The organism is Prevotella aff. ruminicola Tc2-24, from assembly GCF_900110895.1.
GTDB lineage: Bacteria > Bacteroidota > Bacteroidia > Bacteroidales > Bacteroidaceae > Prevotella.
In genome coordinates this window covers 461,371-519,041 of record NZ_FOIQ01000001.1, presented here as the reverse complement: position 1 = coordinate 519,041, position 57,671 = coordinate 461,371, and the positions used below count along the sequence as shown (strand labels likewise).

At 50.3% G+C, this 57,671-nt stretch carries 48 protein-coding genes and 1 tRNA gene (2 of these 49 only partly in view); 19 read left to right on the top strand and 30 right to left on the bottom strand.

All coding sequences use genetic code 11. The features are described from left to right. The 7 genes from BMY63_RS02250 to BMY63_RS02225 all read right to left on the bottom strand — a co-directional run. Positions 1 to 2,248, bottom strand: partial view of a glycosyl hydrolase gene (locus BMY63_RS02250; RefSeq protein ID WP_091914438.1) — the 5' portion only. 413 nt of this gene lie to the left of the window's left edge; the window shows 2,248 of its 2,661 coding nt (coding positions 1–2,248); it begins with the start codon at positions 2,246 to 2,248; its stop codon lies off the left edge, out of view. Between the two features lie 89 nt (positions 2,249 to 2,337). Then, entirely contained in the window at positions 2,338 to 2,769 is a 432-nt protein-coding gene (locus BMY63_RS02245) for an acetyl-CoA carboxylase biotin carboxyl carrier protein (RefSeq protein WP_091899546.1), read from the bottom strand. A 5-nt stretch (positions 2,770 to 2,774) separates the two neighbouring features. Then, entirely contained in the window at positions 2,775 to 2,924 is a 150-nt protein-coding gene (locus BMY63_RS12250) for a hypothetical protein (RefSeq protein ID WP_176771007.1), read from the bottom strand. A gap of 31 nt (positions 2,925 to 2,955) precedes the next feature. Continuing rightward, positions 2,956 to 4,521 carry an acyl-CoA carboxylase subunit beta gene (locus BMY63_RS02240; RefSeq protein WP_091899545.1) on the bottom strand — a complete coding sequence of 522 codons (1,566 nt, stop codon included), beginning with the start codon at positions 4,519 to 4,521 and terminating at the stop codon, positions 2,956 to 2,958. A 24-nt stretch (positions 4,522 to 4,545) separates the two neighbouring features. Continuing rightward, on the bottom strand, positions 4,546 to 4,956 hold the full coding sequence (gene mce, locus BMY63_RS02235; protein WP_091914436.1) for a methylmalonyl-CoA epimerase: 411 nt from the start codon (positions 4,954 to 4,956) through the stop codon (positions 4,546 to 4,548). A 149-nt stretch (positions 4,957 to 5,105) separates the two neighbouring features. Further along, entirely contained in the window at positions 5,106 to 7,424 is a 2,319-nt protein-coding gene (locus tag BMY63_RS02230) for a TonB-dependent receptor (protein WP_371113571.1), read from the bottom strand. Between the two features lie 171 nt (positions 7,425 to 7,595). Next, positions 7,596 to 8,381 (bottom strand): flavodoxin family protein, encoded by a 786-nt coding sequence (locus tag BMY63_RS02225; RefSeq protein ID WP_255397412.1) that lies wholly within the window; start codon positions 8,379 to 8,381, stop codon positions 7,596 to 7,598. A gap of 271 nt (positions 8,382 to 8,652) precedes the next feature. Between BMY63_RS02225 and BMY63_RS02220 the strand changes: the two genes are divergently transcribed. From BMY63_RS02220 to BMY63_RS02190, 7 genes are all read left to right on the top strand, one after another. Beyond that, positions 8,653 to 9,300: a hypothetical protein gene (locus BMY63_RS02220; RefSeq protein WP_091899542.1), complete on the top strand. Its 648-nt coding sequence runs from the start codon at positions 8,653 to 8,655 to the stop codon at positions 9,298 to 9,300. A gap of 11 nt (positions 9,301 to 9,311) precedes the next feature. After that, a complete protein-coding gene (locus tag BMY63_RS02215; RefSeq protein ID WP_091899541.1) occupies positions 9,312 to 9,779 on the top strand; it encodes an NfeD family protein in 468 nt (155 codons plus the stop codon). A 61-nt stretch (positions 9,780 to 9,840) separates the two neighbouring features. Then, the gene (locus tag BMY63_RS02210; RefSeq protein ID WP_091899540.1) at positions 9,841 to 10,794 is read left to right on the top strand and encodes an SPFH domain-containing protein; all 954 of its coding nucleotides are present in this window, start codon (positions 9,841 to 9,843) and stop codon (positions 10,792 to 10,794) included. Positions 10,795 to 10,912: 118 nt separating this feature from the next. Next, positions 10,913 to 11,800, top strand: coding sequence for a 4-hydroxy-tetrahydrodipicolinate synthase (gene dapA, locus BMY63_RS02205; RefSeq protein ID WP_091914432.1), 888 nt, complete (start codon positions 10,913 to 10,915; stop codon positions 11,798 to 11,800). Between the two features lie 5 nt (positions 11,801 to 11,805). Further along, positions 11,806 to 12,687 (top strand): AraC family transcriptional regulator, encoded by an 882-nt coding sequence (locus BMY63_RS02200; RefSeq protein ID WP_091899538.1) that lies wholly within the window; start codon positions 11,806 to 11,808, stop codon positions 12,685 to 12,687. A 120-nt stretch (positions 12,688 to 12,807) separates the two neighbouring features. Beyond that, a tRNA-Arg gene (locus BMY63_RS02195) sits at positions 12,808 to 12,881 on the top strand. A 78-nt stretch (positions 12,882 to 12,959) separates the two neighbouring features. After that, a complete protein-coding gene (locus BMY63_RS02190) occupies positions 12,960 to 13,670 on the top strand; it encodes a sigma-70 family RNA polymerase sigma factor (RefSeq protein ID WP_091899537.1) in 711 nt (236 codons plus the stop codon). A gap of 17 nt (positions 13,671 to 13,687) precedes the next feature. Here BMY63_RS02190 and BMY63_RS02185 read toward each other — a convergent pair whose 3' ends face one another. The 6 genes from BMY63_RS02185 to BMY63_RS02155 all read right to left on the bottom strand — a co-directional run bounded on the left by BMY63_RS02185 (position 13,688) and on the right by BMY63_RS02155 (position 24,940). Next, entirely contained in the window at positions 13,688 to 15,592 is a 1,905-nt protein-coding gene (locus BMY63_RS02185; protein ID WP_256218900.1) for a glycoside hydrolase family 97 protein, read from the bottom strand. 217 nt (positions 15,593 to 15,809) lie between these two features. Further along, complete coding sequence (gene htpG, locus BMY63_RS02180; protein ID WP_091899536.1) at positions 15,810 to 17,864, bottom strand: molecular chaperone HtpG; 2,055 nt, start codon at positions 17,862 to 17,864, stop codon at positions 15,810 to 15,812. Positions 17,865 to 17,982: 118 nt separating this feature from the next. After that, entirely contained in the window at positions 17,983 to 19,764 is a 1,782-nt protein-coding gene (gene rpsA / locus BMY63_RS02175; protein ID WP_091899535.1) for a 30S ribosomal protein S1, read from the bottom strand. A gap of 229 nt (positions 19,765 to 19,993) precedes the next feature. Further along, positions 19,994 to 21,331, bottom strand: a complete 1,338-nt coding sequence (locus BMY63_RS02170; RefSeq protein WP_091899534.1) for an NADP-specific glutamate dehydrogenase — start codon at positions 21,329 to 21,331, stop codon at positions 19,994 to 19,996. A gap of 292 nt (positions 21,332 to 21,623) precedes the next feature. Continuing rightward, on the bottom strand, positions 21,624 to 22,550 hold the full coding sequence (locus BMY63_RS12400) for an NAD(P)H-dependent oxidoreductase (RefSeq protein ID WP_218128528.1): 927 nt from the start codon (positions 22,548 to 22,550) through the stop codon (positions 21,624 to 21,626). Positions 22,551 to 22,636: 86 nt separating this feature from the next. Further along, entirely contained in the window at positions 22,637 to 24,940 is a 2,304-nt protein-coding gene (locus tag BMY63_RS02155) for an NADP-dependent malic enzyme (protein WP_091899533.1), read from the bottom strand. 118 nt (positions 24,941 to 25,058) lie between these two features. Here BMY63_RS02155 and BMY63_RS02150 point away from each other — a divergent pair, with 118 nt between their 5' ends. Then, positions 25,059 to 25,679, top strand: coding sequence for a TetR/AcrR family transcriptional regulator (locus BMY63_RS02150; RefSeq protein ID WP_177178359.1), 621 nt, complete (start codon positions 25,059 to 25,061; stop codon positions 25,677 to 25,679). A 44-nt stretch (positions 25,680 to 25,723) separates the two neighbouring features. Here the strand turns inward: BMY63_RS02150 and BMY63_RS02145 are convergent, their stop codons facing one another. Beyond that, on the bottom strand, positions 25,724 to 27,223 hold the full coding sequence (locus BMY63_RS02145; protein WP_091914428.1) for a DUF4301 family protein: 1,500 nt from the start codon (positions 27,221 to 27,223) through the stop codon (positions 25,724 to 25,726). Between the two features lie 215 nt (positions 27,224 to 27,438). Here BMY63_RS02145 and BMY63_RS02140 point away from each other — a divergent pair, with 215 nt between their 5' ends. Both BMY63_RS02140 and BMY63_RS12160 read left to right on the top strand, forming a co-directional pair. Continuing rightward, a complete protein-coding gene (locus BMY63_RS02140; RefSeq protein WP_091914426.1) occupies positions 27,439 to 29,535 on the top strand; it encodes a RelA/SpoT family protein in 2,097 nt (698 codons plus the stop codon). Positions 29,536 to 29,555: 20 nt separating this feature from the next. Beyond that, complete coding sequence (locus tag BMY63_RS12160; RefSeq protein ID WP_143065697.1) at positions 29,556 to 29,834, top strand: hypothetical protein; 279 nt, start codon at positions 29,556 to 29,558, stop codon at positions 29,832 to 29,834. A 7-nt stretch (positions 29,835 to 29,841) separates the two neighbouring features. On the opposite strand, the gene BMY63_RS02135 is transcribed toward BMY63_RS12160, so the two are convergent. Next, complete coding sequence (locus tag BMY63_RS02135; RefSeq protein WP_091899529.1) at positions 29,842 to 30,819, bottom strand: GNAT family N-acetyltransferase; 978 nt, start codon at positions 30,817 to 30,819, stop codon at positions 29,842 to 29,844. Between the two features lie 85 nt (positions 30,820 to 30,904). Between BMY63_RS02135 and BMY63_RS02130 the strand changes: the two genes are divergently transcribed. From BMY63_RS02130 to BMY63_RS02100, 7 genes are all read left to right on the top strand, one after another. Further along, positions 30,905 to 31,432 carry a nitroreductase family protein gene (locus BMY63_RS02130; RefSeq protein WP_091914424.1) on the top strand — a complete coding sequence of 176 codons (528 nt, stop codon included), beginning with the start codon at positions 30,905 to 30,907 and terminating at the stop codon, positions 31,430 to 31,432. A 6-nt stretch (positions 31,433 to 31,438) separates the two neighbouring features. After that, the gene (locus BMY63_RS02125; RefSeq protein ID WP_091914421.1) at positions 31,439 to 31,957 is read left to right on the top strand and encodes a KdsC family phosphatase; all 519 of its coding nucleotides are present in this window, start codon (positions 31,439 to 31,441) and stop codon (positions 31,955 to 31,957) included. A gap of 20 nt (positions 31,958 to 31,977) precedes the next feature. Next, entirely contained in the window at positions 31,978 to 32,559 is a 582-nt protein-coding gene (locus tag BMY63_RS02120; RefSeq protein ID WP_369807688.1) for a Maf-like protein, read from the top strand. Between the two features lie 9 nt (positions 32,560 to 32,568). Further along, the gene (locus tag BMY63_RS02115; RefSeq protein ID WP_091914419.1) at positions 32,569 to 34,203 is read left to right on the top strand and encodes an NAD(P)/FAD-dependent oxidoreductase; all 1,635 of its coding nucleotides are present in this window, start codon (positions 32,569 to 32,571) and stop codon (positions 34,201 to 34,203) included. An 87-nt stretch (positions 34,204 to 34,290) separates the two neighbouring features. Continuing rightward, positions 34,291 to 34,911, top strand: coding sequence for a cytidylate kinase-like family protein (locus BMY63_RS02110; RefSeq protein ID WP_091899525.1), 621 nt, complete (start codon positions 34,291 to 34,293; stop codon positions 34,909 to 34,911). 91 nt (positions 34,912 to 35,002) lie between these two features. Beyond that, positions 35,003 to 37,450 carry a phenylalanine--tRNA ligase subunit beta gene (gene pheT / locus BMY63_RS02105; protein WP_091914417.1) on the top strand — a complete coding sequence of 816 codons (2,448 nt, stop codon included), beginning with the start codon at positions 35,003 to 35,005 and terminating at the stop codon, positions 37,448 to 37,450. A 38-nt stretch (positions 37,451 to 37,488) separates the two neighbouring features. Then, entirely contained in the window at positions 37,489 to 38,214 is a 726-nt protein-coding gene (locus tag BMY63_RS02100) for a YebC/PmpR family DNA-binding transcriptional regulator (protein ID WP_091899523.1), read from the top strand. Positions 38,215 to 38,249: 35 nt separating this feature from the next. On the opposite strand, the gene BMY63_RS02095 is transcribed toward BMY63_RS02100, so the two are convergent. Then, positions 38,250 to 38,639, bottom strand: coding sequence for a hypothetical protein (locus BMY63_RS02095; protein WP_255397410.1), 390 nt, complete (start codon positions 38,637 to 38,639; stop codon positions 38,250 to 38,252). Positions 38,640 to 38,742: 103 nt separating this feature from the next. On the opposite strand from BMY63_RS02095, the gene lepA reads away from it, so the two are divergent. Continuing rightward, a complete protein-coding gene (lepA, locus tag BMY63_RS02090; RefSeq protein ID WP_091899522.1) occupies positions 38,743 to 40,524 on the top strand; it encodes a translation elongation factor 4 in 1,782 nt (593 codons plus the stop codon). Positions 40,525 to 40,588: 64 nt separating this feature from the next. Next, the gene (locus tag BMY63_RS02085) at positions 40,589 to 41,191 is read left to right on the top strand and encodes a Crp/Fnr family transcriptional regulator (RefSeq protein WP_091914416.1); all 603 of its coding nucleotides are present in this window, start codon (positions 40,589 to 40,591) and stop codon (positions 41,189 to 41,191) included. Positions 41,192 to 41,240: 49 nt separating this feature from the next. On the opposite strand, the gene BMY63_RS02080 is transcribed toward BMY63_RS02085, so the two are convergent. From BMY63_RS02080 to BMY63_RS02020, 14 genes are all read right to left on the bottom strand, one after another. Beyond that, a complete protein-coding gene (locus BMY63_RS02080) occupies positions 41,241 to 42,704 on the bottom strand; it encodes an ATP-binding cassette domain-containing protein (protein ID WP_091914413.1) in 1,464 nt (487 codons plus the stop codon). Then, positions 42,691 to 43,269 carry a crossover junction endodeoxyribonuclease RuvC gene (gene ruvC, locus BMY63_RS02075; RefSeq protein WP_091914412.1) on the bottom strand — a complete coding sequence of 193 codons (579 nt, stop codon included), beginning with the start codon at positions 43,267 to 43,269 and terminating at the stop codon, positions 42,691 to 42,693. The genes BMY63_RS02080 and ruvC overlap by 14 nt, the downstream gene beginning before the upstream one ends. A 3-nt stretch (positions 43,270 to 43,272) precedes the next feature. Further along, positions 43,273 to 44,280: a hypothetical protein gene (locus BMY63_RS02070; protein ID WP_143065696.1), complete on the bottom strand. Its 1,008-nt coding sequence runs from the start codon at positions 44,278 to 44,280 to the stop codon at positions 43,273 to 43,275. A 17-nt stretch (positions 44,281 to 44,297) separates the two neighbouring features. Then, complete coding sequence (locus BMY63_RS12440; protein WP_255397409.1) at positions 44,298 to 44,432, bottom strand: hypothetical protein; 135 nt, start codon at positions 44,430 to 44,432, stop codon at positions 44,298 to 44,300. 126 nt (positions 44,433 to 44,558) lie between these two features. After that, complete coding sequence (feoB, locus tag BMY63_RS02065; RefSeq protein ID WP_091914408.1) at positions 44,559 to 46,979, bottom strand: ferrous iron transport protein B; 2,421 nt, start codon at positions 46,977 to 46,979, stop codon at positions 44,559 to 44,561. Between the two features lie 98 nt (positions 46,980 to 47,077). Further along, a complete protein-coding gene (locus tag BMY63_RS02060; RefSeq protein WP_091914406.1) occupies positions 47,078 to 48,010 on the bottom strand; it encodes an SGNH/GDSL hydrolase family protein in 933 nt (310 codons plus the stop codon). A 1-nt stretch (position 48,011) separates the two neighbouring features. Next, positions 48,012 to 49,478 carry an MBOAT family O-acyltransferase gene (locus BMY63_RS02055; RefSeq protein WP_091914404.1) on the bottom strand — a complete coding sequence of 489 codons (1,467 nt, stop codon included), beginning with the start codon at positions 49,476 to 49,478 and terminating at the stop codon, positions 48,012 to 48,014. Between the two features lie 4 nt (positions 49,479 to 49,482). Then, positions 49,483 to 49,725, bottom strand: a complete 243-nt coding sequence (locus tag BMY63_RS02050) for an acyl carrier protein (protein ID WP_091899514.1) — start codon at positions 49,723 to 49,725, stop codon at positions 49,483 to 49,485. A 45-nt stretch (positions 49,726 to 49,770) separates the two neighbouring features. Beyond that, positions 49,771 to 50,490, bottom strand: coding sequence for an SDR family NAD(P)-dependent oxidoreductase (locus tag BMY63_RS02045; RefSeq protein ID WP_091914402.1), 720 nt, complete (start codon positions 50,488 to 50,490; stop codon positions 49,771 to 49,773). 4 nt (positions 50,491 to 50,494) lie between these two features. Further along, entirely contained in the window at positions 50,495 to 50,917 is a 423-nt protein-coding gene (locus BMY63_RS02040; RefSeq protein WP_091899512.1) for a MaoC/PaaZ C-terminal domain-containing protein, read from the bottom strand. Then, positions 50,914 to 52,650 carry an HAD-IIIC family phosphatase gene (locus BMY63_RS02035; protein ID WP_091914400.1) on the bottom strand — a complete coding sequence of 579 codons (1,737 nt, stop codon included), beginning with the start codon at positions 52,648 to 52,650 and terminating at the stop codon, positions 50,914 to 50,916. Before BMY63_RS02035 ends, BMY63_RS02040 begins: the two co-directional genes overlap by 4 nt. Positions 52,651 to 52,738: 88 nt before the next feature. Next, positions 52,739 to 53,467, bottom strand: coding sequence for an ABC transporter ATP-binding protein (locus BMY63_RS02030; protein WP_091914398.1), 729 nt, complete (start codon positions 53,465 to 53,467; stop codon positions 52,739 to 52,741). Between the two features lie 82 nt (positions 53,468 to 53,549). Beyond that, complete coding sequence (gene secA / locus BMY63_RS02025) at positions 53,550 to 56,939, bottom strand: preprotein translocase subunit SecA (protein ID WP_091914396.1); 3,390 nt, start codon at positions 56,937 to 56,939, stop codon at positions 53,550 to 53,552. Between the two features lie 123 nt (positions 56,940 to 57,062). Next, positions 57,063 to 57,671: the 3' portion of an alkaline phosphatase family protein gene (locus BMY63_RS02020; protein WP_091914394.1), read on the bottom strand. It continues 921 nt past the right edge of the window; only the last 609 of its 1,530 coding nucleotides appear in the window; its start codon lies off the right edge, out of view; its stop codon occupies positions 57,063 to 57,065.

The following is a 57,671-nucleotide window of genomic DNA, read 5'->3' as shown; positions in this document are numbered from 1 at the left end:
GCTTAGCGAGCGTGAAGGTCTTGTTCACCTTGGGTGCTTCTTCTGTAAACGACAAGGTCCAAGGACCAGGAAGCGTCTTGGTCTCTATGTGACATGCTTTATCCTCCGTTTTCCTCCTGCTATTATCCTGGGCCAGTGGCTCGTTATACGTCTGTAGGATCATCGACTCACCACTGCGCAGATGGATGGCGATGCCGTCGGTGCCGAAGGATGCCGGTGTGATGTCGCCATTCAGCGGATTGAACCATACGGCGTCCTTGAAGTCGACAGCCAGCGGCTCGACGGTCTGGATGTCGTTGGGGGTGAGGTTGGCGATGAAGTAATGGTAGCCCGTATCATTGCGGCGACGGATGGTCTTGAGTCCGCATACTGTCCTGATGGCCTCGGGCTGGGCAGCCGTCTGCAGGTCGGCGGCTCTGGTACCGTCGATCACAGGTGCCCCCTGCGCCTTCAGTCGGTCGATGTGCAGTCTGACGTTCTCTGGCATCATCCGGCACTCCGGAATCACAAGTCCTTTGTATCTTGTGCCGGCCGCCGTCTCCAGCATACCGTCCTTATACGTTGTGGTGAGCAGCAGGCGGTCAGAGATATAGTCACAGTCGAAGCCGGCGCGGTCGATGTCGAGGATGGACTGGATGAACTCCGGTGCCAGCTTTCCCATCTGATGGATGGAGAACTGCATCAGCAGCTTGTCAGTCTGCTTCTGCCACATGTCGCGCACCGGGAGGTAGACGAGGAAGTCGTTGTCGGGCTCGCCCCACTGCAAGAAGCTCTGACAGCGTTCCACATATTGCATGAAGTAGGGCGCGTCGCGCCAGATGCTGTTCGTGGGTGACATGTCGATAGAGGCATAGAACTTCCACCCTGGCCATGCGTCCTCCTTCGGAGAATAGCAGGTGCCATGGAAGAACATATGGTTGACGCCGGCGCAGAACATCAGGTCGATGTCGGGCTTCAGTTGTGAGAGTGAGGTGCGGAAGTGCTCTGTCAGCCATGTGAAAGTCTCGCTCGACGTAAAGGGCTTACCACAGATATGTGCGGCCGACGGAGCGTATTTCAGCATGGAGAAGTCGGAGTCGTTCTTACGGGTCTTGCCGGGATCCTGGCGCAGACCCTTGATGCCGAATTCCGAGAGACCGAACCCTTCGATCTCGGGTATGTCCACGGCAGCGTAGCAGTCGATGAGGTTGGCTGGCGACCCATGTGCCTGGTTGCGGGTGATGGCACCGTGCTTGTGAGCCCAGCTCGTCCATTGCTGTGTGAAGTTCTCCAGAAGCAGGTCGCCGAGCGTCTCACGGTAGTCGGACACGATCTTCTCGTCTCCTCTCTGCAGGAAAGGCAGATAGTCTTCCAACTTATAGCCGCGCCGTTTCTCGAATTCCTCGAGGAGCATAGGAGTCCATGTGCCCTCGCTCACCTCATAGGAGTCGTTGAAGAAGGTGTGGGGGTAGGGCGTGTGTGTACGCTCGAAGGCTGCCTCGATATAACGGAGATAATTGGCCACGGCCTGACGGTCGAAATGGTCGATGACATAGCCCTCGCCACCAGGGGCGGAACGCTTCACCTTCATCACACCATAGCGCACATAGAGAGCCGTGACCTGCCAACGGGCTGTCGCCATCTCCTTCAGTTGTAGTGTCAAGGATTTCTTCAGTAACTTGTTGGTTGCCTGCTTGATGCGTTCCTTCAGCAGGTCTGCCGGTGACCATGACAGTTGTCCGTCGTTCATAAACCGGGTGACATCGTATGGTCGGCCACGCCAGTAGGCCATCACCTTACTGAGTCGACAGTATCCTGCTTCTTGCGCCGGCGCCGAGAGGTCGAGCGACTGTACGGAGCCACCGGTGAAGGTCTTGTTCACAAACACCGCCTTACATGCTGATTCCTCCAGCGGTACCCACGGACCGCCGAAGGGCCAGCCCGTGCCTGTCGCCATGTCTATTTCCATTCCCATCTGCTGACCGTTCTTCTGAACCTCGCGTAGCATCTCCATCCATTGGTCGGAGAGATAGGGGATGTTCCTATTTTGGTTACCCTGTACCCCGTAGATAGGTGTGATCTCCAATGCCCCGATACCGTGGTTGGCATATTCCTGCATCGACCAGCGCAGGTTCTCCTTGTCGACGGCAGAACCGAGCCACCACCAACGACTACCGGCCTTGGCTTCTTGTCTTGCCTCGGGCCATTGCTGTGCCATGACGGGGGAGACGACGGATAAGAGTGCAGTGATGAGAATATTCCTGATCATCGTTTTAGTCTTTTAGTCTGTAGTAGTCTTTTTGAAAAGAGAGAATGAGCCACTGCCCATTCTCTCCTGTCAGATTTATGATTGATGTGTTACTCGATCACGATAAGGGCGTCGTCTTCCATGACGCTCTCACCGATCTTGACACATACGGCCGTCACCTTTCCGTTCTTCTCGGCAGTCAGGTTGTTAGCCATCTTCATGGCCTCCAGCACGACAACGGTGTCGCCGGCCTTCACCTCGTCGCCTTCGGCTACCAGGATGTCGGTGATCACACCGGGCAGGGGAGCCTTCACGGCGTTGGCCTTGTTGACGGCAGCCTTGTTGGCTGTCGGAGCATCGCTGGAAGAGGCTGCTGGAGCGGCGGCCTTCACGACGGGCTTCTTCTTCTCCGGCTCCGGCTGCTTTTCCATCTCTACCGTGTACTCTTCTCCGTTGACGGTCAGGGTGGCGATATTGTCATTGATGTCGCCAACAACTACCTCATACTTATTACCGTTGATGGTATACTTATATTCTTTCATACGTTTCAGGGATGTTGAGTAAATGTTTGCGCATAGCCGTTCCACTGGGTGGGACGCGCATTGATTGTGATGATGCCAGTCTCCACGTCATGGACATTGTTGCCCAGGTGCTCATGGAGAGCCATGGCAATCGCTGCATATACTTCGTTGTTCATCTATAAATGTCAATTATAAACAATAAACTAATTACATGGGGATGTTACCGTGCTTCTTGGCGGGCAGGGCATCACGCTTGGTAGCGAGCTGTGCCAGACCGCGGCAGATGCGGAAGCGGGTGTTACGCGGCTCGATCACGTCGTCGATATAGCCGTACTTGGCGGCCTGATACGGGTTGGCGAAGAGCTCGTTGTACTCGTCCTCCTTCTCGGCAATGAAAGCCTTCACGTCCTCACCGGCCTCTTTCTTGGCCTTGGCCTCCTTGGCATAGAGCACGGCGGCAGCACCAGAGGCACCCATCACGGCAATCTCAGCAGAAGGCCATGCGTAGTTCAGGTCGGTGTGAAGCTGCTTGGAGCCCATCACGATGTGGGAACCACCATATGACTTACGCAGGGTAACGGTGATCTTGGGTACGGTAGCCTCTCCGTAAGCGTAAAGCAGCTGTGCTCCGTGCAGGATGACGGCATTGTACTCCTGACCAGTGCCCGGCAGAAAGCCCGGTACGTCGACCAGTGAGACGATAGGAATATTGAAGGCGTCGCAGAAACGTACGAAGCGTGCACCCTTACGAGAGGCGTTCACGTCGAGCACACCAGCGTAGCAGTTAGGCTGGTTGGCCACGATACCGACGCTCTGTCCGTTGAAGCGTGCAAAACCGACGATGATGTTCTTGGCGAACTTAGGCTGTACCTCGAAGAACTCACCATTATCGGTAATGGCAGAGATCACCTTGTACATGTCGTATGCCTCGTTGGGGTTCTCGGGGATAATCTCGTTGAGACTGTCCTCCATACGGTTAATGGGGTCGGTGCACTCCTTACGAGGAGCCGTCTCCATATTGTTGGATGGGATATAGCTCAGCAGGGTCTTCAGCATCTGGATTCCCTCCTCCTCGGTGGCAGCGGTGAAATGAGTCACACCACTCTTCGTGGCATGTACCGAGGCACCGCCCAGGTGCTCCTGGTCGATATCCTCACCCGTCACGGTCTTCACAACCTTCGGACCGGTCAGGAACATATATGAGGTGTTCTCCATCATCAGCGTGAAGTCGGTGAGGGCAGGTGAGTATACAGAACCACCGGCACAGGGACCGAAGATACCTGAGATCTGGGGGATCACACCCGAAGCCAGGATATTACGCTCGAAGATCTCTGCGAAGCCGGCCAGAGAGCAGATACCCTCCTGGATACGTGCACCACCTGAGTCGTTGATACCGATGACGGGGGCGCCCATCTTCATGGCCATGTCCATCACCTTACAGATCTTCTGACTCATGGTCTCTGACAGAGAACCGGCATGAACGGTGAAGTCCTGTGCGAAGACGAATACCAGACGACCGTCGATGGTTCCGCTACCGGCAACGACACCGTCGCCGAGGAACTGCTTCTTCTCCATGCCAAAGTTGTGGCAACGATGCTCCTTGAACATGTCGTACTCCTCGAACGATCCCTCGTCGAGCAGCATCTCTATACGCTCACGAGCAGTGTACTTACCACGGTCGTGCTGTTTCTGAATTGCTTTCTCACCACCACCGAGACGGGCTTGTTCGCGCTTCTCGATGAGTTGCTTGATTTTTTCTAGTTGTTTGCTCATTGTTGTTATTGAAAGTTTGGAAATTTACTCAGGATGTTCGCATAGTTCTGTCAGGATGCCACAGGTTGACTTCGGGTGAAGGAATGCGATGTTCAGACCCTCGGCGCCCTTGCGGGGAGCCTGGTCGATGAGGCGCACACCTTTCTCACTCACCTCGGCGAGTGCAGGGGCAACGCCATCCTCTACACAGAAGGCCACGTGATGGACACCCTTATTGCCCTTGTCAAGCCATTTCTGGATGGTGCTCTCGGGGGATGTCGGCTCCAGAAGCTCCAGCTTCACTTCACCACACTTCAGGAAGGCCGTCTTTACTTTCTGGTCTTCCACCACCTCTGTCGCATAACACTCTAAGCCTAGTACTTCCGTGAAGTATGGCAGGCTTTCCTCAATGCTCTGAACAGCAATGCCCAGATGCTCAATGTGCGAAATCTTCATATCGTCTTAAATTAGATAGTTTGATTATTGATGTGCAAAGTTACAAAAGATAAATGAAATACCACCTTAATATTTCGTTTTTTTTAGAAAAAAGCGTTTGTTGCTGATTGTTCCGCAACAAACAGGATAAATATCCTTATAAAATGCACTTATTGGAGTTCTATTGTAACCTTTCCGTTGATGAGCCTGCCCGTCAGGTAGTTGGGCACAGCCCACTGGCGACTGCTGACATCTGTCACCCAGTAGTAGCTGTTCACGTTGGAGATGCCGAACAGATTAAGACAGTCGATGCCGAGCCAGATGCTACGGATACCCTTCTTGTCCTTGAGTGCTCGATAACTCATGCCGATATCGGCCCTTTTGTAGGCTGGCGCCCTGAACTGCTGTGCCTCGAGTCCACGGTGAGGAGCACCGAAGGGCAGTCCGTCGGCATAGGCCAGTCGGAGGGTCATGCGCCAACGGTCTGTACCAGGGAAATAGTCGGTGAAATGCATGTTTGCCGCCCATCGCTGGTCTGTGGGCAGTGGGATGCTCGTTCCGTTGAGCCTCTGACGTGTGTCCATCAGTGAAAGCGTGAGCCAGGAGTCTGTGCCTGGCACGAACTCGCCATAGAGTTTCATGTCGAGACCTGCCGCACGACCAGAACAGATGTTCTCGCCGTAGTAGGTCACCTTCACGTTCTGTACGTTATAGGGAATGAGGTTGGACAGCGCTTTGTAGTAGACCTCTGCCGTGAACTTGAAGGGGCGGTTGAGCATCTTGAATCGATAGTCCATGGCGGCGATGAACTGAAGCGACTGCTGACTCTTGATCTTCTCGTTGAGTGTGGCAGTTGTCATTCCGTTCGTCGTCATCGTGTCGCGCATCTCCTTGTAGAAGGGGGCTTGGTAATAAAGACCTGTAGCCAGACGGAAGGTACAGTCGCTGTTGAAGGCGGGAACGATGGCCAGTGAGGCTCGTGGTGAGACGATGGTCTCTTGGTTGAACGACCAGTTAGCCAGTCGTATGCCGTAGTTCAGTGTGAAGTAGTTGTCACCCCGACTGAAACGGTAGTTGTCTTGGATGTAAGCCTCTATCCTGTGACTCTTCACGTCGTTCCTGGCAGATAGCGTGTATATCAGATCCAGTCTGTCGGAGGAGTGGGGGATGGAATAGCCGCTGGAGTCGCGCATCTCGTACTCTCGCGATTGTTCCCTGATATGCTCGGTCTTGTAGGTGATGCTTGTCTCTATGCTGTGCTGACGTGTATGGTGTGTACCTGTCAGTTTCAGACTGACGACATCGGCCTTCAGGTAGTTTCTGGCATGTTCCATATAAGTACCTACGCCCAGACTCTCTTGTGTCTGTGCATCGTCAAGCCAATACTGTCCCATGATGTCGTAGCGTTCACTCTCCTTGGTGTGGAAAGCAGATGTCAGGATTTTTATAGTTGTTGACTCTCCGATATGACGCGTGATTCCCAGGGCGCCGAAGAAGGTACGGAAGAGGTCCTTCTCCTGACCGTCGAAGTAAACCTTGAACGACTTGACATCGGCTAGTGTACCAAAGCTGGTCTCACGGTCCTCCGGCTTGAAACGATAGCGGTTCTCTGCGATATTACCTATGAAATCCAGCGTCCATCTTTTGTTTGGATTATAAGTAATATATGTTTGATAGTCAATATAATTAGGTTTGTATTCTCCAGTTGTTTCTAATGAGCCTAACAGATAGCGGTTTGTTTTGTATCGGATGCCATGACTCATGGAGAAACGACGGTTGCCCATACCTACATAACCACTGGCTCCTAAGAGAGAGGCCGTGACGGTGGCTTCATACTGTCGGGGCTGACGATAAGTGATGTCGAGTGCCGACGACATCTTGTCGCCATATTTCGCCTCGAAACCGCCCGTCGAGAATCCTACCTTCTCAACCATGTCGGCGTTGATGACGGAGAGTCCTTCCTGCTGTCCGCTACGGATCAGCAATGGACGGTAGATCTCGACACCGTTGATATAGACGGAGTTCTCGTCGAAGGAACCACCACGTACATTGTACTGTCCAGACAACTCGTTGTGAGTAGACACGCCAGCCTGTTGCTGTACCAACTCTTCCACAGCATTGCCCGTTGTCGAGGGCGCTTGTCGGATCTCCTTGGTGTCGAGCTGCTCCGTCTGTGAGGTCTGTCGTCGGCGCTCCGTGATGACCACCTCCTGCAGGGCTTCCATAGGTTGCATCACGATCTGCACCTTCATCTTCCCTCTCGGGTTACGGAACACCCGTTTGCGGGGCGCATAGCCAACCATCGAGAAACGTACTTCCACAGAGTCGGCCGACTGCAGGTCGATGGAGAACTCACCCTTGAGATTGGTCATCGTCACCTTCCCTTGTCTGGGACAGCTCACCGTCACCAGCTCCAGTGCGTGCTCCTCGTTGTCGACGACCCTGCCTCTCAGCGTAAAGTCATCGGCCATCACGACAGTACATGTCATGAACATGACTGCCAACAGCAGATATCTGGGAAATGTATGTTTCACTGGTATTATAACGCTCGAACCTTCGCTTTATTGTGTTCACCGTGAATTGCGAATACGATATGACATTTCCCGCCTCTGCTGGTTATGCGACCAAAAGGGACGGGAAATAGCGTTGCTGGACTGCTCCTATCTGATGAAGTTCATGAAGGTGTGCCTCTCCTCGCGGGTGGGCGCGGTCGGGCGGTCGGCATGGATCTTTTCCAACAGCCAGGCCATGTTATTGCCCAGGGTGCGCATGGTCTGCATACCCTCTGTATCGAGCTTTGCCTCGCCCTTGCCGGCGCCATAGGCAATATTCCAATACTGGGAGGTGACCACAGGCATGTTCATCATCTCGAACATCATGTTCATGGTCTGTAGAGTGGCCGTTGCACCGCCACGTCTGCATACTGCAACTGCTGCGGCTGGCTTGTTCTGTACCAGATGTCCCGACGAGAAGAACAAACGCTGCATCAGTGAAAGCACCCCACCATTGGGTTGTCCGTAATAGACAGGTGTGCCGACGATGAGGGCATCGGCCTCCACCATCTTCTGTGTGATCACCTGACAGAGGTCATCGTCGAATACACACCCCTTGCCGTTGTTCTGAAAACAGCCTCCGCAGTTGATGCACATGCGGATGGGCTTCCGTCCAATCTGAACGATTTCCGTCTCGATACCATGCTTCTGGAGTTGGCTCTCTATCTCTTTCAGACAACAGAAGGTGTTGCCGTCTGGTCTCGGACTTCCATTGATCATCAGTACACGGAGTGAACCGTTTGACTGCTTCGGAAGGGTCGACGGTGTGGGTGCGGTCTCGTCTTCCAGTAGTCCTGAGTTTTTGGCTCGGGTAATCATCGCTGCAACTGGTGCTGAAACGGCAGTGCCTGCTGTGGCATAAGCCGTTTTCTTCAGGAATTCTCTTCTGTTCATAGTTCAATCAAGTATTTTCTGCAAATATAGTCATTATTGTTCATATGTCAGAATGATTATGGCTTCTTTTGTTGTTTTTTCACTGCTGATATCGGGGACGGTCACCCCAGAGGGCAGATTCATTCGGATGGCCGCCGATTATAGCATGAATAGGCGTTTCCGGCGTTTGTCATGACATCGTCTGTGAACTTTTGCGAACTGAATGAACAATTGCAAACTATTGCGAACGAAAAACTTTGGATGTTTCGTTTTTTCTTCGTACATTTGCGCTATGATTTATGAACTGATCATAGGAATACTTGTTTATGCCGTGCTGCTTGTCGTGACTATACAGAGCAGTCGTCGTAGGGTACTGACCTTACAGGATAGAATAGATAAGGTACGCGCTTTACAGGAAAAGCAACAGGCTCAGAGCCGACAGAATATCGAACGAAACGAGAAGAAGATCAAGGAGCTGGAGTTGCTGTTGCGTAAACTGGGCGACGAGAATTCGCTGTTGCGACTGGAACTCGAGGAGAAGAAAGCCACCCTTGACTATCATAATAAGGTGGCGATCATCGAACAGGAGAAACGCGAGCAGGCCGAGACGGCCATCTTCTCTTCGCCGATTAGTCATAAGATACAGGAATGCCTGAACAGTGGACGGAGTCTTTCCCACCGGGAATGGGCCGAACTGGCGGAACTCGTGGACAGTATCTATACGGGTTTTACGGAGAAACTTTACAGTCTCTATCGCCTATCGGAACAAGACTATCACGTCAGTCTGCTGACTAAGGTACGCATCCAGCCGAAGGATATAGCGCAGCTGACGGCACACTCGAAGGAGAGCGTGGCCTCTACCCGCAGTCGACTCTATCAGAAGGTGTTCGGTCGGAAAGGTTCATCAAAGGATTGGGATGATTTTATATTATCACTTTAAAATAAGGTTATATGATTGATTATTTTGCACAACACTTATGGCAGATGTGGGCGGTGATAGCCGTCGTCTGTCTGATCCTGGAACTGACGGCAGGCGACTTCTTTATCATCTGCTTCTCCGTTGGTGCGGCCTTTGCTGCTATCGCGGCGGCCCTTGGCTGTAACATCTATATCCAGTTGCTGGCCTTTGCCGTATTCTCACTGATCTGTCTCTTCTGGGTGCGGCCTCTTGCCAAACGCTATCTGCACAAGGGCGAGGACCGTCGTGTGAGTAATGCCGATGCTTTGATGGGGCGTCATGGTAGAGTGGTGGAGACCGTCAAGGCTGATGGCTTTGGACGTGTGCAGATCGATGGCGATATCTGGAAGACTGTTACCAATGAGGCTCAGGATATCCCCGAGGGAGCGAACGTGCGTGTCGTCGGACGTGAGAGCACTATTATCACTGTTGAGACGCTGAAGACTGAAGGTCACGATTAAGCATGCTCAACAACAAAAAAATCATTCAAGATTATACTAAATCATTAAATAATTAAAAGCTATGGACATTATGACTTATGTATTTATTGCCATCGTCATACTGGTGATTATCTTCGCCAAGATGGCATTGGTGATCATTCCCCAGTCGGAGACGAAGATTATTGAGCGTCTGGGACGCTATTATGCCACGCTCCAGCCGGGTATCAACATTATTATCCCGTTTATAGACCAGGCTAAGTCGATCGTGGTACTCAGTCATGGCCGTTACATGTATTCGACAACCATCGACCTGCGCGAACAGGTCTATGACTTCCCGAAACAGAACGTCATCACGAAGGACAACGTGCAGACCGAGATCAATGCGCTGCTCTACTTCCAGATTGTGGATCCCTTCAAGGCTACCTACGAGATCAACAACCTGCCTAACGCCATCGAGAAACTGACGCAGACAACACTGCGTAACATTATCGGTGAACTGGAGCTCGACGAGACGCTGACGTCGCGCGACACCATCAACAAGAAACTGAGTGCTGTGCTTGACGATGCCACAGACAAGTGGGGTGTGAAGGTGAACCGCGTAGAGCTGCAGGATATCACTCCTCCCGACTCTGTGCTCACGGCCATGGAGAAGCAGATGCAGGCTGAGCGTAACAAGCGTGCGCAGATTCTGACTTCTGAAGGACAGAAGGCTGCAGAGATCCTGGCTTCTGAGGGTGAGAAGACCGCCATCATCAACAAGGCTCAGGCCGCCAGAGACCAGGCTATCCTCGAGGCCGAGGGTGAGGCCCAGGCTCGTATCCGTAAGGCTGAGGCTGAGGCCAAGGCCATCGAACTGATCACGGAGGCTGTGGGCAAGTCGACGAACCCCGCCAACTACCTGTTGGCTCAGAAGTATATCCAGATGATGCAGGAACTGGCTGAGGGCGACAAGACCAAGACTGTGTACCTGCCATATGAGGCCACGAACCTGCTCGGCTCGATCGGCGGCATCAAGGACTTGTTCAAAGCAGAATAGTTTTTGCATAAAATCGCAGATTCCGCGGATTATACAGAAAAAAAGAAAAATTATTCTGTGAAGCCTGCGGAATCTGCGGTTATTTTTGTATCTTTGCGCCCAATTAGATTTAGACTGTATGGTACATAATATCTTTAAGGGATTGGGCATTGCTCTTATTACCCCGTTCAAGGAAGACGGCTCCGTTGACTATGAGGCTCTCTTGAGACTTCTCGACTATCAGTTGAACAACGGTGCCGACTTTCTTTGTATTCTAGCCACAACCGGTGAGACCCCGACATTGAGTGCTGAGGAAAAGCAGAAGATCAAGGATCTGGTTGTCGACAAGGTACAGGGACGCGTGCCTATCCTTATGGGATGTGGAGGCTATAATACAGCCGCTGTGGTAGAAGAGTTGAAGACGGGCGATTTCCGTGGCGTGGACGGCATCCTCAGTGTCTGTCCATATTACAACAAACCGTCTCAGGAAGGACTCTATCAGCACTTCAAGGCCATTGCTGCCGCAACGAAACTGCCTGTCGTGCTCTATAATGTACCTGGTCGTACGGGCGTAAACCTGAAGGCTGAGACTACGGTGCGCCTGGCTCGCGACTGTCAGAATATCGTGGCTATCAAGGAAGCCAGCGGTAACCTGGAACAGGTCGACGAGATCATCAAGAACAAACCGAACGACTTTGATGTGATCTCTGGTGATGACTCCCTGACGTTCCCGATGATATCGTGTGGTGCTGTCGGCGTGATCAGTGTCATCGGCAATGCACTGCCAAAGGAATTCTCTAAGATGATCCGTCTGCAGATGCGTGGCGAGTATGATCCTGCCCGTAAGATCCATCATCGTTTTACCGATCTCTTCTCTCTGCTCTTCGTCGACGGAAACCCGGCTGGTGTTAAGGCGATGCTGAGTGAGATGGGCTTTATTCAGAATGTGCTGCGTCTGCCGTTGGTACCGATGCGTATCAGTAATATGCAGCGTATGGTTGAGATTCTCAGAGAACTGAAAATATAATAACGATGGAGAACAAGGTCATTCATGAGATCACGCCCTTGATGGGTAAAGATGTGCTCTACATTGCTGACCGCCGCAAAAAAGAGTTTACTTATCCCATCCATAATCATGAGGTCTACGAGTTGAACTTCGTGGAGCATGCTGCTGGCGTGCGTCGTATCGTGGGCGACTCCAATGAAGTGATTGGAGAGTATGATTTGGTGCTTATTACCAGTCCTGATCTTGAGCATGTATGGGAACAGAACAACTGCACAAGTGAGGATATCCGTGAGGTGACGGTACAGTTCGATATCGATTTCAGTGATAGTGGTATCTTCGCACGCAATCCCTTCAACTCCATGAAGAAGATGATGCTTGAGGCTCGGAAAGGTCTCTGCTTCCCGATGACAGCTATCATGCGTGTCTATCAGCAGATCGATTCCCTGAGTAGCATCAAGGACGGTTTTTATGCTTTCACGCAGTTCCTGACGATTCTGTATGAACTATCTAAGTGCGACGGCGCACGTACGCTCTCGTCCAGCAGTTTTGCCAAGGTCGAGGTGTCAAGCGACAGTCGTCGGGTGCAGAAGGTGAAGAACTTCATCGATCAGAACTATAAAGACGAGATACGCCTGTCACAGGTTGCCGACATTGCCGGCATGAGTCCGTCTGCTTTCAGTCGTTTCTTCAAACTCCATACGGGTAGGAACCTTAGTGAGTATATCATCGACCAGCGTCTTGGATATGCCAGTCGTATGTTGGTCGACAGTACCCACTCAATAGCAGAGATCGGTTTCAGTTGTGGCTTCAATAATCTGAGTAATTTTAACCGTATTTTCAAGAAACGAAAAGGGTGTAGTCCCTCTGAATTCCGCGAAAACTACCATAAAACAAGGATTATCGTATAGCTTTTCGGGCGAATATCAATTTTTTTTGAAAAAAGTTCAGAAAAGATTTGGCCAGTTCAGAAAAAGTGTGTACCTTTGCATCCGCAAATCAGAAATGATTGCGACAACAAAACGGAATTTGGTTCCGTAGCTCAACTGAATAGAGCATCTGACTACGGATCAGAAGGTTGTGGGTTTGAATCCCGCCGGAATCACAAAGAGAGGTTTTTACCTCTCTTTTTTTTGTATATCCGATTATTCTTTGTAACTTTGCAGCAATAGATACGGAAACAATGGAAGATTCAGCATTAAACAGATATTTGGACGAAATTGGTAAGGAGTCGCTGCTTTCCGATGAGGAGGAGCGTAAGCTCTCCGAACGAATCCAAAATGGCGACCAACGGGCACTCTCTAAGCTCGTGGAGGCAAACCTGCGGTTTGTCGTCTCTGTCGCTCGTCAGTATAAAGGCAAAGGTGTGGCGATGGAAGATCTTGTCAGTGAGGGAAACATCGGACTGATGAAGGCGGCTTCGAGATTTGACGCATCGAAAGGTGTGCGGTTCGTGAACTACGCCGTGGCTTATATCCGTCAGCAGATGGAGAGAGCCATTGATCAGCAGGCTGGTCTCTACCAGGTGCCGAAAGATGTGAAAGACGAGGTACAGGCCCGTCAGCAGAGTGTGCCACTCTCTGTAGATGCACCGCTCGGTCATCGTGCCAACATGAGCCTCCTGTCTGTTTTGGTGAATCAGGATGCGCCGTTGGCCGATGAGCGGGTACATTCAGAGACCGTTGAGGCTGCTGTGGAGTATGCCTTGGGGACTTTGGATGCAAGGGATAGGAGTGTGGTTAACGCTTTCTTTGGCATCGGACAAGAGCATGAGACAATGGCTGAGATTGCTGAAGACCTGAACATAAAGCGTGAACGTGTCCGTCAGATCCGTGACAAAGCCATACGTAAGCTCCGTAAAGCCTATAAGGACCGCTTGCGTGAACTGAAATAGCAAACCTCTTTATATTGTTATTTGATAATAGCACTCCAGCCACCGCCAGGAGCCAGACGAACGTTTATTTGTTTGTCTTTCATCACTTCTATCTGTGTCTTCACGTAATCTGTGGCATCACGGTCGGCATTCACTCCGTCGGCAAAGATTTCTGCCTGGTGGGTACCCTCGCTGAGCATAGACAGTGGGATGGTGAGTTCACGCGGTGTCCAGTTGGTCATAGCTGCAATATACCATGTCGAACCCTTGCGCTTAGCTATAACAGCGTATTCGCCTAACACTCCATCGAGTGCCACAACCTCATCGAAGATTGTTGGGATCTGACTGATAAAATCAGTGGTCGACTGTTCGCGTTCATACTTCGTCGGTGCATCAGCAAGCATTTGAAGAGGTGCGTCGAAGATGGTGTACATTGCCACTTGATGGGCACGAGTGCCCTGACTCATAGGATGGTCGTTGTTACCAAAGAACTCTGCGCGTGTTGCGTTGGTCATCGCGCCAGGGGTATAGTCCAACGGTCCAATCAACTGACGTAGATATGGAATCGATACATCATAGCGTGGTTGGTCGTGCAGTGGACCGTCACCGACTCTCGGTTCCCACTTTGAATTTTCCAATCCTTTTACCCCTTCAAAGTTGACAATATTCGGGAATGCCGTTTGTATGCCCGTAGGACGGTAGCCATGGAAGTCAAGCAACAAGTGGTTTTTTGCAGCACATTCGGCAATTTTCCATGCAGAGCGCATGACCGTCTGGTCATCACGGTCGAAGAAATCCACCTTAAAGCCTTTTACGCCCAATGAAGCATAGTATTTGAAATCGTCTTCAGTATGATTGATGCAGTTGCGCCAAGAAGTCCAGAGTATAATTCCAACGCCTTTCTTTTCTGCGTAGGGCAGAAGACTGAGTAGGTCGATGTCTGGATTCAATTCTGAGCGCAGGCTCTCGTCGGTGCTCCATCCTTCGTCGATAATAATGTACTCAAGATGGTTGCGGGCAGCAAAGTCGATATAATAACGGTAGGTGTCAGTGTTCATGCCAGCACGGAAGGGAACACCTGTCAGCATGGTGGCATTCCACCAGTCCCATGCTACCTTACCTGGACGGATCCATGAGGTGTCTTTAAGTTGACAAGAAGGACCAAACCGCTGTGGAAGACGGGCATTGAGCAAGTCCTTGTCCTGTTCTGTGACCATAACGATACGCCAGGGTAGTGAGCCTTTCACATCCTTGGCAATATAACTGGCTCGCGCTGTCGGCACCAGGTTTAGACGGGCATAGCCGCTTATCTCTTCGCGAGTTGGAACAGGGGCGAAACAGGCTTTCAGTCCGTGTTCTCCATTTCTAAGCAGGAACATGCCCGGATAGTCAACAGCTCCCATATCAGCGATGACAGCTAACTTGTTTTGCGGCAGTCTGACAGCTAAGGGGTTGATGGCCAAAGAGTCTTTGAACATGGCTGATAACGGCTGCTCATTGTAATAGGATTCAAAACTGAAACTATAGCGTTCTCCGCTTCTATTGTCGTTGATGTAAGGAATGAAAGCCGGATAGTCGGCCAAGAAATTGAACTCTGCAGTCTCGCTGTCGATCGTGATGGGGCGTTTTCCAATAATGTGGATGCGGTATGCCGCAGCATCGTTGTCGGCACGGAACTCCACGCGATATTGCCTGTTGCTTATCATGGCGGTGTTCTTCGTAACCTTACCATCCATTTTCTGGAGCGTACCGTTCAGACCGATTTCCGAAGGTGCTAGTACCTGTGTCGTGCCATGATTAACTTCCCATGTCAGTTTTTGTTGGTTGGCATGGATCTTGATAAATAATTTACCGTTTGGTGATGTAACGGTGAAATCCTTTGCTGCCGCACTCATGGTGAATGCGGTTACCATTAGTAGTGCAATTGTTTTGGTTTTTTTCATTATCATTTATGATTTGATATTATCTGCAAAATTACGGAAAAAAACTGATATTACCTCCTGGCATTGTGAAAATGTGCTCTATTTAATCATCTGTTACCATTGCCATTAGATGAACATGGCTATATTTCCTTCGGAAATGAGTGATGGAGATATTTCCTTATTGGACAAGGAAGATATCTCCATCATACATAGTTACTACCTATATGAAACGTAGAGCTTATTTGATCAGATCGACACTTCGTTTAAGGAAACGGTCGAGGGCTTCGCCCTTCAGCATGCCGTTCTGTAACAGAGCCAGGTCGATAAGCTGGTGAACGATATCGTTGTCTTTGGCATAATCGGCTATCACCTGCTGTTTCTTGTCTTTCTGCTCTTGTACAGCCTTCTCTGCTTCTGCCTTCTGATCTTTATCCTCCTGAGTCAGCTCGTCGTACTTTTTCTTATCCTGTGACTGTCGGATGGCGGCCAGGCGAGCCTCTTGCCCCTTCAGTTCACTGATGATAGGCTTCAAGGCCTCTGCTGTGGCACTCTCACTATCGCTGAGCACCTTCTTGACCAGCGGATGGTCGCTATTAAGTACGATGTTAAAGGCATCAGGCATCTGACCGTAGAAGTTCATGCCCGACTGGAAGCGACTCATCTCCTTCATACGACGCATATACTCGTTTTGCGTGATGATTACCGGACGAGCCTCTGTACCGAGGGCGTCAACCTGTACCATAAACTCTGCCTTCTCGATCTTCGGCAACTGTGATCGGAAAACGGCTGACAAATTGTCACTCTGCTCTTCCGTGAGATCAGACTTCGGTGCATCGGCCTTGACGATCAGGCGATCGATGATATCTGAGTCGACACGTGTGAAGCGGCTCTTCTCGAACTTCTGTTCCAGGGTCTGAATGGTGGGAACGTCGAGCTGACCGTCGAGCAGCAATACAGAATAGCCCTTGTCTTGAGCAGCCTTAATATATGAGTACTGTTCCTCTTTGTCGGTGGCATAGAGGTAGACGAGTTGGTCGTCCTTGTCTTTCTGGTTGGCCTCAATGAGCTTCTTGTATTCCTCGAAGGTGAAATACTTACCCTCTGTATCTTTCATCAGGGCGAAGTCCTTGGCACGGTCGTAGAAGCCATCCTCAGAGAGAATACCGTAGTTGATGAAGAGCTTTAGGTCATCCCATTTTTCCTCATACTGCTTACGGTCTTCCTTGAAGATGCTCTGCAGGCGGTCGGCCACCTTCTTGGTAATATAAGTGGAGATCTTCTTCACCTCACGGTCGCTCTGTAGATAGCTACGACTGACGTTCAATGGAATATCCGGTGAGTCGATGACACCGTGGAGCAGTGTCAGGAACTCGGGTACGATACCTTCCACCTGATCGGTGACGAATACCTGATTACAGTAGAGCTGGATCTTGTTGCGCTGCAGGTCGATGTTAGACTTGATACGGGGGAAGTAAAGGATACCCGTGAGGTTGAAGGGGTAGTCGACATTCAGATGAATCCAGAACATCGGCTCGTCGCTCATGGGGTAGAGCGTACGATAGAACTGCTTGTAGTCCTCGTCCTTCAGGGTAGAAGGAGTCTTCGTCCACAAAGGCTCAACGCTGTTGATGATATTATCTTCGTCGGTGTCGACTTGCTTGCCGTCTTTCCACTCCGTCTTCTTGCCGAAGGCAATGGGTACGGCCATAAACTTGCAATACTTGTTCAGTAGGCCCTCCAACTTATACTTGTCGAGAAACTCCTTGCAGTCGTCGTCAATATACAGGATGATATCTGAGCCATGGTCGGCACGCTCTGCATCATCGATCTCGTAGGCAGGACTACCATCGCAACTCCATTTTACGGCTTTTGAACCTTCCTTGTACGACTTGGTGATAATCTCCACCTTCTTTGATACCATGAAAGAGGAGTAGAAACCGAGTCCGAAGTGACCGATGATGTTATTGGCATTATCCTTGTATTTCTCAAGGAAGTCGCTTACGCCTGAAAACGCAATCTGGTTAATATATTTTTCGATCTCCTCTTCTGTCATGCCGATACCATGGTCGCTGATGGTGATAGTGCCCTTGTCGGCATCGAAGTTCACACGGACAGTCAGATCGCCCAACTCTTCCTTATAGTCACCTTGTGCGGCGAGTGTCTTCAGCTTCTGGGTCGCATCGACAGCGTTGCTGACCATCTCACGGAGGAAGATCTCATGATCGGAATAGAGAAACTTTTTGATAACGGGGAATATGTTCTCGGTTGTAACCCCGATGTTACCTTTTTGCATAAGTTTTATCTGTTTTTACTATTAGCAATTTGCTGTTGGCTATCCTTATGCAAATAGTGTGCCAAAAAAAGACTCCCGACAAATGCCGGGAGTCTATTATAGAGAGGAGTAGGGGATATTATTCGCCCTTCTCCATCTTAGCCTTCAGCTCAGCCAGTGCGTCGATGTCACCGAGTGTGGTGCTTGCTGCAACATTCTCGATCTTCGGAGCATCGTCCTTCTTAGCGCGGGCGGTCTTCTTAGCGGCAGCCTTCTTCTCCTCGCGAGCGGGATCCTCGAAGGTGCGGCTGTGAGACAGGATGATGCGCTTGCTGTCCTTGTTGAACTCAATCACCTTGAATGGCAGAGTCTCACCGAGAGTAGCCTGTGAGCCATCCTCCTTGACGAGGTGCTTAGGAGTAGCGAAGCCCTCAACATTCTCCTCGAGTGCAACAACGGCGCCCTTCTCGAGCATCTCGCTGATCTTACCCTCGTGGATTGAACCAACGGTGTACTTAGCCTCAAATACGTCCCAAGGATTGTCCTCGAGCTGCTTGTGACCGAGAGAGAGACGACGGTTCTCCTTGTCGATGTCAAGTACGATCACGTCGATCTGAGCACCAACCTGTGTGAACTCAGAAGGATGCTTAACCTTCTTGGTCCAAGAGAGGTCGCTGATGTGGATCAGGCCGTCAACACCTTCCTCGAGCTCAACGAATACACCGAAGTTGGTGAAGTTGCGAACCTTAGCGGTGTGCTTAGAACCAACAGGATATTTGGTCTCGATAGCCTCCCAAGGATCCTCGCGGAGCTGCTTGATGCCGAGAGACATCTTGCGCTCGTCGCGGTCGAGAGTCAGGATGACAGCCTCAACCTCTTCGCCAACCTTCAGGAACTCCTGAGCTGAACGGAGGTGCTGGCTCCATGACATCTCTGAAACGTGGATCAGGCCCTCAACACCGGGCTGGATCTCAACGAATGCGCCGTAGTCGGCAATCACAACTACCTTACCCTTCACGTGGTCGCCCACCTTCAGGTCGGCATCCAGAGCATCCCAAGGATGCGGTGTGAGCTGCTTCAGACCAAGAGCAATGCGGCGCTTCTCGTCGTCGAAGTCGAGGATAACCACGTTGATCTTCTGGTCGAGCTCTACTACCTTGTGCGGATCATCTACGCGGCCCCAAGAGAGGTCTGTGATGTGGATGAGTCCGTCAACACCACCCAGGTCTACGAATACGCCGTAGCTGGTGATATTCTTAACAGTACCCTCGAGGATCTGACCCTTCTCGAGCTTACCGATAATCTCCTTCTTCTGTGCCTCCAGCTCAGCCTCAATGAGAGCCTTGTGAGAGACAACAACATTGCGGAACTCCTGGTTGATCTTGACAACCTTGAACTCCATGGTCTTGCCTACGAACTGATCGTAGTCGCGTATGGGGTGAACGTCGATCTGCGAACCGGGGAGGAAAGCCTCGATACCGAATACGTCGACAATCATACCGCCCTTTGTGCGGCACTTGATGTAACCCTGGATGATAGCATCCTGCTCGAGAGCCTCGTTAACCTTATCCCAAGACTTGCTGAGACGGGCCTTCTTGTGAGACAGCAGCAGCTGACCCTTCTTGTCTTCTGCGCTCTCAACGTAAACCTCTACCTTGTCACCGATCTTCAGGTCGGGATTGTAGCGGAATTCTGAAGCGGGGATGATACCATCGCTCTTGTAGCCGATGTTGACAACCACTTCTTTCTTGTCAACAGAGATAACCGTACCTTCAACAACCTGATGGTCGGCCACCTTGTTCAGGGTTTCGTCGTACGCCTTGTCAAGCTCTTCCTTGCTGACACCGGCGGTCGTGCCATTCTCGAACTCGTCCCAATTGAAGTCGTCGAGCGGCTTTACGTTCTTTGTTAATTCTGACATAATAAATTAATAAATGTTTGTTTGTAATTAATAAAGTTGGACTTTATGTGAACTGTATGCTCGCGTACGTACACGCAAAGCGGGTGCAAAGTTACAACAATTAATTGATAATTAATGTATAACGGTAGATCTGGTCTTTCTGTTTTAAGGATTATTAACAAAAAGAAGGAGGCGAACCTCTTAAGTCCGCCTCCTTGATTATCCATTATTAATAACCGATGGTCAAGTCTTATACGATACCCTGAGCCATCATAGCATTTGCAACCTTCATGAAGCCTGCAACGTTTGCACCCTTCACGTAGTTGATGTAACCATCAGCCTGTGTACCATACTTCACACAGTTCTCGTGGATATCGTTCATGATACGCTTCAGGTAGTCGTCAACCTCTTTGGCTGTCCAAGACAGACGCTCAGAGTTCTGCGACATCTCAAGACCAGATACAGATACACCACCAGCGTTAGAAGCCTTACCAGGAGCGTAGAGGATCTTGGCATCCTGGAAGATCTTGATAGCCTCAGGCAGTGAAGGCATGTTGGCACCCTCAGCAACGGCGATTACACCATTGTCAATCAGAGCCTGAGCTTGCTCACCGTTGATCTCGTTCTGTGTAGCGCAAGGCAGAGCGATATCGGCTTTTTCGTGCCAAGGACGCTCACCTGCGTGGTAAACAGCGTTAGGATACTCCTCAGCATATTCCTTGATACGTCCACGCTCAACGTTCTTCAGCTCCTTCACATAAGCCAACTTCTCGAAGTCGATACCATCCGGATCGTAGATGTAACCATCAGAGTCTGAGAGAGTCAAGGGGATAGCACCCAACTGGAGGCACTTCTCAGTAGCGTACTGAGCCACGTTACCAGAACCGGAAATCAGCACCTTCTTACCCTTCAGTTCGATACCGCGTGTTGCGAGCATAGAAGTCAGGAAGTATACACAACCATAACCAGTAGCCTCAGGACGAATCAGTGAACCACCGAAGGAAAGACCCTTACCTGTGAGCACGCCCTGGAACTGGTGGGTGAGCTTCTTGTACTGTCCGAAGAGATAACCAACCTCACGGCCACCTACGCCGATATCACCAGCGGGTACATCCTCATCGGGACCAATAACACGATAAAGCTCGTTCATGAATGCCTGGCAGAAACGCATCACCTCAGCGTCGCTCTTGCCGCGGGGAGAGAAGTCTGAACCACCCTTGGCACCACCCATCGGCAGTGTGGTCAGAGAGTTCTTGAATGTCTGCTCGAAAGCGAGGAACTTCAGGATACCCAGGTTCACACTCTTGTGATAACGGAGACCACCTTTGTACGGGCCAATAGCGTTGTTGTGCTGGATACGGTAACCCATGTTCGTCTGTACGTTACCCTTGTCGTCTACCCAAGTGATGCGGAACTCACAAACACGATCGGGGATGCAGAGGCGCTCGATAAGGTTGGCCTTCTCAAACTCGGGGTGTTTGTTGTACTCCTCTTCGATGGTGGGAAGTACCTGAGATACTGCCTGGATGTACTCCGGCTCATTGGGGAATCTCTGCTTCAGATTCTCAACAACTTGTGCTGCATTCATAATCTTCTTACTTTTTTTGGTTGTTATAATGATTAAAATTAATGATTTCGTTGATTACGCTTGCAAAATTACATCAAAAATCTGAAATACCAAACATTTTATCAATTATTTTATTGAAAATCTTTCTTTTTGTCACATAATTGATATACGTCAAGCCAAAAAGTTATTTATATACATTTATTATGTGTTCGATAACAAGTTGCTGTTTGCTCCTTGTTGCCCATTATCCGTATGCTTCCCGTTTTATGCCTATATATTAATATAGGTGAATTGTCTGCTCCATGCAGCCGTATCAGATTTCCTCTATAATAGAGGTACCTGATGGGCCGGATGTCCATTGCCATGATTCATAAAACCTTAGTTTGCCGTTTTCGGTTCTAGGTACAGAGTGACATGAGCCTGTCTTCAATTCGCCACAGGTGTTGATGTGTTGGTAGGTGAATTGAAGTTCGTTATCCGTATCAATCGTACCAACGAGGAACCCTTTAATAATGTTCCCACCCGAATATTCGGCCCAAATGATATTGTCCTTCTGATGATAGCAGAACACGGTCTGGATAGAAACTTCGCCAGTATCAGAATTGTCTATAGCCACAAAATGCCGCCCATCAAGAGAGAATACAGTTTCTGTAGGACTGAACAGAGTCAGTCCTCGGTTGTAGGCGGTAGTAAGATTCTTGTCCCAGTCGGTGCATCTTAATGGACAGGCTCTGGTCATGCCACCGAAGACCACAAAATCAGTGTACTTGACACGATTGAACAGACGATCGCCAAACATGATTTTTTTCATGCTGGGCAGTAGGCCGAACTGCTCAAGTTTATCTGTCGTGTTGCCTGCCGTGCAAAGGATGAGACCTTTCTCGAGCACTTTCATGGTTTTTGGACCATAAGCAAAACCGTAGGTAAGTACCCTGTCGAACCAACCTATAAGTTTGGCTGGTGCTTCAGTCCAGAATACGGGGTAAATGAATATAATGGCATCGGCAGCATTGATCTTCGCTTGTTCAGCAAGCACGTCGGCCTCTAAACAGGGCTTGGTCGAATAATGAGCGTCTCTGAGGTATTCTTTCTCCGACATGTCAGTCTTGAAATCCATCTGGTAGAGATCGGAAAGAATGTATTCGTTCCCTGAGTCTTCGATGCCTTTGATGAAGGCGTCACGCACATGACTGGTGAATGAGTCTTCTGATGGATGGCAATATACGATAAAAGCTTTCATTGTGTTGTAATAGTGTCTAGTTGGTGATGAAAATAAAAAAATCCCCAGCCTTTTTAGGCTGGGGATTATAAAGCTTCAGCCAATTGTTACTTGCCGATGGCAGAGAGGCGATCCTTAATCTGACCTACGTATGCATCAATAGTCGCAATCGCAGTGATGTTTACGACGTCTCGAACTGATGCACCAAAGTCAATGAAGTGGATAGGCTTGTTCAGACCCATTTGGATCGGGCCGATGACCTCAGCATCAGAGCCAAGCATCTGGAGCATCTTATATGAGGAACGAGCAGAAGTCAGGTTGGGGAATACAAGCGTATTCACTTTCTTACCCTTTACGCGTGTAAAGGGATACTGCTCGTCGCGCAATTCATTGTCAAGAGCACAGTCAAGCTGCATCTCACCATCGATGGGGAGTTCCGGATACTCGTTTTGCATCTCCTCAACGGCATATCTGACCTTTTGTGCGCCTTCGCTCCGATTACTTCCGAAATTGGAATGACTTACCAGTGCAATGACGGGCTTCTCGTTAAAGAAGCGTACTGCAGTCGCAGCCAGTTTGGCGATATCCTTAAGCGTATCTTTGTCGGGATTCTCATTGACCAGCGTATCGGCGAGGTAATAAGTTCCTTTGGGTGAGTTGACGATATGCATTGTTCCGAAATGATTGTATTCCGGACGGATTCCGATAACTTCTTTAGCCACTTTGATGGTGTTCGAGTACTTGGTGTAAAGACCGGTAATGAAGGCATCTGCCTCACCAGTCTCAACCATCATCATTCCAAAGTAGTTGCGCTCGAACATCTTATCATTGGCCTCTTGGAAGGTGTAACCGTCACGTTGACGCTTTTCCGTCAGGATACGAGCATAGCGTTCGCGGCGCTCCTGCTCGTTGGGGTGACGCAGGTTGACGATCTCGATACCTTCCAGTGATAGGTCAAGGCTCTTAGCGAGTTTCATAATTACCTCGTCGTTACCGAGCAGGATGGGTTGACAGATGCCCTCAGCCTTAGCCTGGACGGCAGCCTTCAGCATGGTGGGGTGAACCGCCTCGGCGAATACCACACGTTGTGGATGAGCGGCTGCGGTAGCATAAAGCTTTTGTGTGAGTTTGGTCTCCTGACCGAGAAGCACAGACAATGAGTCTTTATATTCATCCCAGTCTTCAATATTCTTGCGGGCTACACCACTCTCGATGGCTGCTTTTGCGACAGCTGCCGACACCTCCGTGATAAGTCGTGGGTCAACGGGCTTTGGTATGAAATACTCACGTCCGAAAGTCAGGTTGTTCACCTTGTATACATCGTTTACGACATCGGGGACCGGTTGTTTAGCCAGATCAGCGATGGCGTGTACGGCGGCCAACTTCATCTCCTCGTTGATGGCAGTGGCGTGTACGTCGAGTGCTCCGCGGAAGATGTAAGGGAAACCAATCACATTATTAATCTGGTTAGGATAGTCGGTTCGACCTGTTGACATCAGTACGTCTGGACGGGCCTCCATGGCGTCCTCGTAAGAGATTTCCGGTACAGGGTTGGCGAGCGCAAAGATCACAGGGTTCTTAGCCATGCTCTTGACCATATCCTTTGAGAGTACGTTACCCTTAGACAGACCGACAAAAACGTCGGCTCCCTTGATGGCTTCTTCCAATGTATGAATGTCCGTACGACTGGTTGCAAAGAATTTCTTCTGCTCGTTCAGATCCTGGCGGGTCGTGCTGATCACTCCCTTTGAGTCAAGCATAACGATATTCTCTTTCTGTGCACCGATGGCCATATAAAGTTTGGTACAGGAGATGGCGGCAGCACCAGCACCGTTGACGACGATCTTAACCTGACGGATATCCTTCCCGATTACTTCCATGGCATTCTTCAGACCGGCAGCAGAGATGATGGCAGTACCGTGTTGGTCATCATGCATAACAGGGATGTCAAGCGTTTTCTTTAAGCGCTCTTCAATATAGAAACATTCAGGAGCCTTGATGTCTTCAAGGTTGATACCTCCGAATGTGGGTGCAATCCTCTCAACTGCTTCACAGAATTTCTCGGGGTCTTTTTCGGCAACTTCAATATCAAAGACATCGATACCACCATAAATCTTAAAAAGAAGACCCTTTCCTTCCATAACAGGCTTACCGCTCATTGCACCGATGTCACCCAGACCGAGTACGGCTGTACCATTAGAGATGACTGCTACGAGGTTGCCTTTGTCGGTATACTTATAGGCTGCATCGGGATTCTCCTGAATCTCAAGACAGGGATAGGCAACACCAGGGGAGTAGGCAAGACTCAGATCGGTTTGCGTTCGATATGCCTTGGTTGGCTTAACTTCGATTTTGCCAGGGCGTCCGCTCTCATGATATTCTAAGGCGGCTTCTTTCGTGATTTTGACCATAGTGTATTATTTGTTTAGATGTCTTTTTGAAAATTCGCTCGCAAAATTACAAAAAACCGTCGAAAATCATTTCGTTTTTTTTGTTTTTTTGTATCTTTGCAGTCGAAAATGTATGAATATGCAAGAAACCAAAGAGATTTCAGCGTATAAGCAAGGATTAAGAGGAAAGATTCTCGAAACGGCAATGAATGCTTTTGGTGAGAAAGGCATCCGTGCTGTGAAAATGGATGATGTCGCAGTGGAGCTTGGCATATCCAAAAGGACGCTCTATGAGCTCTATGATAATAAGGAACAGTTGCTTTTTGAGGGCGTGAAAGTGTACAATGAGCAACGACAGATACTGATCAAAGAAAAAACCAAGAACTGCGGGAACGTGATGGAAATCCTACTGACTGTCTATCGGATAAAGGTGGAAGAATTCCGTCAGACGAATCCTCTGTTCTATGCCGATCTGGTTAAATATCCAAAGGTTGCCCGCTTCCTTCACCAGCAGAATCAGTATATTCATACAGAAATGCAGAAGTTTATTCAGAGGGGTGTCAGTGAAGGTTTTTTTAGAGAAGATGTGGATGAAGCATTGACAATGCACCTTTTCGACGCTTTGGGCGAATATGTGATGATGAATCAACTCTATCGGCGATACACCATCGAGGATATCTTTAAGAATATTATCTTTGTGTCTTTACGTGGTATCTGTACCGAGAAAGGTGTGGTTGCACTGGATCGTATCATCGGTTAGGATAAAAAGAATCCCTGTCGTATTTGGCAGGGATTCTTTAGTTTTTATTGATGCTGTTCGCGCAACAGGTCATTAACAGTCTTGACGGGGTTGAATGTGCCAAGTGGCACCTCAACAAAGATGGTGGCCCAGTCGCTCATGGCTCCATTCCACAGACCTGGCAACTCTAATGCTTTCAGCTCTTTTCCCGCTTTTGACTTGGAGGAGATAAAGCCTGTTGTCTTATCAACGAAATCTGGCAGGTTGAATGGCTTACCTTGGTAGTCCTTAACAGCACAGACAAGATCCACAGGGTTGAAGTGTGTACCATTCGAGAACATCTTCATGTATTCCTCGTTCTTTGTATCGATCTGACTACTTTCGAGAATCTGGGGTGAGACAGTACCATCTTGGTTGTAGGTTAGGAACGGACCGCCGCCAGGCTCACCGACATTCTTTACAACACCACAGACACGCATCGGACGGTTCAGTTTCTTTCTGAGATAATCGACATCCACTTTGTTGCCTTTAGCGTCGATACAGAGTTCTTCCTCAACGAACTTGGCAATCTGTCCGACTTGTTCATCCGTGGGATTGCCGTCAAGGATGCGGAGATACTCAAAAGCTTGCTTCTGCAAAGAGACAAGTATACCGGCAATAACCTGTTTCCACTCGACGATCTCCGGTTTCAGACGATCAGGCACCACGTTGTCGATATTCTTGATGAAGATGATGTCGCCATCTATCTCATTGAGGTTCTCGATGAGCGCACCATGTCCTCCCGGACGGAAGAGTAACGAACCGTCGTCATTACGGAAAGGTGTGTTGTCGGGGTTGGCAGCAATCGTATCGGTAGATGGTTTCTGTTCAGAGAAAGTAATATCATATTGGATGCCATATTTCTTTGCATAGGAGTCGGCTTTCTCAGTAACCTTTGACTTGAAAAGGGCCATATGCTCATGGGAGACAGTGAAATGAACATGAGCCTCACCGTTTGAGGCGGCATAGAGCGCGCCTTCTACCAGATGCTCCTCCATCGGCGTTCTGGCACCATCAGCGTATTTGTGGAAGAGTAGGAGGCCTTTAGGGAGCTGACCGTAATTGAGTCCCTCAGTCCTTAACATGTTGGCGGCTACGGCCTTATAATTGCCATCGGCGATTAAACTCTTGATGTCTTTTCCCTCGTTTTTCTGACAGACGGCATCGAGCGCTTCGTAAAAGGCAAACTTCTCGATGGAGGCGAAGTAGTCCTTCTCGAAATCCGTTGTCGGTATGGTATAGTCTGCATCTACAAAGGCAAACATGTTCTTGAACATGCGACTGGCTGCACCGGAGGCAGGTACGAACTTCACGATCTTCTTTCCTTCTGCCTTGTAGGCCTTCCATATGGCTTCATACTGCTTGCGCTTTTCGGCATTAGGGGCGATGATGCCGTGACCAATGCCGGCGGCTGTCTCCAGTTTCAGGAAAGGGAATCCGGTTATAAACTCGTTGAGTTGGTTTTCTATTTGCTCTTGGGTGATACCCTTTTGAGCGATTTGCTGCAGATCTTGCTGTGATAACATATTATATAAGGTGTATTTGTCTTTTCTGCATGCAAAGTTACAACAAAAAAACGAGATACAAGGAAATAACCCTAAAAAAGGTTTCTGATTATTAGCTGTATGTTGACTCTTCTTTTAAATTATCAAGGTTTTTGTTTTTTTAAAGATATCTTTTATTTAAAAAGATGTTTTTGTCAGCGGAAAATCGTATCTTTGTCCCATCAACACGACGTATTATGGCTGATCTGTTTACATTCACATACGAAGAAAAAAAGCGGATGGCTGCCCAGACGGCAGAGATCCTTGAAAAGGAAACCGGATTAAAGGGCGATGCTATCCAGGCTGTACACTTGATACCTGAGATAGAGGAGGGACATCTGTCCGTTGACCAAGTCAAGGAGCAATATGGAGATCAGGTGGCTCGTATCTTGCACGGTTTGAACCGTATACAGCAACTCTATCAGAAAAACCCTGTTGTCGAGAGTGAAAACTTCCGCAATCTGCTGCTTTCTTTTGCAGAGGACATGAGGGTGATCCTGATTATGATTGCCGATCGTGTGAATCTCATGCGTCAGATCCGTGATACGGACAATACCGAGGCAAAGATGGCAGTTAGTCAGGAAGCTGCCTACCTCTATGCGCCGTTGGCTCATAAATTGGGACTCTATAAACTGAAAAGCGAACTGGAGGATCTGTCGCTGAAGTACATGGAGCACGATGCATATTATATGATTCGTGAGAAACTCAATGCAACGAAGGCTGCTCGTGATGCGTATATCCAGGCTTTTATAGGACCTATTGAGGAGAAACTGAAGGCGGCAGGCTTGAAGTTCCACATGAAAGGCCGTACGAAGTCTATCCATTCTATCTGGGAGAAGATGAAGAAACAGAAGTGTGGGTTCGAGGGCATCTACGACCTGTTTGCCATCCGCATCATCATCGAATGTGAAGACGAAGGCACTGAACGCCAGACTCATACCCGTGAGGTGATGCAGTGCTGGCAGGCCTATTCGATCGTGACCGATATGTATCAGCCTAACCCTAAGCGCCTGCGCGACTGGCTCAGTGTGCCGAAAAGTAATGGTTATGAGAGCCTTCATATCACCGTGTTAGGACCTGAACAGAAATGGGTTGAAGTACAGATCCGTACTGAACGTATGGATGAGATCGCAGAAAGGGGTGTTGCCGCCCATTGGCGCTATAAAGGTGTTAAGGGTGAGACAGGTCTTGACGAGTGGCTGACGGGAATCCGGAATATGCTGGAGAACGCGGAAGGGATGGAGGCGATGGATCAGTTCAAGATGGATCTTTATGAGGATGAGGTGTTCGTCTTTACCCCAAGAGGCGATCTCTATAAGTTCCCCGTAGGCGCCACTATTCTTGACTTTGCTTATCATATTCATTCCAAACTCGGCAATCAATGCACGGGTGGACGTATCAACGGACGTGTTGTCAGTATCCGCCAGCTTCTGAAGAGTGGTGATCAGGTGGAGATATTAACCTCTGCTAACCAGAAGCCTAGGCAGGAGTGGTTGAATATTGTGAAGACTTCACGTGCCAAATCGAAGATACGATTAGCATTAAAGGAGACACAAGTCAAGGAAGGGCTCTTCGCCAAGGAGATGTTGGAACGTAAGTTCAAGAATCGTAAGATTGAACAGGATGAGTCGTTGATGATGCACACCATCAAGAAGATGGGATTTAAGGAGGTTAGTGATTTCTATAAGCAGGTAGCAGATGGTGTGATTGACGTAAATGCTGTTATCGAGAAATATATAGAGGTTAAGGAGGGCGAGAAGACGGTGACAGGCGATAATATTGCACGTTCTGCCAGCGAATTCGAACTTGACGACTCGAAGATAGCCGGATTAAACACTCAGTATAATGATGATGTGTTGGTCATCGACCGTAATCTGAAAGGACTCGACTACCAATTGGCTCGTTGCTGTACCCCGATTTATGGAGATCCTATTTTCGGGTTTGTGACAATTAACGGAGGCATCAAGATTCATCGTACCGACTGTCCTAATGCTCCGGAACTCCGCAGACGTTATGGATATCGCGTCGTTAAGGCGAGATGGAGTGGAAAAGGTTCGTCGCAGTATTCCATCACGCTTCGTGTGGTTGGAACCGACGATATCGGTATCGTAAACAATCTGACGAGCATTATCTCTAAGGACGAAAGACTGGTCTTGCGCTCGATCAATATTGATTCGCACGATGGTCTCTTTAGTGGGAATATCGTGGTGATGCTTGAGGATACCTCCAGACTGGAAAGTCTGATCAAGAAACTACGCACTGTAAAAGGCGTTAAACAGGTGGAGCGAATATAATCCTAACATATCCAACTTATATGAAACGACTATTATACCTGACTTTGACATTTTTGCTGCTTATTACGACTGGATGTCGTCGCCACCGGACAATCCAGTATGTGCGAGTACCGGTAGACACGGCGGCAGCTAATGATATTCCTGGAATGGATGGCGACTCTTTGGTATTGGGAGCAGATGACGATGGTCTGGTCGCTATTCCCGATATCCCTGATGATCGTGGTGTTGACATGACTGCCAACGACTACGAACTGAAGAAGATGATGATGGGAAAGCGTGATGAGGAATTCAGCTATTGAATGGTGCTCACTCCCTGTAGATCCATGATAACAGTGCATTGACCCACTTGATGGAAAAACGGAACCATCGGTAGGTGCTGACTTCTTTTCCGCCAAAATGGAGGATGAACTCGCGGAATGGATTCTTTGAAAATGGAAGTCCGACATCCATAAAGCACATGTGCTGATAACCTCTCTCATAGGCATCCTTCATGGCATCCCATACTGTTACGTCGTCAGGGTGGAGGGTCAGGTAGGTCTTTCGTCTGAAAGCAGAATACCAAAGATAGGCATTCCCTTCACTGTACACACACGCAGAACAGCCGACGACTTTCCCCTTATATTTTGTAACAAACAGTCGACCACTATCGCCCTCCATGAGCTGATGGAAGAACATGTCGTCGGGGATATAGCGCTTGGGCTTTAGAATATGGTGCTTGCGTAGCAGTTTGGAAAATGCCCTAAAGTCTTCTTCGTTGTCTACCTCCACTGTTGTGACACCTTTCTGATGGACATGTTGTATACGTCTGAGCATCTTCGGCGTGATGCGTTCTTCCGGCGCATGACTATGTAGAGAATTGTGTATACTCATCCAGTGAACGGGGTAGTAGCCCAACTGGCGAAGCTGCCGGTAACCAAACATCTTCTGACTGAGATTACTTATCTCGATATAGAATACACGCTTATTCATGAGTCGGGTGATGGCCTTCAACATCTCTCCGAGCAATTCATCTCGCCGATGTTCATTCTCTTCATAGACACCTTCGCCGATGATACGACAATGGATGAGCAGAAACGGCGGTAGCCATATAGGACGGATACGTACGATACCCAACAAATGACTGAGGATTTTCCCGTTTTCGTCAGAGGTGACAACCATGTAAGGCTTCTGGCGCGGTGTCTGTTCTAGAATCTCAAATAACTGACGACTATGGAAGAAATTCTTTTCCTCCAGAACAGGTAGTTCACTGCTGGTACGGTAGATGGTTGTCGTCAGTCCTTTCATGCCGCAAAAATACGAATTATTTTAATAAAAGTGCTTTTTTTAGCAGAATTTCACTAACTTTGCAGCAAAATAACGCATATCGACAATGAAGGATTTTAAAGATTTGGCGCAGAAGCGTCGTAGTCATCGGAAGTTCACAGACGAGGAGATCGACGCAGAAGACCTGAAACTGATTCTCAGGGCTGCTCTGATGTCGCCCACATCGAAAGGACAGCGTGCTTGGCAGTTCGTCGTGGTGGAAGATAAATTGGATATAGAGAAACTGGCGGATGCCAAGGATCTTGGTAGTCAGTTCCTCAAAGGTGCCCCGGTCGCAATCGTTGTCTTGGGTGATCCCATGCAGAATGATTGCTGGGTTGAGGACGGATCAATAGCCGCTATTTCCATGCAGTATCAAGCCGAGGATCTTGGACTGGGTACTTGTTGGATTCAGATGAGAGGACGCGGACTTGCTGATGGTACTACTGCCGATACGGTGATCCGCGGAATTCTCGATATCCCGGAAAATCTCAATTGCTTGTGTGTTCTTGCTGTAGGGCATTGGACGGATGAGCGTAAGCCTCAGGCGGAGGACCGTCTGAAATGGGAGAATGTACATCTTAATAAATTCTGACAACAGATGATTCAATACGATCTTAATAAGATTCGGGCAATAATCTTTGATATTGATGGTGTGCTCAGTGCCGAGACGATTACACTTAGTGCAGATGGGGTGCCACTGCGTACTGTGAATATCAAAGACGGCTACGCTATACAACTGGCTATGAAACTCGGCCTTCGTATCGTGATCCTCACGGGTGCAACCACTCCTAGTGTCCGGGTACGATATGAGGGACTGGGAGTAGAGGATATCTATTTGGGTTGCTCGGTGAAGATCGAGACCTACCGTCAACTCCTGAAACAATATGGTCTGACTGACGAGGAGGTGATGTATATGGGTGATGATATCCCTGATCTTGAGATCATGCGTTGCGTAGGCTGCCCGGTCTGTCCGAAGGACGCATGTCCGGAGATCAAGGAGGTGAGCCTGTATGTCAGCGATAGAAAGGGAGGCTATGGCTGTGGTCGTGATGTGATAGAACAGGTACTTCGTGCCCAGGGTAAGTGGGTGATGAACGCCAAGGCTTTTGGCTGGTAGTCGATATATGCTTTTGATGCATGATGAAGAATCTTGATAAATATAGGATTGTACTGGCAAGTAATTCTCCGCGCCGAAAGGAACTCCTGGCCGGTCTCGGTCTCTCTTTTGAGGTACGCGTTATGCAAGGCATCGATGAGTCATATCCCTCAGGTTTGCCTGTCGACGAGGTGGCTCTTTATATCGCAGGCAAGAAAGCAGAGGCTTATCGTGGCGCAATGTCTTCCGATGAGCTTATTATCACTGCAGACACTGTTGTGATTGTAGGGGATGAGATTCTTGGAAAACCTTCTGATGAGCACGATGCGGAACGGATGCTTCGTCTGCTCAGTGGACGCACGCATCAGGTGACGACAGGTGTCTGTCTGTGTTCTCTTGATCAGGAGTCTCGTTTTTCGGTGACGACTGACGTGTCTTTTAAGAGTCTGACAGACGAAGAGATTGATTATTATATCACTCATTATCATCCGTTCGACAAGGCTGGTGCCTATGGTATTCAGGAGTGGATTGGATATATCGGTGTGACGGGACTTCATGGTAGCTATTATAATGTCATGGGCTTACCCGTGCAACGTATCTATAACGAACTTCTCAAGTTTTAGGAGATTAAGATGGTAAACGAATACCAGATAAGGGTAATACCTGAGGTTGCTGCACAGGAGGACCGACTGAAGGGATGGCTTGCAGACGAGCATGGACTTGATGTCAAGGCCATCAGTGGTGTGCGTATCTTGAAACGCAGTATCGATGCCCGTCAACGTCAGATCTATGTAAACTTGAAGGTGCGGGTATATGTGAATGAACAGCCCAGTGACGACGAATATGTGAGAACCGAGTATCCCCATGTTGAGGGACGACCTCAGGTGATTGTCGTGGGGGCTGGACCTGGTGGTCTGTTTGCTGCCTTGCGACTGATAGAACTTGGCTTGCGACCTGTTGTCCTGGAGCGAGGTAAGAATGTCCACGATCGTAAGAAGGATCTGGCAGATATCTCAAGGACTCAACAGGTGGATGCGGAGAGTAACTACTGTTTCGGTGAGGGAGGGGCAGGTGCCTACTCCGATGGTAAGTTGTACACCAGGAGCAAGAAACGAGGAAATATCGATAAGATCCTGAATGTGTTCTGTCAGCATGGTGCATCAACGGCCATTCTCGCCGACGCTCATCCGCATATCGGTACCGACAGACTCCCCCAGGTGATTGAGGCTATGCGCAATACCATCATCAACTGTGGTGGTGAGGTGCATTTCCAGACAAAGATGACGCGGTTAATCCTGGAGGGTGACCGAGTGGTTGGTGTTGAGGCTGTCAGTCAACAGCCGACGACCAATAGTCAGCAGCAATATAAGGGACCTGTTATTCTCGCTACAGGTCACTCTGCCAGAGATGTTTACAGATATCTTGCTGAAGCAAAGATTGAAATAGAAGGAAAGGGTATTGCCGTGGGTGTGAGACTGGAGCATCCTTCTGCGTTGATCGATCAGATACAGTATCATTCCAAACAAGGCAGAGGACGCTTCCTACCGGCGGCGGAATATTCGTTTGTAACGCAGGTCGCTGGACGGGGGGTCTACTCCTTCTGTATGTGTCCGGGGGGTTTTGTTATTCCTGCCGCTACCGATAAGGAACAGATCGTTGTTAACGGCATGAGTCCGGCCAACCGAGGTACGCGTTGGAGCAATTCCGGTATGGTTGTCGAAGTACGCCCTGAAGACATTGAGTCAGTGGATTATAGACAATCCGACGAGCCAAGCACGAACTCTCAATGCTCAACGCTCAGTTCTCAATTGAAAGTCCTCCGTTTCCAAGAAGAACTGGAGAAAATGTGCTGGCAACAAGGAAATATGCGTCAGACGGCACCGGCTCAAAGGATGACGGACTTTGTAAACGGAAGGTTGAGTAGCGATCTGCCGAAGTCTTCGTATGCGCCGGGATTGATATCCAGTCCGTTGCACTTCTGGTTGCCAAAGATGATCTCCACCCGTCTGCAAGAAGGTTTTAAGGTGTTTGGTCGGAATGCGCATGGTTTTTTGACAAACGAGGCAGTGCTGATAGCCGTGGAGACACGAACATCCTCTCCCGTTCGTATTGTTCGTGACAAAGACCGACTGCAACATATTCGTATCCAAGGTCTTTTCCCATGTGGTGAGGGCGCAGGCTATGCGGGGGGTATCGTCTCGGCTGGCGTGGATGGTGAACGGTGTGCGGAGATGGCTGCTGAGTATGTTAAAAGTTTCATATGCTAAGCTAATATTTCTTTCATTTCTTGGATTTTCCGATTCTTTTTTTTATCTTTGCCAAAGGAAAAATGTTTAACTAATAAATGGCGCACTATGAACAGGGAGGAACAATTCGTTATTACGATCAGTCGCCAGTTCGGTACGGGCGGACATGAGATTGGAGCAGAATTGGCACGACGGTTGAATGTCAAACTGCTCGATAAGCAGATTCTGAATGAGGTGGCTAAGCGTACCCATGTGGTGGAGGAGGCCATGGAAAAGATTGAGACACGGAATCCGCTATGGCGCGATGATTTTACGGATTTCTATCGGAATTACATGAGTAAGGCAGAGTATGATGGCGCAGAGCATAGTCAGACCTCGCATGCCTTGTTCAATGCTCAGGCTGAAGCCATCCGTTCCATTGCAGCGAAGGAGTCGTGCGTGATTGTGGGACGCTGTGGTTTCCATATCTTTGCTGATCACCCGAATGCACTAAAGATTTTTATTCATTCCTCTGCGGAGTGTAGAAAACACCGTATTGCTGAGAGGTATGGACTTGACCTGCGCGATGCTGCAGCGATGGTGGTCGATAATGACTACAGCCGTGAGCTCTATACCAAGACCTTTACGGGGAAAGACTGGACCGATGCCCGTAACTATGACATTGCGATAGATGTGCGTAAGTTTGGCGTGAATGGAGCCGTTGACTTCCTAATGAAGTGTATCGAGTAGTTTTTAAATGAAAAATTTGTGTATATACCGATTTTTTAGTACCTTTGCGGTCGAAATTTCAAAAGACAGTAATTACTAAAGAATCGGTATAATGAATATTTCCTATAAATGGTTGAAGGAATACGTTGATTTCGACCTGACCGCTCAGCAAGTGTGTGATGCACTGACATCGACAGGTCTGGAAGTCGACGCTTTGGAGGAAGTACAGACCATCAAGGGTGGCCTGAAAGGTCTTTATGTTGGTAAGGTCCTTACTTGTGAGGCACATCCTAATTCCGACCACCTGCATGTAACGACGGTGGATCTGGGTAAAGGCGAGCCTTCACAGATCGTTTGTGGCGCACCTAACGTGGCAGCTGGTCAGAAGGTGATTGTGGCTGATCTGGGATGTGTGCTTTATGATGGTGATCAGGAATTCGTGATCAAGAAGTCAAAGTTGCGCGGCGTCGAGTCGAATGGTATGATTTGTGCTGAGGATGAGATCGGCGTGGGTTCATCTCATGATGGTATCATCGTATTACCGGAGGATGCCGTGGTGGGTACACCTGCAGCAGAATATTATCACTTGGAGAGTGACTGGCTTATTGAGGTTGACATCACGGCCAACCGTGCCGACGCGTTGAGTCACTGGGGTGTTGCCCGTGATCTCTATGCATGGTTGAAACGGAATGGTTATCAGACCTCTCTGCATCGTCCAGACTGCTCGAAGTTCAAGGTTGATCATTGCAATCTGCCTATCGATGTGGTCATCGAGAATCAAGAGGCTTGCAAGCGCTATGCTTGTGTGAGCATCTCCGATTGCGAGGTGAAGGAGTCTCCCGAATGGCTGAAGAACAGGCTGTCTACTATCGGCTTGCGTCCGATCAATAATATTGTGGATATCACCAACTATATCATGATGGCATACGGACAGCCTTTGCACTGCTTTGATGCCGACATGGTAAAGGGACATAAGATCGTGGTTAAGACGATGCCGGAGGGAACACCGTTCCAGACCCTCGATGGGGAGGAGCATAAACTGTCTGATCGCGATCTCGCTATCTGTAATGCCGAAGAACCGATGTGTATCGCCGGCGTGTTCGGTGGTAAGGGTAGCGGCACTTATGAGACGACGAAGAATGTTGTGCTCGAGAGTGCTTACTTCCATCCGACATGGATCCGTAAGAGTGCCCGTCGTCACGGTCTCTCTACCGATGCCTCCTTCCGTTTTGAGCGTGGCGTCGATCCTAATGGGACTATCTATGCCTTGCAGCAGGCTGCTATCCTCTGTCAGGAGTTAGCCGGTGGTAAGGTGGGCATGGAGATCTGTGATGTCTATCCAGAACCACTCAAGAACCCTGTGGTCGAGTTGCGTTTCGACTATGTAAACAACCTTATCGGTAAGGATATCCCTGCCGACACCATCAAATCCATCTGCGAGAGTCTGGAGATGCAGGTGCTCTCAGAGACCGCTGAGGCTCTCACGCTCGAGATTCCTGCCTACCGCGTCGACGTACAGCGTCCCTGCGATGTTGTGGAGGATATCCTGCGTATTTATGGATACAACAATGTGGAGATTCCCACCCAACTGAAGGGCTCGCTCGTGATCAAGGGCGACGAGGATCAGAAGCATAAACTGGCTAACCTTGTGAGTGAGCAACTGGTTGGTGAGGGCTTCAATGAGATTCTGAACAACTCCCTGACCAAGGGTGCTTACTATGGCGAGAACGATACCCTCGTGCATATTATGAACCCCTTGTCAACTGATCTGAATGTCATGCGACAGACATTGTTGTTCGGTGGTATGGAAAGCATCCAGCACAATGTGAACCGCAAGCGCCAGAACCTCCGTTTCTTCGAATTCGGTAATGTATATACATTCTCGCCCGAGAAACAGAACGACGAGGATCCGATGCAGGCCTATAAGGAACAGTATCATCTGGGTCTTTGGGTGACTGGTAAGCGTGTCGAGGGCTCATGGGCACACCAGAACGAGGACGCCACGTTCTATGAACTGAGTGCCTATGTGGAGAATATTCTACGTCGTGTTGGTGTGAAAGCAGGTGTATTGGTTCGTAAGAAGTCTGATAATGCTATCTTCTCCGATGCACTCACCATTGAGAACCGTGGCGGTAAGAAGATAGCAGAGATGGGTATTATTGCCAAGAAACTGCAGAAGCAGTTCGGCCTCGATAATCCTGTCTATTATGCCGAGATCAACTGGACGGCTCTGATGAAGGTCATCAAGAAGAACCAGGTGCTCTATACGGAGATTTCTAAGTTCCCCGCCGTGAGTCGCGACCTGGCCTTGTTGGTCGATAAGAACGTGGAGTTTGCCCAGATTGAGCAGGTCGCTCGTCAGACGGAGAAAAAACTGCTGAAGAAGGTTGAACTCTTCGATGTCTATGAGGGAGATAAGCTCCCTGCCGGTAAGAAGAGCTACGCCGTGAACTTCATCCTTCAGGATGAGGAAAAGACCATGGGCGACAAGCAGATTGATGCGATCATGCAGAAGCTCATCGCAAATATCAAGAAGAATCTGAATGCCGAACTCAGGTAATGATTATTCTTAACTGTTAATTCAAAATTGTACAAGATATGGGAAGAGCATTTGAGTACCGTAAAGCAACGAAGCTGAAGCGGTGGGGCCATATGGCCAAGACATTTACGAAGATCGGAAAACAGATAGCCATTGCCGTGAAGGCTGGCGGTCCGGAACCCGAGAACAACCCGGCATTGCGTGCTATCATTGCTAATGCTAAGCGCGAGAACATGCCGAAGGATAATATCGAGCGTGCCATTAAGAACGCAATGGGTAAGGACCAGAGCGATTATAAGGAGGTGACATATGAGGGATATGGTCCTCATGGAATCGCCATCTTCGTTGAGACCCTGACCGACAACACCACTCGTACGGTGGGTGACGTCCGTTCTGTCTTCAACAAGTTTAATGGTAACCTGGGTACACAGGGTTCACTGTCGTTCTTGTTCGATCACAAGGCTGTCTTCACCTTTAAGAAGAAGGATGGTCTCGACATGGATGAGATGATCCTCGATCTGATTGACTATGGAGTGGAAGATGAGTTCGACGAGGACGAGGAGGAGAACAGCATCACCATCTATGGCGATCCCTCTTCATTTGGTGCTATCCAGAAGCACCTCGAGGAGAATGGCTTTGAGGTGACTGGCGCGGAGTTCACCCGAATCCCGAACGATCTGAAGGATGTGACCGCCGAGCAGCGTGAGACCATCGATAAGATGGTGGAGAAGTTGGAAGACTTCGACGATGTGCAGACGGTTTACACGAATATGAAGCCCGAGTAATAGCAAGCGCCTCACCAATCGGTGAGGCGCTTTTCTTATTGATAGTCCTTCTCAGTCAACGTTGCTTCGTATAGCACCTTCTTCGGGTCCTTCTCAGAACAGAAGGTATAGGCAAATTTGTATTTGTTGTCCTTGTAGACCTTCATGGATGTGGTGTTCTTTAATTCCACCTTCAGGGCCTTCGTCACCTCCGTGCCGTTGAGTAGTCCTTCCTGGTCGGCAACACCAGTCAGTTTATAATAATAGTGTAGGGTATGACTGTCCCGCTCGAAGGTCAGACTGTCAAGCGTCGTGTTGTCATCCAATTTCACAGGACAGTTCTTTTTCGTGTATTCTCTTGCTTCGCGCATGCATCTGTCTTCCAATGATTCCTGACAGGCAGACAGCATGAGAACCATCAGGCATAATCCACATAGTTTTTTCATAATGAATGCTATTTTTGGGGTACAAAGATACAAAAAAAAGTAAAATTATTCATTTCCAGATGATTTTTTTGTAACTTTGCATTTCAAAGTACACGTAAAAAACATGGACCATATAAGAAATTTCTGTATCATCGCACATATTGACCACGGCAAGTCAACCTTAGCCGATCGTATGCTTGAATTCACCAAGACGATTCAAGTTACTGAGGGTCAGATGCTTGATGATATGGATCTCGAACGTGAACGTGGCATCACCATCAAGAGTCATGCCATCCAGATGGAATACACGCATCAAGGACAAAAATATATTCTGAATCTCATTGACACCCCGGGACATGTTGACTTCTCCTATGAGGTCAGCCGTTCTATTGCGGCGTGTGAAGGCGCCTTGCTGGTGGTGGATGCCACACAGGGCGTACAGGCTCAGACCATCTCTAATCTCTATATGGCTATCGACCATAATCTGGAGATTATCCCTGTCATCAATAAGATTGATATGCCGTCGGCTATGCCCGATGAGGTGGAGGACGAGATTATCGACCTGATCGGTTGCGACCGCTCGGATATTATCCGTGCCTCGGGAAAGACTGGTGAGGGTGTAGAGCAGATCCTCGATGCTGTCGTTGAACGGATACCTCATCCTGTGGGTGATGACAAAGCACCTCTACAGGCCCTGATCTTTGACTCTGTGTTTAACTCGTTCCGTGGCATCATCGCCTATTTTAAGATTACCAATGGCGTCATCCGCACAGGCGACCATGTCAAGTTTTTCAATACTGGCATGGAGTATGATGCCGACGAGATCGGTGTCCTGAAGATGGACATGATCCCTCGGAAGGAACTGCGTACAGGTGATGTGGGATATATTATCAGTGGTATCAAGAACTCCAAGGAGGTGAAGGTCGGTGATACGATCACGCATGTCGCCAACCCCTGCAATGAGGCCATTGAGGGCTTCCAGGAGGTGAAACCGATGGTGTTCGCTGGTGTCTATCCGATAGACCCGACCGACTATGAGAACCTGCGTGCCTCACTGGAGAAACTACAGCTTAACGATGCCTCACTGACATTCATGCCAGAGAGCTCCGTAGCACTGGGCTTTGGCTTCCGTTGCGGCTTTCTCGGTTTGCTCCACATGGAGATCATCCAGGAGCGTCTTGACCGTGAGTTCGACATGGACGTGATCACAACAGTACCCAACGTATCTTATCTCTGCTATACGAAGCAGGGTGAGGTGAAAGAGGTGCATAACCCCTCGGGACTGCCCGACCTGACGATGATCGAGCATATCGAGGAACCTTATATCCGGGCATCGATCATTACAGCCGCCGACTATATCGGACCGATCATGACTCTGTGCCTGGATAAGCGTGGTGAACTGATCGACCAGCAGTATGTGTCGGGCAATCGTGTGGAGCTTCATTTCATGCTGCCGCTGGGTGAGATCGTCATAGACTTCTACGACAAGCTGAAGTCCATCTCGAAAGGCTATGCCTCGTTCGACTATCATGTCGACGGTTTCCGGCCTTCGAAACTGGCGAAGTTGGATATCCTGCTCAACGGTGAGCCTGTCGATGCCTTGTCTACGCTGACCCATCAGGACAATGCCGTTGCCTTCGGACGACGGATGTGTGAGAAACTCAAGGAACTGATTCCGCGCCAGCAGTTTGATATCGCCATCCAGGCCGCTATTGGAGCGAAGATCATTGCCCGTGAGACGGTAAAACAGGTACGTAAGGATGTCACGGCCAAGTGTTATGGCGGTGATGTTAGTCGTAAGCGTAAGCTGCTGGAGAAACAGAAAAGAGGAAAGAAACGTATGAAACAGATCGGTAATGTGGAGGTGCCTCAGAAAGCCTTCCTGGCCGTTCTGAAGCTCGACTGATGCAGTCGGCACTTCACTTAACTATAAACTAAAGGTCCCATTAATTAAGGAGGATAAAGATATTATGCCAAACATTAGTATTACGACGAGAGACGTGGCACGCGAACTTGCACGTCGTTACAGTACGATGACACACGACGAGCTGGATCTCCTGGAGAGCATCCTCGTGCCTATGAAGTTCGCCAAGAACGAGATGATCCTGAAAGAAGGTGAGATCTGTACTAATATATATTGGGTTGTGAAAGGACTCGTTCGTCAGTTCTATTATAAGAACGAGAAAGAGCTGACAGAGTATATGGCAACCGAGAATAGCATCGTGATGTGCATTGAGAGCCTGTTCCGGGAGCAGCCTGCGAAATTGCAGATCAAGGCCCTGGAGCCTACGATCCTGATAGCCATGCCGAAGGCTGATCTGGAGGCTGTGGCCATGAAGAGCGTGAACATCCAGATTCTTTTCAGGAAAATCCTGGAGGAGAGCCTGATCCTCAGTCAGCATCATGCCGACATGCTCCGCTTCGAGAGCGCTCAGGATCGCTATCAGAAACTGGTGAAAGACCAGCCTCAGCTCGTCCTTCGCGCACCATTGGTCTATATCGCCAGCTATCTGCAGATGACGCCCGAGACCTTGTCGCGCGTACGTACGGCTGCCCTGCTGGAAGGAAAATAAAAGTATAAGAAAGAGATTGAGAGCTCTCCCGTCGGGAGGGCTCTTTTATTTAATGGCGCTCGAGGAAGAGGGAGTGATCAACGACATTGGGTAGCTCTTCCTGATAGTGGGTCACGAAGATCAGTGTCTTGTTCTGCCGTCGACAGAAGGTCTCGATGATATCTTTCACCAGTCGGCGGTTGGTATTGTCCAGACCATGGAGTGGTTCGTCAAGGATCAGCAGCGACGGGTCTTTCACGAAGGCTCTGGCAAGAAGCACCAGACGCTGTTCTCCGCTTGACATCTTCAGGAAAGTACGGTCGGCCAGATGACTGATGCCGAAGATGTCCATCCACCAGCGACAGATCTCGTATTCTTCCTGACGGGGCTTGACATAGAGTCCCACGGAGTCTTTCAGTCCACTGGCAACGATACGGATGGCTGGGATGTCCTGCTTGTAGCTACGGTGCATCTCTGGCGACACATAACCGATGTGTCGCTTGATGTCCCAGATACTCTCGCCGGAACCTCGTTGATGGCCGAAGAGCGAAATGTTACAGGCATAACCTTGTGGATTGTCTGCACACACCAGGGATAGCAGGGTCGACTTACCGCTACCGTTCTGTCCCGACAACGACCAGCGCTCTCCTTGTCTCACGGTCCAGCTCAGGTCTTTTAGGATGGTACGACTGCCATATCGTATGCTGACTTCATTGAAACGAATGACCTCATCGGCATGCTGTCCGTCGGCATCACTTGGCAGTCGGAGGAGGGCCGCTTCCTTCTCTGGCGAGAGAACACGGGTGGGGAAGGGCTCGCGATGCCTCAGGTAATCATCTAGCGCTACCTTTGGCAGTACATGCTTCTCTTTCACCTCCACGACATGGGTGATGAAGTCGGGTATCTCGTCAGTCTTGGACAGCACGAGGATAATCTGTAGCTGTTGCTCTTGGGAGAGCGTGGTAAGCAGTGTCTTCAGCTGGTCGCGTGTCTGGGCATCCAGACCGATGAACGGGTTCTCCATGATCAGGACACGTGGATTGGTGAAGAGCGAGGCGGCAAGCTTGTATTTGCGTAGCTCTCCACTCGACAGCAGGATGATGTATTTATCAAGCAGACTGTCTAGATGAAACAGCTCATAGATATGCTGCTGCAGGCGTCGCCGTTCCGGGGTGTCCTCACCAGCCAGTCGGTAGGCCTCCTCCAGTCTCTGACCGACCGTCGGTGTCTCCTCGTCGATCTCCATCTGGTTCCAACGTTGCTGAAGGAAATAGGTACGGTCGTTATCACCACCGTAGGTGTCACGGAAGGAGATATGCTTCAGGTTGTTATAAGGCTCTGGAAAGGCATAGCTCACCATGTTGGGAAAGGCGGGATGGCGTCCGGTGATGAGATCCACGAGCATACTCTTACCAGCCCCATTCCTGCCCACGATGGCGATATGCTCTCCCGCTTCCAGAGAGAAGTTCACGGGCTCGGCCATCGACCACTCAGGCTTCCGGGCTCTGGCATCCTTGATATCAATCGTTCTCATCCTTGGTTTTTCGCTTCGATACTTTTTCTTGGTTCTTGTTGACGAAATCCTTCCATCCCCGGTACTTCACGTCACTCTCCGGGCGCCCCATCTGCAGGTAGTGGCAGTAGGCGGCAGCCAGCGCGTCGGTGGCGTCCATGAATTTTCCCATCTCCTCCTGAGGAATCTTCAACAACCGTTGAAGCATCCCCGCCACTTGCTCCTTCGAGGCGCCGCCATTACCGGTCAGGGCCATCTTGATCTTCATTGGTGCATACTCATGGATGGGCACTCCGTGATGGATCGCAGCGGCGATGGCAGTGCCTTGGGCACGTCCTAGCTTCAGCATCGACTGCACGTTTTTCCCGAAGAAGGGAGCTTCGATGGCCATCTCGTCTGGCAGGTAACCGTCGATGATGCTGGTCACGCGCTCAAAGATATGGCCGAGTTTCAGGTAGGCATCAGGGAACTTACGCAGGTCGATGACACCCATGGTCATCATCTGCGCCTTTCCGTCCACCACCTTCAGCAGACCGTATCCCATGATCGTTGTGCCGGGATCGATACCTAATATCACTTTCTCCATGGGTTATATAGTCACCTTGAAACGGTAGATCTTGCCTCTTTCAAGTGGATATTTTTCTGTCAGTTTTATGGCCTTGTCGCCCACTTCAAAGACATTTATTTGCTCCCTTCTGTCCTCTATATAAGCGTTGCCTCCGAACTGGAACTTCAGCGTATAACCTTCTTCAAGATCTCCTTCGAAGAAGACGGGAGCATAGAAAGTCTGCGTGATCTCACCATCCGACATATTGAAATCACTATTGTGTCCACTATCGTTAAGATAATAGTCCAAAGAGCCAAATTCCGTCGCGATGAAATTCCCGGTGTATGCTTCGGTCGTTACATGGAGCATGCCTCTCCTGGCAAATACCACATCATTATCATCATCTTCTTCGTCGTCATTGGGCTTGGCAGAAATCTTGATTGTATTGATTTTTTCACTTCTATCACTCCAACCCAGGTTCTTGCAGGTAGCCTCTATCTCGAATATGCTGATCTGGTGCTTCAGGTTCACGGAGGCGTAATCTCCATGGATGGTCACCTCGCCAACCATCACGTCAGCGTCTTTAAGGGTGCTTGGATTCTCATGCTCCAGTGGCCCAAGAGCTATAGAAAGTTGATTCAGAATGATAGACGGAGAGTCGACAACCACATTGCCAAAGAGTGAAGTTCCTGCGTAACTATCGATGTCCGGATAGAGGCAGATGATCTGGTCGCCCTCATTTCCTGTCCACGTTCCGGAAAAGTCCGCCTTCTTACGGCCCTGCTCTCCTGTGGAAAAAAACTTATCTACGGCCGTGATGCCGTTTTCATTGAAGGATATCACTGTGATGGCTTCTTCTTCGTTCCAGGAGATAGTCATGCCAGTAGATGTAAGTTTGTAAGCGGTTCTGGTGTTTTGCGGTGTATCTATAGATGCGTGGATGGTCAGCGGGGTACCTTTTTTCTCCTCAGGAATCTGCGAGTCCTGACAACTGTTCAGAAACACGACCGCAAAGGCTGTCATTGTGAGGATAGTGATTATGCGTTTCATCTTTCGAGCGTTTTTAGTTAGAATTCTAGAGGATTACCATTCCAGCCATACGGCATGTCTGGGGCTTCTCCGCTGCCAGTCAGAAGTGGCTGTTGTTGATTAAACTGATAGGCCTTCATCGAAGGTTTCTCATACTTTAGTTTTTGTTTCATAAAAGAACGTTCTGTTTTGTTGATTTGAGTGCAAAGATACGAATTATATCGATGATAATAAAATGAATAAGGAAAAAGTTTAAAATATTACTTTTTCCTTATTCATATACAGTTGACTGTGTGGGGTTATGCCATCATACAGCCTACCTGATAGACCAGCGCCGAAACGATCCATGCGACTGCTGTGGTGTATCCTGCGGCAAACAGTGCCCACCGCCATGATCCCGTCTCGTTCTTGATGGCCGCAATGGTGGCGATACAAGGGAAGTAGAGGAGGATAAAGAGTAGATAGGCATAGGCTGTCAACGGGGTGATGCCCTCTTGGAGCATCAACTGTCGCAGATGCGTATATTTCTCTGTATCGTCACTGAAACTATCGTCGTCGCCAAAAGAATCATCGCCTGAGTAAAGTACACCGATGGTAGATGCCACAATCTCTTTTGCGCCTACACCAGCCAACAGACTCACATCGAGTTTCCAGTTAAATCCCTGGGGCATGAAGATCGGTTCGATGGCCTTACCCATACGTCCGATATAGCTCTGTTCCTGTTGCTGTTCCCGACTGAGCTCCTCATGGTGGGGGAAATACCCCAGCGCCCATACGATCACACTGGCTACAAGGATGATGCCTCCCATCTTCTTCAGATACTCCTTACCTTTTTCCCACGTGTGTCGCCAGATGGCCTTCGGTGTCGGCCAACGGTAGGGTGGTAGTTCCATCACGAATGGTGTGTCTTCACCTTTGATCACGATCGTCGAGAGGAGTTTACTGACGATCACCGACATCAGGATGCCGATGGCATAGAGCGACAGGAGTACCCACGAGCGGTATTGAAGCGAGAAGAAGGTACCTGCAATCATGATATAGATAGGCAGTCGGGCCGAACAGCTCATGAACGGTAGCACCATCATCGTGATAAGTCTGGACCGGCGACTCTCGATGGTTCGTGTGGCCATCACGGCCGGTACATTACATCCAAAGCCCATGATCAGGGGGATGAACGATTTTCCGTGTAGTCCCATCTTATGCATCAGCTTGTCCATGATAAAGGCGGCGCGCGCCATATAGCCAGAGTCCTCCATCAGTGAGATGAAGAAATACAGGATGAGGATCTGCGGCAGGAACACGATGACGCTACCCACACCACCGATGACACCGTCGGTCAGCATGGCCTTCAGCGGACCGTCGGTCATGTTCGTGCTGACCTTCTCACCCAACCAGGCGATACCTTCCTCGATCCAGTCCATCGGATACTGTCCAAGCGAGAACGTCGTCTCGAACATGATGTAGAGCAACAGGAAGAAGATCGGGAAGCCCAGGTATTTATGCGACAGGATGGCGTCGATCATATGCGAGGTGCGGTACGTGTCTTTCTTCGTACCTGTCTTGAACTCTGCCTCCTTCAGGGCACCGTTGATAAAGCCGTACTTCGCGTCCATAATGGCTGTCTCTGAGTCGCTGTCCGTCTCCTCCTTGACACGGGCCGACGCCATATCACGCGCCTGCGTCAGTTCGTGGAAGTCTTTCATACGGTCTTCCGATGCCATGTGCTTACCCAGATAGTCAAGCACCTGAGAGTCGTGTTCCAACAGCTTCAGGGCGAGGTATCGGGTGGAGTAGTGCTGACGGATATGCTCGTCGGCCTTCAGGTATTTCTGGATATGGGCGATGCCGTCCTCGATCTCATGTCCGTAGTTGATATGCAGGTGGCGCGACGACTTACTGGTGCCCTCATACACCTGGATCACTGCCTTGAACAGGTCCTTCACACCGTCACCGTTCTTGAACGAGGTGGGAATCATCGGGATACCGAACAGGGTGCTCAGCGTGTCCAGGTTCACATGGTCACCACGACGCTTGAAGTCGTCAAACATATTCAGTGCGCATACCATCCGCACGTTCATGTCCACCAACTGGGTGGTCAGGTAGAGGTTACGCTCCAGGTTCGAGGCGTCGATCACGTTGATCACCACGTCGGGCATCTTCTCTGTCAGATGCTCTCTCACATAGAGCTCCTCCGGTGAGTAGCAACTGAGACTATAGGTGCCGGGCAGGTCAGTGAGGTTGAACTCATAGCCGAAGAACGAGGCATGAGCCTCCGAGGCATCCACCGTCACGCCCGAGTAGTTGCCCACATGACCATGGGCACCACTGGCGAAGTTGAAGAGTGAGGTCTTACCGCAGTTAGGATTACCCACCAGGGCCACGTTGATCGTACGGCGCTCCTTCAGGGCCACGTGCTGTATATAGTCGTCCTCATGCTCCGAGGCCACGATCTGCGGTTCCAGCTCTGTCTGCTGCTGACCGTGCCGACGGGCTTCCTCGGCCGTCACCACTTCGATCATGTCGGCCTCCTGATGGCGTAACGATACCTCATAGCCCATCAGTTTGTATTTCACGGGATCTTGTAGGGGGGCGTTCAACAGCACCTCCACCTCTTTGCCTTTGATGAATCCCATCTCGATGATACGTTTCCGGAATCCGCCGTGACCGTACACCTTGACGATCACGCCTTTCTCACCAGTCTTCAGTTCTGATAATCTCATGTTTTCGTTTTCTTTCTTCTTGTCTTCTAAACGGCTGCAAAGATACGAAAAAAAAACTTGCAACCGGGTTGCATCTGGTCACAAGTCGCGATAAATACCTACAAATGAGGATAGATGATGTCCGCGAGCATCCGCGAGTATTTCTCCGCACCGGCATCATTGAGGTGACTTGCGTCCTGGAAGTCACTGGCCTCGAAGCCTTCGGCGAAGAGACTCTCATGGTACTCCACGTTCGGATACTTAGCCTGTAGCTTTGCCACGAACATGTGGATGTCGTTCAGTACCACAGGGTTGATATATTGTTGGTACGTCTTGTATACGGGCGGTGCCACAAGTACGAGTCGCACCCCTTTCTCATAGGTCACCTTCGCCACTCGTTCAAACTGGTCGAAGGCCTTGTCATACTGTTCTTGGTCGATCACCTTCGTACTGTCTATCAGGGCAGGGATAGCCCGCATGTCCCAGTCGGCAGGACGTTTCTGGATGTCGAGCTTCACGTAACCCAAAGAGTCGCATTCCTGCAGGGTCTCCCGGTCGTTCCAGAACCGTTGCATGAAGTTCAGCTTGGAGTTGAGGATCTCGGGCCAGTACCACAACGGATCCACCCGTACCCCCATGTATTTCATGTGCATGCAACGACAGGTGCCCGACAGGTCCTCTGCCACCGATTTCGTGTTCGGGTTCTCGTACTGTCGCTCGAAGAAGAAGTTCGTGTAGTCCACCGGCATCACGAGGGCTTTCAGACTGTCCATCTTCGGCACGTACATCTCTGCCAGGGCCACGTCGAAGCGCCTCAGACGGGCCGAGATCGCCAGGTTGAAGGTGCCTTCGCCCACAAGTTGCGGCTTCACCGCCTCCTCGATGTGCGAGCTACCCAACAGAAGCACCTTGATCTCCTTGTAGTGCTCCTCCATATACTGACTCTTATAGGCGTAGATGTTCGGTCTGAACAACAGCGCCACCTCAATGATGGCACACATGATCAGCAGCAGTACGCCGAATTTCGCTATCGTCGTGAGAAATTGCTTCATATCAGAATTGGAAATAGATGAACGCCTGACTCTTGCCCGTGAAGGTGATGATCATCAGGATGATGAACAGATAGAGCCCGAACCTGAGGTACTGGTTGCGCAGCAGGGGGAAGGCCTCCAACTGCAGGGCATGCTCCTTCTGCCGCTGTATCCAGTCGATCGTCAGCAGCAGCAGTCCGAAGAGGATATACAGGATACCGTAGCGGTCGATGATCGATGTGCCGTCAACCCCGTTCGTTACCATCGCCCGGAGGAAGCCGAAGGCCTGTCCGATGTTGTCGGCACGGAAGACGACCAGTCCGAGACACACCAGCAGATAGGTGGCCACCATCTTACGGAAGTCCTTGAGGAACGGTAGACCGTGATCGTTGGCCTTGAGTTTCTTGTTCTTCCCGATACTACCGGAGAGAACCAGGGGGATGAACAGCAGACCGTGGTATAGTCCGAACAGACCGAAGGTCCAGTTGGCACCGTGCCACAGACCGATGAGGATCAGGTTGATCATCGCTGCCAGGATGATACCCCATTGTCCGATATTCCTGAAGGCGATATTCAGGGGCATATACACGTAGTCGGTGATCCAACCCGTCAGTGAGATATGCCATCTGCGCCAGAACTCTGCCATGTTACGGGCCAGGAACGGACGGTTGAAGTTCCGGGTCACCTGGAACCCGAGAATCTTACCCACACCGATGGCCATATTCGAATAACCGTCGAAGTCGGCATAAAGCTGTATGGGGTAGAGCAGGGCAGCTGCTACCAGCATGGTCGTCGGCAGTGTGTCATAGCCGCCCCATGCCTGATTGGTGATCACGGCCAGGTTGTCTGCGATGCACATCTTCGTGAACATACCCCAGAGGATCTGACGACAACCGTCGGCGGCCAGACTGTAGTCGAGGGTGTGCACACGCTGCATCTGTGGCAGAAACTTGTTAGGACGGTCGATAGGTCCCGATAGAATGGTGGGGAAGAAGGCGATATACGCCGCAAACTCCGTCAGGTCACGGGAGGGTGTGATATGCTCCCGGTGTATCTCAATCACATAACTGATCAGCTTGAACGTAAAGAAGCTCACACCGATGGGCAGGATGATATGGAGCGTGCTCCAACTGACATGGAAGCCCACCGACTGCAACAGACTGGCAAACGATTCGGCGAAGAAGTTCAGGTACTTGAAATACAACAGGACACCGATGCCGAGAACAACGGCCAGCGTCGTGATCCGAGACGCTTTCTCCATGTGTCCTTTCTCCATCTCACGGTGCAGCCAGAGTCCCAGTAGCCAGAACACCACCGTCGATCCCAACAGCAGCGGGATCATCCGCAGGTCGGCATAGGCATAGAAGAAGTAACTGGCCAGTAACAACCAGGTGTTCTGGTATCGCGGATGATGCTTACATACCGGCAGGTAATAGCCGATGAAAACGACTATAAAGAACAGCAGGAAACTGAAGGAGTTGACGACCATGGTGTTATTTCAGCTTTTCCTCCATGGAATCGACCATTTCACCGACATTCTTCCACTTCATGATCTCCAGTGACGTGAACTTGATGCCGAAGGTCTTCTCGATGGCTACAATCAGTTGGATATGACTCAGTGAGTCCCACTCCTCAATATCGTTGGCACTCGTCTCGTCGGTCAGCTCTACCTCGTCCAGATCGAGCACGTCGATAAAAATCTCATTCAGCTTGCTAAATATTTCTTTTCTTTCCATAATGTGTTGATATATTCTATCTTATGATTTGTTTTTTCAAGTCTATTATAGTATATGCTGAGCTGCATTGATGGGAATCTCAGCACCGTTCAACTGCTGACTGACTTTCAGCAACTGGCACACCACCTCTGCCACCTCCTGGGGCTTCAGCAGTTCTTTCAGCGGATGTACTTCCTTCATCTGCTCCAACTGGAAATCCTCCACCTTCCCGAAGTCTGTCTGCATATAGTCGGGTAGGATACAGTTCGATGTGATATGAAACCGTCCCAGCTCCTTACTGATGCTCTTCGACAACTGTCGGATGTAGGCCTTCGTGGCGGTATATACAGAGAAACCTGTCGGCGGCACGTCGATCACATACGAGGTGATGATGTTGATGATCTTACCGAACTTCCGCTTCCGCATGCCCTTCACACAGGCCTGGGTGATCTTGACCATCGGCATGACATTACAACGGAAAGCCTCGGCAAAGGCCTCCGGCTCTGTCTTGTAGAAATGGGTACCCTGCGCACTGCCGGCATAGGCGTTGTTGATGAGCACATCAACAGTCTCGTTCTCCAGACGCTCGACAAAGCGGTCCACACTGTCCTCGTCGCAGAAGTCCACCTGTACGGCCTCTACGTTCTGGAACCTGCCGACGAGTGCCTGTGCCTCGTCTTCATGTCGGCAATAGGTAAAGAGTATCTGGTCGTCCGCATTGGCGGCACAGGTCTCTACCAACGCCTTCCCTAATCCTGAGGATCCTCCTGTTATCAATAGTCTCATAGGCTTAATGGGGTAAGAGTCCTATCTGCACATGACCCTTGGCAACCAGTTTTCTGCCGGTTTCAACGGTCTTGTAGAACTTCAGTTTGTAATTGATGATGTTCACGGCTTCGGATACGGTGTCGACGCTGGCCTGCAGGGTGATCTCGTCGTTCAGGAACACCGGTTGATGGAAACTGATGTCCTGCGACTGGATCATGACATGCGGTGTCGGCAGACACATCCCCACGAAATGGGAGATGAATGCATTGAGGATATTCCCGTACATCACACAGCCCGGGAATCCCTTCTCACGGGCAAACGATTCATCCGTATGCAATGGGTTCATATCCTCACTGCACCGTTGGAAACTGTCATATACCACTGGCGTCACATGATAGACATGCGACAGCTGGGTGGTCTGTTCTGCTAGTTCTGTAATCGTCATTTCTTAACCTCGATATAACACTCTTTGGGCTGGTAAGTCTCTACATCCAACACGTACTGGGCGGTCGTTGCACCCGTCACCACTTGGAAGCCGAGATCGGGATAGTGCTGCTCCACCATCTTGTTCTTCGGGGTGGGCAAGTACTCACCGATGATACGCTTATAGCCTGCCGCCTTGGCACGTTCCACCATCGTGTTCAGTGTGAAGTTCTCCATGCCGCGCTTCAACACACGACAACTCATCAGCCAGGTGTCGACGAACAGGGTCTCTGCATCCTGCTTCCTCATGATGATGACCGCGATCAGTCCGTTGTCACCGAACTTATCCTCGAGTGTGAAGCTCAGGTCGATGACCTCAGGATCCTGTGCCAGTGCCTCGATGTCGGCCTCGGTATATCTCACCGTACGTAGGTTAAACTGGTTACTGCGCTGTGACAACTGTGCCACACGGGGCGTATTGAACTTCGTGAAACCGCTCACCGTCGAGACCATATCCAATGACTTCAGGAAGTCAGCCTCGTTGGCGAAGGTCTTCTGCAGCGATACGCGCTTGGCCTCCACCTGGTACTGCTTTGTACGGTCTTTGTCGGCATTGCTGTAGGAGGCCGTCTCGAAGAGGTTCTGCGAATAGAGGAACTCCAGATAGTCACCGGGATCTTCCGGCAGCTCCGGCACGGTGATGCCGGGGATGTTCTCTCGGACGATATTCCGTTCGAAGGGATTGTCATCGAGGAACACCATCGAGTCGAAGCCGATATTCAGGATACTCTGGATGGTACGGATATTATCGACCTTCGTCTCCCAGTTGGCCTGGAACACAGCGATATCATCGAGCTTCAGCACCATGTCGGGATGCTTCTCGAAGGGCTCCTTGGCAGTGTCCTCGTTGTTCTTCGAGGCCACGCAGATGATGATACCACGCTGCTTCAGTTTCTTTACCCACATCTGGAACTCCGTGAAGGCCTTCCCGATGCCCAGTCCATGTCCTAACTGGATACCCTCCAGTCCGTCATCACCGATGACACCTCCCCAGACGGTGTTGTCCAGGTCGAGGATGAGACATTTCTTAAACTGTCCCTTGATGGCACACACGATATCCATCACCCGCGAGGCCACATGGGGCAGGGCATCCACGCTGAGCACCATCTCCGTACTGACGTAGATATTGGTCGAGAACAGGAAGTCGCGCCCCAGCTTGTTCTGCAGGGCGGCGATGTCACAGATAAACAGGTTCGCATACTGCTGCGACAGGTCCATCAGGGCCGTGTTCAACTTCCTCACTTGGTAGGTCAGCGAGCTCCGCACCTTATTGGCGTAGCTGCCGAAGACCGTATCCTCGATCTCGGGGTAGTTGAAGTAGATGATCTTCTTATTGGCAAGTGCGGGGTTCTCACAGATCGAGGCGATGAAAGCCAACCGGTCGTCGGCCAACGACTCCTGCTGGACTGTGTCCAGCATACTGTGCTTCTCTCCGAGCTTATGGGTTGACTGGAAGACGACGATGAAATCGGCATCAAACTGATACAGATCACTCCCGGGATCCAGGAACTGTCGTTCCACCTGGTTGTATTCTGCCTCATAGAGGTGGATATCGTAACCACGCTCCAGACCGACCCCACGGATGGCGGTTGCCAGGAACTGTGTCGCTGTGTCTCCGACGAGCGCCACCTTACATGCCGGTAGTCCCTCGGGCATCTTCTTCAGCATTCTTTTCAGTTCATTAAACTCCCTCATATTTCAATCCTCCATGTTATTCAACCTACGTTCATTAATGTCCACAAATGTCCATTAACTCCCGCTAACTCCCATTAACTCCCGTCAATTAACTCCCGAAATAATCCTCCAGCTCCGTCTGGGCACTACCGTTACTGTTGGGCATATCCTTGATGATACGTCCCTTCTCCAACAACGTGATACGTGTGGAGATATCGATGGTATGTGCCAGGTTATGACTGGAGATGAGGATGGTGGCACCCGTCTGTCGGTTATATTCCACCAGCTCATGCTTCAGGGTGTTCTGACTCGATGGGTCGAGGAAGTTGAACGGCTCGTCGAGGATGACCAGCTGTGGCCTGTTAAACAGGGCCGACATGATGCCCACCTTCTGTTTGTTACCAGCCGAGAGGTTACGGATGAGTTTCTTCTGTCCGAAGATCTCACCGCCAGCCAGACGCTCGAAATCCTTCATACGGTTGTCGACCTCCTCTGTCGTCATGTTCGTGATCTTCCCGATGAAAGCGAAGTATTCCTCCGGCGTCAGGAAGTCGATCAGGAACCCGTCGTCGATATAGGCACCCGTCCATTCCTTCCATTGTTCCGAAAGGGCAGGGTTCACGGCAACAGCCTCACTCTCAGTGGTAGCGGGGCAGGAGAGTGTCACCTCTCCCTCGTCGGCCTTCAGCAGGTCGAGCAGCATTCGGAAGAGCGTGGTCTTACCAGCACCATTGTTACCTACCAGTCCGAGGATATCCCCGTCGTTGATGGTCAGCGACGGAATGTCACTGGCCACCGTCTCTCCAAACACCTTCTTCAGATCCTTTATAGTAATCATAACTCTCTATTCAGAACTCCTAACTCTTAATTCTTAATTCTTAATTCTTAACTCTTAACTCTTAACTCTTAACTCTTAACTCCTACACAATCCCCTTTCCGTGGCAGTTCTTGAACTTCTTACCACTTCCACAGGGACAAGGATCATTGCGACCAGGCAACTTATCCTTGACAATCGGACTGTGCGGCTGCTGGGCGCGTGTGTCGTGAGCGGCGGCGGCAGCCTGGTTCGGGTCCGTCAACTGCTCCTCGTTGAGCTGTTGTTTGCTCTCCGTGTACTGCTGACGCTGGGTGCGCTGCTCGGGAGCAGCCTCCTGTACCTGCTGCATCTCAGGAATCTGACCGCGAGTCAGGATCGAACAGATACGGTTGTACATCTCGTTGATCATGTCATCCCACACCTTGGCGCTCTCCAGCTTGAAGATCAGGAGCGGATCCTTCTGCTCGTACGAGGCGTTCTGTACGGAGTGCTTCAGCTCGTCGAGCTGGCGCAGGTTCTCCTTCCACGAGTCATCGATGATATGCAGGAGGATCGACTTCTCGAACTCCTTCACTACCGACTTCGACTCAGTCTCGTAGGCCTCCTTCAGGTTACAGGGGATATTATACATCCGACGACCGTCGGTGATGGGCACCATGATACGCTCGTACATCTGTCCTTGGTTCTCATATACCTGTTTGATGATCGGTGCAGCCACGGTCTGTATGCGCTCCGTCTTACGGTTGAAGTTACCGATGGCAGCCTGGAAGGCGTTCTCGGTGAGCACGTCACGAGGCTGGTCGATAAACTCCTCTTCGGTGAAGGGCACCTCCATCGACAGGATATGGAGGAACTCCTCCTTACAACTCTGGTAGTCGGCCGCGTTCTCGATGATGTTCACCACACGGTCCCAGATGATATTGGCGATATCCATGCCGATACGCTCTCCCATGAGGGCGTGACGACGCTTCTCGTAGATGACGGTACGCTGTTTGTTCATCACATCGTCGTACTCGATGAGTCGCTTACGCACACCGAAGTTGTTCTCTTCGACCTTCTTCTGGGCGCGCTCGATGCTCCTCGAGATCATCGGACTCTCGATCATCTCACCGTCCTTGAAGCCCAGACGGTCCATGACGGAGGCGATACGCTCCGAGGCGAACAGACGCATCAGCTTGTCCTCGAGCGACACGTAGAAGACAGAGCTTCCCGGGTCACCCTGACGACCGGCACGACCACGCAGCTGACGGTCCACACGACGGCTCTCATGACGCTCTGTACCGATGATGGCCAGACCGCCTGCGGCCTTCACCTCCGGCGACAGCTTGATATCGGTACCACGACCGGCCATGTTCGTAGCGATGGTCACGGCACCCTTGCCGTTGGTCGACTGTCCGGCCAGTGCCACGATGTCGGCCTCTTTCTGGTGCAGCTTGGCGTTCAGCACCTGATGGGGGATACCCTCACGCTTACCGGTCTCGGGATCCACATACATGTCGAGCATACGGGAGAGCAGCTCAGATATCTCCACCGAGGTGGTACCGATCAGCGTCGGTCTTCCGGCATTGCGCATCTTCACGATCTCCTCGATCACGGCCTTGTATTTCTCTCGGGCGGTCTTGTACACACGGTCATCCTGGTCGTTACGGATCACAGGACGGTTCGTAGGAATCTCCACCACGTCGAGCTTGTAGATATCCCAGAACTCACCGGCCTCGGTCGAGGCGGTACCGGTCATACCGGCCAACTTATGATACATACGGAAATAGTTCTGCAGGGTGATGGTGGCGAACGTCTGTGTGGCCGCCTCCACCTTCACGTGCTCCTTGGCCTCCACAGCCTGGTGCAGACCGTCGCTCCAGCGACGACCCTCCATGATACGGCCTGTCTGCTCGTCCACGATCTTCACCTCACCGTCGATGACCACGTACTCGTCGTCCTTGTTGAACATACAGTAGGCCTTCAGCAGCTGCTGGAGGGTGTGTACACGCTCACTCTGGATGGCGTAGTGGTTCAACAGTTCGTCTTTCTTGTCGAGACGCTCCTGATCGGTGAGTCCGGCCTCCGCCTCCAGGGCTGAGAGCTCCGAGGTGATGTCGGGCAGCACGAACAGCTCCGCGTCGTTCACCTGCTTGGCCAACCATCCCGTACCCTTATCGGTCAGGTCGCAGGAGTTCAGCTTCTCGTCCACCACGAAGTACAACGGCTCGATACACTCCGGCATACGACGGTTGTTGTTCTCCATGTAGATCTCCTCGGTCTTGAGCATGCCGGCCTTGATACCCTCCTCAGAGAGGTACTTGATGAGCGGCTTGTTCTTCGGCAGGGCCTTATGCGAGCGGTACAGTGACAGGAAGCCCTGGTCGAGCTTCTCCTGACCGTCTTTCTTGTTACCTTCCTCAATCAGTCGGTTACCCTCGGTAATCAGGGTCTTGGCATCAGCCAGGTACTGGGTGGCCAACTGGCGCTGTACGCCTACCAGCTTCTCCACCAGTGGCTGGTACTCCTCGAACATCTGGTCGTCGCCCTTGGGGATAGGACCAGAGATGATCAGCGGTGTACGGGCATCGTCGATCAACACCGAGTCCACCTCGTCGACGATGGCGTAGTTATGGGCGCGCTGCACGAGATCCTGTGGCGAGATAGCCATGTTATCACGCAGGTAGTCGAAACCGAACTCGTTGTTCGTACCGAAGGTGATATCGGCCTGATAGGCCTTCCGTCGTGCCTCACTGTTAGGCTGGTGCTTGTCGATACAGTCGACGCTCAGGCCATGGAACATATACAACGGACCCATCCACTCGGAGTCACGCTTGGCCAGATAGTCGTTCACCGTCACCACGTGCACACCGTTACCGGTCAGGGCGTTCAGAAACACGGGCAGGGTAGCCACGAGGGTCTTACCCTCACCGGTAGCCATCTCCGCAATCTTTCCCTGATGGAGCACGACACCACCGAACAACTGTACGTCGTAGTGTACCATCTCCCATTTCAGATCGTTACCACCGGCAGTCCAGTGGTTATGATAGATGGCCTTGTCACCGTCGATGGTGATAAAGTCCTTCTTCGGATCGGCGGCCAACTCACGGTCGAAATCAGTCGCCGTGACGACGGTCTCCTCGTTCTGTGCAAAGCGACGTGCGGTCTCCTTCACGATGGCGAACACCTCCGGCATCACCTCGTCGAGTGCCTTCTCATAGATGTCGAGCACCTCCTTCTCGATCTTATCGATCTGTGCGAAGATGTCGGCACGTTCGTCGATGGGCGTGTCCTCTATGGTGGCCTTCAGTGCGGCGATCTTTGCCTTCTGCTCATTGGCAGAGTCTTGTACCTGCTGCTGCAGCGTCTTCGTACGCTGGCGCAGCGCATCATTGTCGAGCGACTCGATCTGTGGTGACACGGCCTTCACCTTCTCCACGAAGGGCAGGATGAGCTTCATGTCACGGGTCGACTTGTCACCGAACAATGTCTTCAGAATCTTGTTGAAATTCATGATGATATTTGTTATTAATTATTCGCAATATGATTTGTAGTAAAAAACGTCGGCAAAGGTACAAATTTTATTTGTAATTGCCAAAGGTCTTGATATAAATCTGTCAAACAGACGGTCTGTGCTTCAGAACAATGGTTCCGAAGCACAGGCATTGGGTGCGCGAATGCGGATGGTCTTAGCCACGGTCGGGGCGATCCTGTCGACGGTGACAGGCGTCTGCACACGTTGGGCGGTAAGCCCGTTGCCGTAGATAAGGATAGGGAAGGTGATGGCCGAGGCCTGCGACAGCAGGTCCTCGCCGGTCTCTTCATTCTGTAGGTGCCAACCCGGAGCCACCTCGATCAACAGGTCGCCGTTGCGCTGCGGGTTGAAGCTGTTGCGTATCTTGGCAATCTGCTCGTGGTAGCTGCCCAACAGCTGCAGACGAGTATAGACGTTCCTCACGCCGGCCATCTGTGCCACGAACTCCTGAGCCCGTTGGGTGGCATCGGTCATGCTGATACGCTTCGACTCCAGCAGTTGGTGGTTGAAGAATAACTGTCGTCCGTAGCAGCCCTCCACGTAGCGCCCCTGTCCCCAGAGTGCGCCGAAATACATGTTCAGCAGACTGGCTGTACGATTGATATAAAAGGTACCCGTAGGGATGCGATAAGCCGTGTAGTCGGTCTCTTCCGGATCACTGTAGCCGGTGCTGGTGACGACGAACATAACCTGTCCTTGGCCGATCCTGGT

Bases quoted from the DNA above. Each gene is read 5' to 3' on its own strand.
- feoB (WP_091914408.1), bottom strand. From the start codon at position 46,979: ATGAGATTATCAGAACTGAAGACTGGTGAGAAAGGCGTGATCGTCAAG.
- BMY63_RS02070 (WP_143065696.1), bottom strand. From the start codon at position 44,280: ATGAAACGCATAATCACTATCCTCACAATGACAGCCTTTGCGGTCGTG.
- BMY63_RS02230 (WP_371113571.1), bottom strand. From the start codon at position 7,424: ATGACATGTACTGTCGTGATGGCCGATGACTTTACGCTGAGAGGCAGG.
- BMY63_RS02095 (WP_255397410.1), bottom strand. From the start codon at position 38,639: ATGAAAAAACTATGTGGATTATGCCTGATGGTTCTCATGCTGTCTGCC.
- htpG (WP_091899536.1), bottom strand. From the start codon at position 17,864: ATGCAAAAAGGTAACATCGGGGTTACAACCGAGAACATATTCCCCGTT.
- BMY63_RS02220 (WP_091899542.1), top strand. From the start codon at position 8,653: ATGATTTATGAACTGATCATAGGAATACTTGTTTATGCCGTGCTGCTT.
- BMY63_RS02110 (WP_091899525.1), top strand. From the start codon at position 34,291: ATGAACAGGGAGGAACAATTCGTTATTACGATCAGTCGCCAGTTCGGT.
- BMY63_RS02035 (WP_091914400.1), bottom strand. From the start codon at position 52,650: ATGAGGGAGTTTAATGAACTGAAAAGAATGCTGAAGAAGATGCCCGAG.
- BMY63_RS12440 (WP_255397409.1), bottom strand. From the start codon at position 44,432: ATGAAACAAAAACTAAAGTATGAGAAACCTTCGATGAAGGCCTATCAG.
- BMY63_RS02215 (WP_091899541.1), top strand. From the start codon at position 9,312: ATGATTGATTATTTTGCACAACACTTATGGCAGATGTGGGCGGTGATA.
- BMY63_RS02100 (WP_091899523.1), top strand. From the start codon at position 37,489: ATGGGAAGAGCATTTGAGTACCGTAAAGCAACGAAGCTGAAGCGGTGG.
- BMY63_RS02240 (WP_091899545.1), bottom strand. From the start codon at position 4,521: ATGAGCAAACAACTAGAAAAAATCAAGCAACTCATCGAGAAGCGCGAA.
- BMY63_RS02060 (WP_091914406.1), bottom strand. From the start codon at position 48,010: ATGAAGCAATTTCTCACGACGATAGCGAAATTCGGCGTACTGCTGCTG.
- BMY63_RS02045 (WP_091914402.1), bottom strand. From the start codon at position 50,490: ATGAGACTATTGATAACAGGAGGATCCTCAGGATTAGGGAAGGCGTTG.
- rpsA (WP_091899535.1), bottom strand. From the start codon at position 19,764: ATGTCAGAATTAACAAAGAACGTAAAGCCGCTCGACGACTTCAATTGG.
- BMY63_RS12400 (WP_218128528.1), bottom strand. From the start codon at position 22,550: ATGAAAGCTTTTATCGTATATTGCCATCCATCAGAAGACTCATTCACC.
- BMY63_RS02050 (WP_091899514.1), bottom strand. From the start codon at position 49,725: ATGGAAAGAAAAGAAATATTTAGCAAGCTGAATGAGATTTTTATCGAC.
- BMY63_RS02130 (WP_091914424.1), top strand. From the start codon at position 30,905: ATGAAGGATTTTAAAGATTTGGCGCAGAAGCGTCGTAGTCATCGGAAG.
- BMY63_RS12160 (WP_143065697.1), top strand. From the start codon at position 29,556: ATGAAACGACTATTATACCTGACTTTGACATTTTTGCTGCTTATTACG.
- BMY63_RS02080 (WP_091914413.1), bottom strand. From the start codon at position 42,704: ATGAGAACGATTGATATCAAGGATGCCAGAGCCCGGAAGCCTGAGTGG.
- BMY63_RS02030 (WP_091914398.1), bottom strand. From the start codon at position 53,467: ATGATTACTATAAAGGATCTGAAGAAGGTGTTTGGAGAGACGGTGGCC.
- BMY63_RS02170 (WP_091899534.1), bottom strand. From the start codon at position 21,331: ATGAATGCAGCACAAGTTGTTGAGAATCTGAAGCAGAGATTCCCCAAT.
- BMY63_RS02085 (WP_091914416.1), top strand. From the start codon at position 40,589: ATGCCAAACATTAGTATTACGACGAGAGACGTGGCACGCGAACTTGCA.
- BMY63_RS02155 (WP_091899533.1), bottom strand. From the start codon at position 24,940: ATGGTCAAAATCACGAAAGAAGCCGCCTTAGAATATCATGAGAGCGGA.
- secA (WP_091914396.1), bottom strand. From the start codon at position 56,939: ATGAATTTCAACAAGATTCTGAAGACATTGTTCGGTGACAAGTCGACC.
- BMY63_RS02040 (WP_091899512.1), bottom strand. From the start codon at position 50,917: ATGACGATTACAGAACTAGCAGAACAGACCACCCAGCTGTCGCATGTC.
- BMY63_RS02210 (WP_091899540.1), top strand. From the start codon at position 9,841: ATGGACATTATGACTTATGTATTTATTGCCATCGTCATACTGGTGATT.
- dapA (WP_091914432.1), top strand. From the start codon at position 10,913: ATGGTACATAATATCTTTAAGGGATTGGGCATTGCTCTTATTACCCCG.
- BMY63_RS02115 (WP_091914419.1), top strand. From the start codon at position 32,569: ATGGTAAACGAATACCAGATAAGGGTAATACCTGAGGTTGCTGCACAG.
- BMY63_RS02245 (WP_091899546.1), bottom strand. From the start codon at position 2,769: ATGAAAGAATATAAGTATACCATCAACGGTAATAAGTATGAGGTAGTT.
- BMY63_RS02225 (WP_255397412.1), bottom strand. From the start codon at position 8,381: ATGAACAGAAGAGAATTCCTGAAGAAAACGGCTTATGCCACAGCAGGC.
- ruvC (WP_091914412.1), bottom strand. From the start codon at position 43,269: ATGGAGAAAGTGATATTAGGTATCGATCCCGGCACAACGATCATGGGA.
- BMY63_RS02140 (WP_091914426.1), top strand. From the start codon at position 27,439: ATGGCTGATCTGTTTACATTCACATACGAAGAAAAAAAGCGGATGGCT.
- mce (WP_091914436.1), bottom strand. From the start codon at position 4,956: ATGAAGATTTCGCACATTGAGCATCTGGGCATTGCTGTTCAGAGCATT.
- BMY63_RS02150 (WP_177178359.1), top strand. From the start codon at position 25,059: ATGCAAGAAACCAAAGAGATTTCAGCGTATAAGCAAGGATTAAGAGGA.
- BMY63_RS02190 (WP_091899537.1), top strand. From the start codon at position 12,960: ATGGAAGATTCAGCATTAAACAGATATTTGGACGAAATTGGTAAGGAG.
- BMY63_RS02120 (WP_369807688.1), top strand. From the start codon at position 31,978: ATGATGAAGAATCTTGATAAATATAGGATTGTACTGGCAAGTAATTCT.
- pheT (WP_091914417.1), top strand. From the start codon at position 35,003: ATGAATATTTCCTATAAATGGTTGAAGGAATACGTTGATTTCGACCTG.
- BMY63_RS02125 (WP_091914421.1), top strand. From the start codon at position 31,439: ATGATTCAATACGATCTTAATAAGATTCGGGCAATAATCTTTGATATT.
- BMY63_RS02135 (WP_091899529.1), bottom strand. From the start codon at position 30,819: ATGAAAGGACTGACGACAACCATCTACCGTACCAGCAGTGAACTACCT.
- BMY63_RS12250 (WP_176771007.1), bottom strand. From the start codon at position 2,924: ATGAACAACGAAGTATATGCAGCGATTGCCATGGCTCTCCATGAGCAC.
- BMY63_RS02185 (WP_256218900.1), bottom strand. From the start codon at position 15,592: ATGAAAAAAACCAAAACAATTGCACTACTAATGGTAACCGCATTCACC.
- BMY63_RS02145 (WP_091914428.1), bottom strand. From the start codon at position 27,223: ATGTTATCACAGCAAGATCTGCAGCAAATCGCTCAAAAGGGTATCACC.
- BMY63_RS02200 (WP_091899538.1), top strand. From the start codon at position 11,806: ATGGAGAACAAGGTCATTCATGAGATCACGCCCTTGATGGGTAAAGAT.
- lepA (WP_091899522.1), top strand. From the start codon at position 38,743: ATGGACCATATAAGAAATTTCTGTATCATCGCACATATTGACCACGGC.
- BMY63_RS02055 (WP_091914404.1), bottom strand. From the start codon at position 49,478: ATGGTCGTCAACTCCTTCAGTTTCCTGCTGTTCTTTATAGTCGTTTTC.